Here is a 57,671-nt window from a genome sequence, read left to right on the forward strand (position 1 = left end):
ATGTCGAGCACATTCCCTTTGCAGCCCTGAGCGAAGATGCTGCTCAGCGCAGCATCACCCTGATGTCTCCCTCCAAAACCTTCAACATTGCCGGTCTTGGCGCCTCAATGGCGATCATTCCTAATCCGGAGTTACGCAAACGCTTTAAACGAACGCGTCAGGGGATCGTGCCTGGTGTGGATATTCTGGCGTTAGTGGCAGCAGAAGCCGCCTGGCGCGGGGGGGACGATTGGCTGGCTGCGCAGATCGACTATCTGCGCGCCAATCGTGATCGTTTGGTTGAACAGGTCAATGCGCTGCCGGGGCTAAGTATGGTGGCACCCGAAGCGACTTACCTTGGCTGGATCGATGCCAGCGGTCTTGGTGTCGACAACCCGACTAGCTTTTTCGAACAATACGGACTGGGTTTCTCACCTGGACACGACTTTGGCGATGACCGTTTCGTCCGCTTCAACTTCGGTTGTACCCGTGCCACGCTGGAGGAAGCCATTGCGCGGCTGCAACGAGCGGTCGCTGCGCAGCATTAGTTCTGCTCGCTGGCAACAATCTCCTCCAGCCGCCACGGGTGGAATTTGATGGTGGTTTGCCCATCCGTTACCGCCAACGTCGGATTGGGCAGACGCTCGTTTTCTCCCTGCGGCGCACTGGTTTTAAAGGAAATGCCCGGCTGCGTCAGCGCTTCATCAGCCAGCAGTGCCATGGTACGCATCCCCAGGGTTTCCGGTTCGCCACGCAGGACAATTTCCACATGTTCCCAGCCCTCGTGGCGATAGAGTTTTTCCCCCGGCCACGGCAGCTCAATCACATCAATCTGCCATCCAGCCAGTTGCAACGGCTGGTGCAGTTTGAACAAACAGATCGGACGACCGTTGATCATCGCCTCCGAGAACTGGCTGCCGATTTGCAGCAATCCCTGTTTCCAGCGCTCTGCCGTCGCGTATTGGTGACAGCGAACCGCCACATGGTCGGCGTCATGTTCGCTCAGTTGCAGCCCTAAACGTTCAGAGAATTGCTGTAATGCCTGTTCAAAGCGCAGCAGGTCTTGTTCCAAATCCTTCAGTTCTGAAGGAAAAATCATCGTCATGCGTCAATCACCCCACCATTAGTTTAAATATTTTAATCATTCCAGCACATTGCTTTTCCAGAACTTCTGACGGCAAAATAGTCGGAATCATCTGATTTAACCACCAAAACCCCGCAAAACCGCATAAAAGCGCCTTTGAATTAGGACTAATCGCAGGCTCAGGTCCAGTCGTTACTTTATGAAAGTGCATTAAAGTTATGTTTAATATAACAATAATTAATACAATGAGATAAGTCTTATTTAGCCTGCGAACAATTGCAGCCTGAAATCCTTTCTTATAAATTTGTGGCTACACAAATAAAAGGAATGGCCTTATGTCTATGCTCATTGTTGTTGCGGTCCTGATTGCATTGATGGGATTTGCTATTTCCCGCCACTGGAAGGTGCGTGAAGACAAAAGCGTCAAAAATCCTCGTCGCTTTCAACGGCGCCGTTAATCGGCGCTGGAGGTCCCTGTCTCTTTCCGGCTATATGCGATAGCTGACGCACTCTAACATTTCACGTATACTTCCCCTCTTATTTTTTCCGTCCCGCCAGCCCGAAAACGTCTTTGCGGGATGACGACATCGGCTCGCACGTGGCAGGCGAGCTATTTCAGCATATGAAGGTAACGCGGTGAATATTCAGGCTCTTCTTTCCGACAAAGTCGGTCAGGCAATGATCGCAGCAGGTGCGCCTGCCGATTGCGAACCACAGGTCCGTCAGTCCGCTAAAGTGCAATTCGGCGACTACCAGGCGAACGGTATCATGGCCGTGGCGAAAAAGCTCGGTCAGGCACCGCGTCAGCTGGCTGAACAGGTGATCCAGCATCTCGATCTGTCGGGCATTGCCAGCAAGGTTGAAATCGCCGGTCCTGGCTTCATCAACATTTTCCTCGATCGCCAGTGGTTGTCCGATCAGGCTGCACAGGCGTTGACGTTACCGCGCCTTGGTGTGAGCCATGTGGCACCGCAGACCATCGTCATCGACTACTCAGCGCCTAACGTCGCGAAAGAGATGCACGTAGGCCACGTCCGCTCCACCATCATCGGTGATGCGGCGGTGCGTACCCTGGAGTTCCTCGGTCATCACGTTATTCGCGCCAACCACGTGGGTGACTGGGGTACCCAGTTCGGCATGTTGATTGCTTATCTGGAGAAACAGCAGAGCGAACATCATGAAGATATCGCACTGGCCGATCTCGAAGCCTTCTATCGGGAAGCGAAGCGTACTTATGACGAAGATGAAGCCTTTGCCGAGCGCGCCCGTGGTTATGTAGTGAAATTGCAGGGCGGCGATGAATATTGCCGCACCATGTGGAAGAAACTGGTCGACATCACCATGAGTCAGAACCAGAAAGTCTATGATCGCCTGAACGTGACCCTGACGCGCAAAGATGTGATGGGCGAAAGCCTGTACAACGACATGCTGCCGGGCATCGTCGCCGACCTGAAAGAAAAAGGTCTGGCGGTGATCAGCGAAGGTGCCACCGTGGTGTTCCTTGATGAGTTTAAAAACAAGGAAGGCGAACCGATGGGGGTGATCGTGCAGAAGAAAGATGGCGGTTATCTTTACACCACCACCGACATCGCCTGTGCGAAATATCGTTACGAAACCCTGCATGCCGACCGCGTGCTGTACTACATCGACTCACGTCAACATCAGCACCTGCAACAGGCCTGGACTATCGTGCGTAAAGCGGGTTACGTGCCGGAATCTGTGCCGCTTGAGCACCATGCTTTCGGCATGATGCTGGGCAAAGATGGCCGCCCGTTCAAAACCCGTAGCGGCGGCACCATCAAACTGGCCGACCTGCTGGACGAAGCCGTTGAACGTGCGCTGGCACTGGTGAGTGAGAAAAACCCGGAGATGTCCAGCGACGAGTTGCAGGCACTGGCGGAAGTGGTAGGTATTGGTGCGGTAAAATATGCCGACCTGTCAAAAAGCCGCACCACTGATTACATTTTCGACTGGGATAACATGCTGGCGTTTGAAGGCAACACCGCGCCTTATATGCAGTATGCCTACACCCGCGTCCTGTCAGTATTCCGCAAAGCCGGTATCGATGCCGATAGCCTGCAAGGCGAAATCGTGCTGTCTGAAGAGCGTGAAGCCCAGTTGGCGACCCGTCTGCTGCAATTCGAAGAAGTGATCACTCAGGTGGCACGCGATGGTACACCGCATGTGATGTGTGCTTATCTTTACGACCTGGCAGGCCAGTTCTCCGGCTTCTATGAACATTGCCCGATTCTGACCGCAGAAGATGAGCAGGTGCGCAACAGCCGTTTGCAACTGGCGGCGCTCACGGCGAAAACACTGAGACAAGGTCTCGATACCCTTGGTATCAAAACCGTCGAGCGTATGTAACACGAAAAACCCGCCAGAAGGCGGGTTTTTTATGGGCTACTGATAATTCACCGTCACTTCACTGCTGACCACCCGCAACCCTGGTGGCACCGTCCCTTTACCATTAAAGCCAAACGCCAGATGCAGGGTTTCATCTGCCGCGATATGCGCCAGACCGCGCGTGGTGCCGCTGGCTCCATCCAGCAACACACAACGTTGATTAGCACAAAGCCGAACCACCAGCCCTGACGGGGCCGGACGGCTCAGCTTATAACGCCAGCTCACCTGAGAGATAAAGCCCTGCACCGAACCTGAAGCGCGCAGCGGCGGCGAACTTAACCAGTTACCACGCGCCCCGAGACTCGGTCCACTGACGCTGGCATGCCACGCACCCTCGGCGGCCACCGCCCACAGGGGCAGCAGCAGGAATAAACCCGGCCACACCCGGCGCATGTTATTTGCCTCCAATGGTGGCGGTCATACGGATCTGACGATTATCGGTCAGCTCCATATTAGACAGCACCACCAGTTGCGGCAGATTACGGCGCAGGAAGCGCGCCAGCAGTGCACGTAACGGATGATTAACCAGCAGCACCGGCGGCGCACCCAGCATCTCCTGACGTTGTAACGCATCCTGGGCCTGATGCAACAAACGGTCAGCCAGACCCGGTTCAAGGCCACCACCACCCTGCAAGGCCTGCAACAACAGACGTTCCAGTGTCGCATCGAGTCCGATCACCTGTACTTCACCATTGCCTGGGAACCATTGCTGGGTGATAGCACGGCCCAGCGCCACACGCACCACGCTGGTCAGTTCCTGCGCATCAGTCTGCACTGGCGCATGTTCCGCCAGGGTTTCGATAATAGTACGCATATCGCGAATCGATACACGCTCGGTCAGCAGGCTCTGCAACACCTTGTGCAACGTGGTCAGAGTAATCACACCCGGCACCAGATCTTCGGTCAGCTTCGGCATTTCCTGCGTCACGCGATCCAGTAATTGTTGCGCTTCCTGGCGACCGAACAACTCGCTGGCGTATTGGCCGATCAGGTGATTCAGGTGCGTCGCTACCACGGTACTGGCTTCCACCACCGTGAAGCCCTGAATCTGTGCCTGTTCTTTCAGCGCACTGTCAATCCAGATCGCTGCCAGTCCGAACGCCGGATCGACGGTGGCTTCACCCGGCAACGTCCCTGCTGCCGTACCGGGGTTGATCGCCATCCAGCGTCCCGGATAAGCATCACCACTGCCAATCTCGACCCCTTTCATCAGAATACGGTAGCGCGCGGGCGGCAGTTCCATGTTGTCACGGATATGCACTACCGGCGGCAGGAAACCGACTTCCTGCGCCACTTTTTTACGGATACTGCGAATACGTCCCAGCAGCTCGCCATTTTGCAGGTGATCGACCATCGGAATCAGACGATAACCCACTTCCATGCCCAGCGAATCTTCCAGTTGGACATCGGTCCATGAGGCTTCCACCGTGGCGGGCGTCTCCTGGTTTTTTACTACGCTGGAAGCTTCCGGTTGTTTCTTCGGTTGCATCTGACGCCCACGCAGCCACCACGCCAGTCCCAACAGCGCGGCGGTGAACAGCAGAAAGACAAAGTTCGGCATACCCGGCACCAGACCCAGCAAGCCGATGACCCCGCCACTCAGCATCAGCACGCGCGGATTGTTAAACAACTGCCCAACCATCTGCTCGCCGACGTCCTGATCGGTGCTGACACGCGTCACGATGACACCGGCGGCGGTAGAGATCACCAGCGCCGGGATCTGCGCCACCAGACCATCACCAATGGTCAGCAGCGTATAGGTTTCCGCCGCGTGCCCCAGGTCCAGGCCATGTTGCACCACCCCCACCAGCAGACCACCGATGACGTTAATCACCATGATCATAATCCCGGCGATGGCATCGCCACGCACAAACTTACTGGCACCGTCCATCGAACCGTAGAAATCGGCTTCCTGCGTCACTTCTGCGCGACGCTTCTTAGCTTCGTCTTCGCGGATCAGACCGGCGTTGAGATCGGCGTCAATCGCCATCTGCTTGCCGGGCATACCATCGAGGACGAAACGCGCACCCACTTCGGCGATACGTCCGGCCCCCTTGGTGATAACCATAAAGTTGATGATCACCAGGATAATGAACACCACAATACCGATAGCGAAGTTGCCACCCACCAGGAAGTGACCAAAGGCCTCCACCACACGTCCTGCGGCACCCGCGCCGGTATGACCATCCAGCAGGATGATACGGGTGGAGGCGACGTTCAGCGCCAGCCGCAGCAGGGTGGAGAACAGCAGAATGGTGGGGAATGCGGCAAAATCCAGCGTGCGCTGAGTGAACATCGCCACCAGCAGCACCATAATGGACAACGCAATATTAAAGGTGAACAGCAGGTCAAGGATAAATGCCGGTAATGGCAGCACCATCATCGACAGGATCATCATGATCAGTACCGGGCCTGCCAGCACTTGCCATTGAGTGTCTTTAAAATTGCCCGGTAAACGCAGCTTTTCGACCAGATTAGCCATCGTTTCTGTTCTCTCCTGGAATGTCCATCTCTGCCGGGACCGACAGATTATGAGGTTTCTTCGGTATCAGGCCGCCTTCACGCTTCCAGCGTCGCAGCTGCCAGACCCAAGCCAGCACTTCCGCAACCGCCGCATACAGCGCGCCGGGAATAAACTGACCAATTTCGGTATGGCGGTAAAGCGCACGCGCCAGCGGCGGTGCTTCGAGAATGGGTACGCGATGTTCCTTACCCAGTTCGCGAATTTTCAGCGCCACTTCTCCGGCACCTTTAGCAATCACCTTCGGTGCGCTCATTTTCTTGTCGTTATATTGCAGGGCAACCGAGTAGTGCGTCGGGTTGGTGACAATGACATCCGCCTTGGGCACATCGGCCATCATGCGGCGGCGGGCGGCGGCACGCATTGCCTGGCGAATACGCCCTTTGACGTGCGGATCGCCCTCCTGCTGTTTGAATTCATCGCGGATATCCTGGCGCGACATACGTAACTTTTTGAAGTAACTGTACAACTGCCAGAAGACGTCGAAACCCACCATCGGAATCAGGCCGAGCATCACCAACACGCAGCAGATGGCGATCATGTTCATGCCGTGTTCCAGCGCGTTCATCGGGGACTCGCTGATTAAGCGCAGCATCTCAGGCCAGTGCGACCAGATGTACCAGCCCGCGACGGCACCAACCAACACCGCTTTGAGGATCGCTTTCAGCAGCTCAGCCCAGGTTTGCCCTGAGACCATGCGTTTCAGGCCGCTCAGCGGATTAAGTTTGGTGAAATCCGGACTGAGGGATTTGCCACTGATCACAATGCCGCCCAATAGCATCGGTGCCGCAATCGCCACCAGCACCAGCCCGCCCATCAGCGGCAGGACCGCCAGTACCGCCTGACCAATCAGGCTGCTGATATGGGCCACGATCACCTTATCATCGGTCACCATGCCATGATCAAAACGAAAGCCAGTCGCCACCATTGACGCCAGCCGACGCGCGATGCTGGTGCCGCCCAGCCATATAATCATGATGCCGGACAGCATCATCAATAACGATGTCAGCTCGCGCGAACGTGGAATCTGCCCGTCTTGCCGTGCTTTTTCAAGTCGGTGCGCGGTGGGCGATTCTGTTTTGTCGTCGTCGCTACTCTCGTCAGCCACGGCATACCTCTGCTGGCAGGAATTCTGAGCATAGAATGCCAAATGGCGACGAAGCTAAAGCGTGGATTAAGGGGAGAAAATGTCAGTTTATTTAGCCATAAGGGAAATTGCGCTCAACGTCGGGCGCGATGCGGCACGATAAAACCCCACCACCTCCCCCACCAGCAATAACGCCGGTGACTGTGGCTGTTCACGTGCCACCGTCTCGCTCAGCTGCGCCAGGGTGGTGATCAGCACTCGCTGCTCAGGACGCGTGCCATTTTCAATAATGGCGACCGGCGTCGTGGCGCTGCGTCCCTGGGCCTGCAACTGGCTGCTGATACTGCTGCTCCATTTCAACCCCATATAAAACACCAGCGTCTGGTTAGCCGCCGCCAGGCTGTGGTCATCCAGGCAGGGTTCGCCGGATTTACCGTGACCGGTGATCAGCCGCAGGGATTGCGCGCAATCACGATGGGTGAGCGGAATGCCACTGGCCGCCGCACACCCCGCCGCCGCCGTAATGCCTGGTACGACGTTGCAGCTAATGTTCGCCTGCTGCAAAAATGCCATCTCTTCGCCACCACGGCCAAAAATAAACGGATCGCCTCCCTTGAGCCGCACTACATTGCGCCCGCTACGCGCCAAATCCACCAACAACTGGTTGATCTGTGCCTGCTTCAGCCCGTGACTACCCGGCTTTTTGCCAACATCGATCGCCAGCGTACCGGCAGGCACCTCTGCCATCACCTCATCGCTCACCAGCCGGTCATACACCACTACATCAGCCGCTTTGATCAACCGGAGTGCTTTCAACGTCAGCAGTTCGACATCGCCCGGTCCGGCCCCCACCAGCCATACCACGCCGTCCGGGCGGGTTGCGCCCTGCGGATTAAACAGTTTATCCAGCGTCTCAATTGCCTGCGTCATGACCGCCTCCGCTACTGCGCAACGCTTTGCGCTGCGATAAGTTGTTTCAGCTCCGGGATACAGGAGCCACAGTTGGTGCCGCATTTCAGTGCCGCGCCTAATGCTGCGGTGGTCTGGCAGCCCTGTTCGATGGCGCGGCGAATAGCCAGCTCTCCCACGCCAAAGCAGCTGCACAGGGTGCGTCCCTGGCTTTGCCCCTGCGTCGGTCGCCCACCAAGCAGGGCATGCCGCTGTTGCGCAGTCGTAGCCAGTTCGTGGAACGCCTGCGTCACAAAAACGTGGTCGATTTCTGGTAGCCAGGGCGCAGCATAGAATGCCCGCTCCAGTTGTCCATCCCGCCAACCCAACATATGTCGCTGCTGACCGGCCTGCGCCTGCTGCCATAACAACGCATCCATGCCCGGCTGCTGATGCAGCCATGACGCGGGATCTCCCTTACCCGCCAGCACATAACGTTGCACGCCGGATTGGGGGGCACGTGACCAGTAATCCAACTGCTGCGGATCACCTCTCTCCCGTTGCCACAGCCAGCCCTGCCACTGCGGACGCAGCGGTTGTAGACGTACATCGGTTTGCTTAAGTGCCGGTTGCCCGGACGCCGGGCAGCAACGTGCCGCCACCAGCCCGTCAACATTGGCCTGCGCACTGAACTGACGTGTCCAGTGCATTGGGATAAACAGCTGGCCGCGTGTCAGGCCATCATCCATTATCACCCGGCCACACCACCAGCCCAGCGCGGACTGCACCCGCGTCAAATCGCCCTGCCCCAGGCCATGCGCCGCCGCATCATGGGGATGGAGCAGCACAAAGGGTTCGTCGTAATGCCGCATCAGCCGTGTGACGTTGCCGGTGCGCGTCATGGTGTGCCATTGATCGCGGATACGTCCGGTGTTCATCAACAGCGGATAATGGCGCACCGGCGCGCTGTGGGTTGGAATCGTCACTGGCAGCAAACGCGCTTTGCCGTCTGGATGATAAAAGTGGCGGGTGGCGAACAAGCGCGGCGTACCGGTCGGTGCGGCGGCATTTACCGGCCATTGCAGCGGCACCAGTTGGTCATACTGCTCACGGCTTAACGTCGCCAGCGCACTGATATCAAATGCGCGGCTCCCGTTGTTTTCAAAACCCGATAACGCCGCATGTTCAATAAACACCTCATGGGGATGTTGCCAGCTAAACGCCTGACCATACCCGAGCCGTTGCGCCACTTGCGCCAACAGCCACCAGTCCGGTTTTGCCTCCCCGACGGGGGCGACAAAACTGCGCTGACGCGAGATGCGCCGCTCCGAGTTGGTCACGGTGCCATTTTTTTCACCCCAACCCTGGGCAGGCAGCAGTACATCGGCAAAGGCGCTGGTATCGGTCGCGGCACTGACCTCGGAGACAATCACCAACGGGCAACGCTGCAACGCTTCGACGACCCGATTGCCCTCGGGCATCGACACGGCCGGATTGGTGCCCATAATCCATACCGCTTTCACTGCACCACGCTCAATCGCCTGGAACAGGTCGACCGCCATCAACCCCGGCTGACGCGCCACGCGGTCGCTGCGCCAGAAACGGCCCAGCCGATCAACCTCTTGCGGGCCAAATCCCATATGTGCCGCCAGTTGGTTGGCTAAACCACCTACTTCACGCCCCCCCATCGCATTCGGTTGCCCGGTCAGCGAAAACGGTCCACAGCCGGGTCGGCCAATCTTGCCGCTCAACAGATGGACGTTGAGGATGGCGTTGTTGTTGTCGCTACCGGTTTGCGACTGATTGATACCCATACACCACAGGGTTAACACCCGATTTCGGGACGAGAACAGCTGCCAGAAAGCCAGGATGTCAGCGTCCGGCAGCTGACAGGCACGTGCCACTGCCGCCAGGTTCCAGTCAGTGCAGGCGGCCAACGTCGCTTCCACATTGTCGAGATGGGGCAACATCGTCTGATCGATGCCGCCCTGCGTCGCCAGCCAGTTAAGCAACCCGGCAAACAGCGCGCCGTCGCTGCCAGGGCGCAACGCCAGATGCAGGTCGGCCTGCTCGCAACTGGCGGTACGGCGTGGGTCGATAACCACCAGCTTCATCTCAGGACGCTGCTGTTTCGCCTGCACCAGGCGCTGCCACGCCACCGGATGTGCCCAGGCGGCATTGGAACCCACCAGAATCACCAGATCGGCCTGCTCAATATCTTCATAGCAACAAGGCACCGCATCGGCACCGAACGCCCGTTTGTAGCCCACCACCGCCGACGCCATACACAGCCGCGAGTTGGTATCGATATTGGCGGCACCAATAAAGCCTTTCATCAGTTTGTTGGCAACGTAGTAATCTTCGGTCAACAGCTGCCCGGAGGCATAAAACGCCACCGCCTGCGGGCCATGCTGGGTGATGATCGCCTGCAATTCGCTGGCGACCACATCCAGCGCGCGATCGATACTCACCCGCTGTCCCCGCACTTGCGGCCACAGCAAACGCCCCTCCTCGCCGAGGGTTTCGCTCAACGCCGAACCTTTGACGCACAGGCGACCAAAATTGGCCGGATGCTGGCGATCGCCACTGACCGGAACATCTGCGCTGCTGACTTCAACGCCACAGCCGACGCCACAGTAAGGACAGGTGGTTTTCATGATGCCGCCGCCAGCGCCAGCAGCGGCTGATTACCCAACCACACTTTGCCGCCTTCCAGACGCACCGGCCAGCAACGCAACTGATGTTGCGGGTTATCGAGGCTCTGCCCGTCACGTAGCCGGATGCGTTGTTTATATAAGGGGGAAATGACCACCGGTTCGCCAGCCACATCGCCAAGAATGCCGCGAGACAACACGCTGGCCTGGGTGCCGGGTTCAATATCTTCCAGGGCATAGACAGCATCGCCGAAGCGGAACAGGGCCACACGCTGGTTGCCAAACCGGGCACCTATGCCGGCTGAGGGAGGAATCGCGCCTTGTTCGCAAATGACGCTCCACGGTTCAGCAGGCAGGGTCACAATCGGGATATCAAGGTTCTCCACCGGCTGGCGCTGACCGCGCACCTCGGTGTAATGCAGGGTTTCGTCCGGCTGGTCGCTGTTGAGGGTAGCCGTGAACAGCGCCCGGCGTGAGGGGTTCTCCAGCGTGGTTTGCCATTCGCACTGATAACGATCGACCACCATCTGCATCTCCTGCTCCAGCGTGGCACCGAGACCGAGCGAATCGTCGATCACTACCTGCCGCAGATACGCCAATCCGCCTTCCATATTGTCCATCCACACGCTGGTGCGTTGCAGGCGATCGGCAGTGCGCACGTAGAACATCAGAATACGGTCGACATAGCGGATCAGGGTTGTGTCATCCAGATCGCTGGCAAACAGATCCGCATGACGCGGTTTCATCCCACCATTGCCACAGACATACAGGTTCCAGCCCTTATCGGTGGCGATCACACCTATGTCCTTACTCTGCGCTTCGGCACATTCACGGGTACAACCGGAGACCGCCATCTTAATTTTGTGCGGTGCGCGCAGTCCTTTGTAGCGATGCTCCAGCGCAATGGCGAAGGCAGTGGAATCCTGCACGCCATAGCGACACCAGGTCGATCCCACGCAGGATTTCACCGTGCGTAACGATTTGCCGTAGGCATGGCCGGTTTCAAATCCGGCAGCAATCAGCGCTTCCCAAATTGCCGGGAGTTGATCCAGCCGCGCACCAAACAGATCAATGCGCTGACCGCCAGTGATTTTGGTGTAAAGATGATACTGCGCCGCCACTGCGCCAATTGCCATCAGTCCCTGTGGGGTAATTTCGCCACCAGGCACACGCGGCACCACCGAGTAGGTTCCGTCCTTCTGGATATTGGCAAAGTAACGATCGTTGGTGTCCTGCAACGGTAGATGTGCCGGCTTCAGCAGATAATCATTCCAGCAGGAGGCCAGCAACGATGCCACCAGCGGTTTGCAAATCTCGCAACCGTGCCCCCGGCCATGCTGCGCCAGTAGTTGCTCGAAGGTGGTGATCTCACCCACCCGTATCAGGTGATACAGCTCCTGACGGGACCAGGCAAAATGCTCGCAAATATCCTTCTTCACCTCGACACCCTGGCTGGCAAGCTGATGCTCCATCACCTGCTTCACCAGCGCGCTACAACCACCGCAACCGGTCGCCGCTTTGGTACAGCTTTTCAACGCCGCCATATCGCCGCAGCTGGTCTGCACTGCCGCACAGATATCCCCTTTGCTGACGTTGTGGCAGGAACAGATCTGCGCACTATCCGGCAATGCGGCCACCCCCAGCACTTTGGCGGGTGCCCCAGCCAGTTGCGGCAGAATCAGGCTTTCCGGCGCTTCCGGCAGGGCCATTTTGTTCAGCATCATCTGCAATAAACTGGCGTAATCACTGCTGTCACCGACCAGCACGCCACCCAGCAGGGTGTTACCGTCGTCCGAAACCACCAGCTTTTTGTAGATGCCTTTCGGGTTATCGATCCATTGATAACTCTGGCTGGCGGGCGTGCGTCCGTGTGCATCGCCAAAAGACGCCACTTCAACGCCCAGCAACTTGAGTTTGGTGCTCATATCCGCGCCGCTGAATGCCGTCGTCTCCTGCGCCAGCTGCCCGGCCAGCACTCGTGCCATCTGGTAGCCCGGTGCCACCAAGCCAAAAATTTGTCCCTGCCACAACGCGCATTCGCCGATGGCATAGATGTCGCTGGCGCTGGTCGCGCAGCCATCATCAATCACGATGCCACCGCGTTCGCCGAGGGTGATGCCTGCTGCCCGTGCCAGCGCATCACGTGGGCGAATCCCGGCGGAGAACACCACCAGATCGCTATCCAGCACGCTGCCATCGGCAAAGCGCAGTTGTACGCTGCCATTTGGCTGGTTTTCAATCGCTTCTGTCGCCTTGCTGGTATGTACCTGCACACCTAACGCAGCAATTTTACCGCGCAGCATCTGCGCGCCGCCGTCATCAAGTTGTACCGCCATCAGTCGCGGCGCGAATTCCACCACATGGGTTTCCAGGCCAAGTTGTTTTAACGCATTGGCGGCTTCGAGGCCGAGCAGGCCGCCACCAATTACCACGCCGCGTGTCGCCTGACGGGCGCAATCGGCGATCGCATCCAGATCAGCCAGGGTGCGATAGACAAAACAGCGCGGATGATCACGCCCCGGCACCGGTGGCACGAAAGGCACTGATCCGGTTGCCAGCACCAGTTTATCCCACGCCAGTTCAGCTCCGTGACTGTCACGCAGACTACGGCGTTGTGCATCGATGGTCAGCACTTCGCAGCCGCAACGTAACTCAATACCGTGCTGCTGAAAGAAATTTTCACTCACCAGCGACAGATCATCGGCGCTCTTACCGTTGAAATACTCCGTCAGATGCACGCGATCATAGGCCATCTGCGGTTCATCACCGTATACCACGATGTGGTACTGCAGATGCAGATCGCGACTGACCAACTGCTCAAGAAAATGGTGGCCAACCATACCGTGACCGACCAGGGCGAGAATGGGTTTGCTCATCATTGCGTTTCCTGCAGCACGCGGCTGCGTGTTGTTATTGTCCAGACCAAACAGCGCATTGATATCCACCTGTTCGGCCCGTTGAAGTCGTGTCAGTAAACTGGCTGCCGGAGCGCTATCGCCAAACAGCAACACCCCCGTCAGCACGCCATCGCGCAGGAACAGCCGCCGGTAATGTCCGACCTGGGGATCGAAACTGGTGAGCGATGGGGCTTCGCGGATATCCCCGGCGCTGAAGACGTCAATACCGCTGACCTTGAGTCGCGTTCCGTTCTCCTGAGTGTGGAAATCACCAATCGGTTGTCCTGCCAGAGTGGCCGCCAGCACCGCCGCCTGCGCCAGACAAGGGGCGATCAGCCCAAAGGTCTCGCCGTCGATTTCACAGCATTCACCGAGGGCGTAGACGTCAGGAATGGTGCTACGCAACTGGCGATCCACCAGAATACCGCGCTGACAGGGCACACCCGCTGCCTGCGCCAGCGCGATTTCCGGCACCACGCCTATGGCGATCACCACCTGCTGTGCCGCAAGTCGTGTGCCATCGGTAAGCGTGACCTGCTGCGCATCAATTTGTTGCAACGAGACGCCGAGTCGACAGTCGATACCGCGTGCCGCCAGATGTTGTTGCAACAACACCCCGGCCTGGGCATCCAGCTGGCGATCGAGCAACCAGCAGCGATGATGCAGCAGCGTGACATCGCGCCCCAGTAGCCGCAGGGCCGCCGCCGCTTCCACCCCCACCAGTCCGCCGCCAAGCACTACCACCGGTCCTTGCTGCGCCTGCATCTTCTCCACGTCATCTATGGTGCGAAATCCCAGCACATGAGGGCTTTCGATACCGGGTAAGGCGGGCATCCGTGGCTGGGAACCGCAGGCAAACACCAGTTTGTCCCAGTGCAGCGTGCGTTGGCTGGTGTGGAGCTGACGCCCGGTAATATCGACGGAACGCACCTCTTCCCCCGCCAGCAGCCTGACACCGTTTTCCACATACCACTGCGGCGTATGGATCAGGGTCTCAATGAAGGTCTTCTCGCGACCCAGTACCGGCGACAGCAGCACCCGGTTGTAGTTGCCGTGAGGTTCACGACCTATCACCGTGATGGCGTAGCGGTCGGGTGCCTGCTGCACCAGGCTCTCCACCATACGCATTCCTGCCATACCGTTACCGATGACAATCAGCTGCTGCATGTCCGACTCCTTACGCCACCGCTGTCTGCTTTTCGTACAGGAAATGCAGCACCTGCTGGCGCAGATGGTGATAGCGAGGCTCCTCCGCCAGCGCCACACGGGAACGCGGGCACGGCAGATCAATCGGCAGAATTTCACCGACGCGCGCTGCCGGACCGTTGGTCATCATCAGCACCCGATCGGAGAGCAACACCGCTTCATCAACATCATGGGTAATCAGCACGATAGTGGTATTGAGTTCCTGCTGGATACGCATCACGCTGTCCTGCAAATGGGCGCGCGTCAGCGCATCCAGCGCGCCAAAAGGCTCATCCAGCAGTAACACGCGCGGCTTCATCGCCAGCGCACGGGCAATACCCACCCGCTGTTTCATGCCACCCGATATTTCACCCGGCCGCTTGTGCATCGCATGGCTCATCTGCACCCGTCCCAGGTTGTGTTCGATCCATTCCGCCATCTCGCTACGGTTCATCTTGCCTTTAAATACCTGCTGCACCGCCAGCTCGACATTTTGGTACGCCGTCAGCCACGGCAGCAGCGAATGGTTCTGGAACACCACTGCGCGTTCCGGGCCTGGGCCGGTCACTTCACGGTTATCGCACAACAACACGCCGCTGCTCGGGCGCGTCAGACCGGCGATCAGGTTCAGCAAGGTGGATTTGCCACAGCCGGAGTGACCGATCAGGCTGAGGGTCTCCCCCGGATGGATATCAAAGCTGACATTATCAAGCGCGAGGAAATCACCCTGGGCGGTGGTAAAGCGTTGACTCACTTGCTGCACACGAATAATTGGATTCATCGTTTGGTTCCTTATTTGTCCCAGCTGAAACGGCGAGCCAGCAGCATCAGTGCCTGTTCGAGCAGCAGCCCGACCACGCCGATGATGACAATGGCAATCAGGATGTTTTCCACGTTGAGGTTGTTCCACTCATTCCAGATCCAGAAGCCGATACCCAGACCGCCGGTCAGCATCTCGGCGGCGACGATCACCAGCCAGGCGATGCCAATCGAAAGGCGTACCCCGGTCAGTACCGCAGGCAACACCGCCGGAAACAGAATGCGTCGCATCACCGTCCATTCAGAAAGTTGCAGCACGCGCGCCACGTTGAGGTAGTCCTGTGGGATCCGCTGCACCCCTTCGGCGGTATTGATTACCATCGGCCAGATCGAGCAGATAAAAATGGTCCAACTGGAGGCGGGTTCAGCGCGCTGAAACAACAACAAACCAATCGGCAGCCAGGCAAGTGGGCTGACCGGGCGCAGCAGCGCGATAATCGGGTTAAACATGCGCGAGACGAAGGTGAAACGGCCGAGCAGAAACCCTGCCGGAATGCCCACCAGCGCCGCCAGCCCAAAGCCCACCGCCACGCGTTGCAGTGACGCCAGCACATTCCAGCCAATGCCTTGATCGTTGGGACCATTGTTGTAGAACGGATCGGCAAACAGCGTCAGCGCCGCCTGCCAGGTGGCCCAGGGCGTGGGGAAGCCCTTGCTCGACATGGCCGCAATTTGCCACACCAGCAGTAGCAACAGCATGCCGCAACTGGGTGGAATCAACCGTTGCAGCAACGGACGCAGCCAGGGCTGCCGAGCGCCGGATGGGCTTTTGGTTTTAAGAGGGATCACCTGCGCCGTCGGGGCGGCGGTGCTGACCGGTGATGTCAGGGAACGCGCTTCAGATTTCATGGTAATACCTCTTAACGGTGGATAGCGAAACTGGCGGCATAGGCGGCAGGGTTGCTCCCGTCCCACACTTTGCCGTCCATCAGGGTACTGCTGCGCAGGGTTTTGCCTGGTACGGTGACATTGCCCACTGCGGTCGCCGCCTGTTGGTAGATATCGAGTCGGTTGATTTTTTGCGCTATGCCGAGATAATCCGGATCGGTTTTCAGCAGCCCCCAGCGCTTCATTTGTGTCAGGAACCACATACCATCAGAGAGCCACGGGAAGCTGACTTCGCCGTCGTGAAAGAAGCGCATCGCGTGCGCATCCTGCCATTGTTGACCGAGGCCATTTTGGTACTGGCCGAGCATGCGACCTTCGAGGATTTCAGGTTTGGTGTTGATCCACGCCCGGCCAGCCAGGGTCTGCGCCGTTTCGCGCCGGTTGTCGTCCGAGGCATCAATCCAGCGTGCGGCTTCAAGTACCGCGGCGGTCATGGCGCGGGCGGTGTTGGGATTCTCGGTTACCCATTGCGCGCGGGTGGCGAGGATTTTTTCCGGATGATCCGGCCAGATTTGCTGGCTGGTGGCCGCGGTGAAGCCAATGTTGTCGCTGATGGCACGCTGGTTCCACGGTTCCCCAACACAAAAACCGCTCATGTTGCCGATTTTCATGTTCATCACCATCTGCGGTGGCGGCACTACCACGGTACGCACATCCTCAAAGGGATCGATACCGGCGTTCGCCAGCCAGTAGTAAAGCCACATGGCATGGGTACTGGTGGGAAACGTATGCGCAAAGGTGTAAGTCCCTTTCGCGCTGCCCGCAATTAACGTCTTCAGGCTGGCGGCATCGGTCACCTTCTGTTCTTTCAGTTGATTCGCCAGGGTGATGGCCTGGCCGTTATTATTCAACGTCATCAGGTTCGCCATGTCGTGTTGTGGACCGGCAACCCCCAATTGCAGGCCATAGATCATGCTGTACAGCGCGTGAGCGGCGTCCAACTCCCCGGCGGTCAGCTTGTCGCGCACTGCCGCCCAACTCGCCTCTTTGCTGGGTTGCAGATTGATGCCGTACTTTTTATCGAAACCTTTCACCGCCGCCATCACCACCGGTGCGCAGTCGGTCAACGGGATAAAGCCAACGCGTACCGTGCTTTTTTCCGGGGCATCACTGCCTGCCGCCCAGACCGCATTGCGTAAACCTGGCAGCAAATAGCTACCTCCTACCACCGCACCACCCAGCAAAAACTGCCGACGGGAAATCGAAAACCGCGCTCTGCTCATCCGCATCACCCTGAAAAAAAGAATAAAAAAAGGCGTCCTCCCACATGCAATCGCATGGGGCCGGACGCCTTTATCCAAAGCACTCGTTCTGCCGCCGTTGGCACAACAAATGCGCAATGTCACTAGGGTATTGCAAAGGGTGTGCCAGGCTGGTGGGGGGTGAATTTTCAGGAAGTTATCAGGATCAGCCCCGGCGTTATCTCATCATACGCACTGCGCTGACGCACAATACGCACATTCTTTGTGCAGATAACCCGAAGGAGTTATACCTTCAGCGTGGCGGCCACCGCGAGGATCGCCTGGGCAATCTCGAGGATGCGTTTGTTCTGGTTCATGGCGCTTTTACGTAGCGTCTGCCAGGCATCCTGTTCACTGTAGCCGTGCTGTTGCATCAGCCAGCTTTTGGCCTGATCAATGATTTTCCGCTCATCAAGTGATGCGCGCATGCTTGCCAGCTCATCGGCCTGCACCTGCAAACGCTGCGCCTGTTCGCGGATCAGTGATAACACCGAACGACCGAGTTGCGGGGCCAGACCGTTGCTATCCAGCGTGACATCCTGCCCTGCCAGCCAACTGGCTCCGGCGACATATAACGTGAAGCCCGCCTCATCAGCCAGGGTCGCGGCTGCGGCATCCTGTTGCTGCGTCTCGGCGATCGCTCGCCGACAACAACTCATCAATGCCGCGCTCAGACCATCTTCGACCTGCTTCATCTTATCCAGCCTCGTCGTGAGCAAGGAGAACCACGGCAACACGCCATTATCGCCACATTGCGCGCCGGTACAGGCAATGCGGCGCAGACGTTCAATTTCACTGCCTGCATCGCTCATCCTGCGCCAGCGTTGCAGGTTTTGTGCATCGGCAAACTGGCTAAAGGTGGCAAAACTTTGCTCCTGGGCTTCAATCAACGCCTGCACCCGTTGTCGCTGATCCGGTGTAAATTGTCCGGCAGCAAATCCTGCCGACCCCGTTGCACGCTCCTGACCTGCCAGCTCTTTGCCTTGCATAAAGCTGAACAGCGCGATCAACGCCCGTGAGATATCCGGTTCGCTAGCGGTATCTGCCGCTTCAAATACCAGGTTCAGCAGTGTGCGAATAATATGATTGAAGGCTTCCATCGCCTGGGCGTGCGGCAACTGCTGGCAACTAACCTGCGTTCGCAACTCAGGTAACCCCTCCAACGCCTGCAATGCCGCGGCGATTAACAGGCAGAACCGGCTGTAACCTGGTTGCGCGTCAGCCGACGGTAATACGGACAGCATCTGTTGTTGCCCGGTCTGGACATCACGCGCGCGCGCCTCCAGCTCATCACCAAACACACGTCCGCCAGAGCATAGCCAGATGTTGCTGACACCCCGCTCACGCTGTAACAGATGAATTAACTCACTGATGGCCGTGATTAATTCACCGGTTCGCAGCAGCCGTTGCAGGCTGGCAATCTCACTGGCGCGGCTGGCACGAAGATAATCCACAGCCTGACTCATCGCGTTCTCCTGGCAAAAAACCTTATAAGGTAAAAGTCTTAGCAAAAGCCATGCCGGAACTGGATTTTCCGCTGGCAGAATCCGACGCGGAAAGTCTGAAAGTCAAAAAATTGTTTACTGTCGCAATCTTTTTTTATCCGAGAAAATAGATTAATCTTATTTACCAAATTTCTTTGGCACTAACATGCAAAAAAAGCCGCTGCGCAGGCTCACGTCCCGGCTGGCAACAAATAAGTTAAATTGGCTTAACTATCCCCGGGCGTACGCTTTTTTTATCACCTGTTAGCCAGCCGGTTTTACCCGCTAGCACGGGATTTCCTACGGTGCAATGGTTTGAATTCTCAAAAGTCTTAGGTAGACTGACGGGAGCACTATCTTTCTGTAATCTGACTGTTTTTTGATGGCATTCTCGCTGCATAATCGGGCCGTCACCGCCGGATTTCCGGCGTAAAGAGCAATGCATTATGCAGTTAATCTGATGAAATTTGAGGATCATGGTGAACAAGAGTCTTGTGCTAACACTGCTGGCGGTGCTCACTTTGGCAGGCTGCAAAACGCCACCGCCGCCAGTCACAGATGACACCCTGGTAACCAGTGAAGTCAATGGGGTTAAACTGGTTCATCGTCATGCGGTGGCAGCACCTGGCGAATTCACGCCGGTTAATGAGAGCTTCCGGGCGTTATACGGTGCTTCTATCATGACCACGCCTGATTACAGTGGCAAAGTGGTGCGCTACCTTGAGACGGGTAAAACCTTTGAGGTTCTGGGTCGGGTTGAGCACAGCTGGCTGGCGATTGCTGACGAAGCCCAGGGGCAATTGATCGGTTACGTGCCGCCAAAAGCAGGTGTCGAGAGCAGCCGTTATGATGCCACCCTGCGTAGTGACCGTCCACGTCCCCGCCGCAGCAAACAGGTCTGTGTTGACGTAGGGGGCGCAAGCAAGGCGTGCCGCACTAACGATACCGCGACCTGGATCTTAGACTGAACATGAAATCCGGCGCATATTGCCCGCAGACGCCTTACTCTCTGCGGGCAGAGGGTTCCACTATTGGCTCGAAGAACGAGATTTAATGACTCAGGAAGCCCTGGCTCGAGACGTTACCGTCGCGGGCAATGATAACCTGTTATTGACTGCCGCAGCCCCTATCCTCAATGCCGTCGTTCAGATTCGGCAGGCCGCTACACATGACGACCCCGCGGGGTTGCGTCAGCTGTTGATCGATGAAGTTCGTCAGTTTGAACAACGCTGTAAAATGTCCGGCTTACCCTTTGAGATGATCATTGGCGCCCGCTATTGCCTGTGCAGCTTGTTAGATGAAGCGGCGGCACAAACCCCATGGGGAACGCGTGGTGTCTGGTCGGGTAACGGTATGCTGGTCACTTTTCACAACGAAAGCTGGGGCGGAGAAAAAGTGTTCCAGTTGTTGTCGCGCATTTCGCAAAATCCCCAGCAACATTTTTGGTTGCTGGAAGTGATTCACTACTGCCTGCTGTTGGGCTATGAAGGACGCTATCGCGGCAGCGAAAATGGTCAGGCTCAGTGTGAAATTATTCGTAAACGCCTTGCACACCTGATTGCGGAAAACCGACCAGCGCTGAGCGCTGAGCCGCCGCAACTGGTTGAAGTGCATCCGCTGGTGAGCAGCCTGTCACGCCCTATGGTGCCACTCTGGGCCTGTGTCACGCTGGCGGCATTAGTCGCCTGTCTGATTTACAGCGGCCTGAACTGGCGTCTTGGCAATGCAGCAGAACCGCTGCTACGAGCCATCTATCAAACCCCTTTGCCGCAGATTACGCCAGGGCGTCGTCCGACGTCACCGCAGGCCCTGCTCGACCTGCATCAGCGCCTGAACGATGTCATCGCCGCAGGACAGCTTGAAGTGAGCGATGGTGCCTTCGGCAGTAAAGTGATCATCCCCGCCGATAAGTTGTTTGCCGCCGATGGCACCGTGGTCAACCAGGTCGGACGTGCCCTGCTGGCGCACGTTGCCAGCGCGATGAAAACAGTGAAAGGCACAGTGCTGGTGTCGGTCTATACCGATAACAGCCCGGTCGATGGCCGTTTTGTCTCCAGCTATGAATTTTCCTTTGCCCGCGCCCGCGCCATCGCGCAATTACTCAATCCGCAGTTGGCAGAGGGACACAGCGTGAAGGCCGAAGGTCGTGGCGATAGCAATCCGCTGTTGCCTAATGACAGTAATGAAAATCGCGCCCGCAATCGCCGGGTGGAAATCACCTTGTTTGCCGCACCGGAAACCCTTAGCAATCACCAGGGAGGCCAGTGATGCGCGCATCACTTCAGCATTTTTTGACACACCGCCTGTTGTGGAGCTTTATCGGCATCACCGCACTGAGTTGCGTACTCTGGATACTGGGTCCACTGTGGAGTTGGGGCGATACTCGCCCGCTCGAACCGTTATTACCACGACAGCTGGTGGTGGGCATTCTCTATTTCTGTTGGGTGCTGTTCCAGTTTATTCCTGCTATCTGGCGCGCGTGGTTTAACAGCAAATTATTGACCCGGCTACAGCAAGTCAGCAGTGAGGAGCTGTCCGATCGCCAGATGACCGAGACGCTGCTGACGCAACGATTCAGTGAAGCGGCGCAACGCCTGAAACGCACCCCCTTTGGCCGACGCCAGCGACAAGGCTGGCTGGCCCGCTTTCAGAGCCACTATCTCTACCAGTTACCCTGGTATGTGATTATTGGTGCGCCTGGTGCCGGTAAAACCACGGCGTTATTGAATGCCGGACTGGAGTTTCCGCTGACCGACAGCCTGGGCAATGCCGCTGTGCGGGGCGTTGGCGGCACACGCCATTGTGACTGGTGGTTTACGGACAGCGCAGTGCTGATTGATACCGCCGGTCGTTACGCATTGCAGGAGAGCCAACGGGCGCGCGATGCCAGTGAATGGCATAACTTTATCCAGTTACTGAAACGCTACCGCACCCGGCAACCCATCAATGGCGTGATCATGACCATCAGTGTCGCTGATCTGCTGACCGACTCGGCCGAAGCTCGCCACGCACAGGCCAGCGCGTTACGCCAGCGCATGGTGGAATTGCACCAGCAAACCGGTATTCACTTCCCGGTTTACGTCATGGTGACCAAAACCGATCTGCTGAAAGGTTTTATGAGTTTTTATGGCAGCCTGAATAAACAGCAACGCGATGCTATCTGGGGGTTCACCTTTCCGTGGGAGCCAGGCAAACCCTATAAGGATGACTGGCATCGTAGCTTCAGCCAGCAGTATCACCGGCTGGAGCAGCGCCTGCATCAGCAGTTAGCCGACGTCATGGCGCGGGATCGTGATCTGACCCAACGCGCTGATAGTTTCCTCTTTCCCCAGGAATTCAGCTCGCTGCGCCCGTTGCTGAACGAATACCTTGATGTGGTGTTTTCGGGTCATCAGGATACGGTTGCCTGGTCAGCACGCGGTCTGTTTTTCACCAGCGGCACGCAGGAAGGCTTACCTTTTGACCGCATCATGGGTGAGCTAAACCGTAAACTTCAACTGCCACAGGCGGGTCAGCACACCATTGCCGCCTGGGACAGTGTCAATCGCAGCAGTCCCATCCCCGGCACGCGCGGGCAAAGCTTTTTTATCCGCAATCTGCTGAACGATCTGGTGTTTATTGAAAGCGGGCTGGCGGGGAGCAACCGCCACTGGGAGCACCGCAACCGGTTATTTCACTGGATTGGCTATGGTGCACTCACCGGGGCGTTGTTATTGATCTCCTGCCTGTGGCTTGCCAGCTATTTCCAGAATCAACGCTACCTTGACCAGGTTAACGCTCGTATCGCACCGATCACCCAGCAGAGCCAGCAGGTTATCCATCAGCCTGCGGATAATATTTTTGATCTGCTACCCTTCTTAAATAACCTGGTGAAGTTGCCGCTTTCTGATCGTTTTTCTCTCGATAATCCTCCGCTTACCATGCGTGTTGGCTTGTATCGCGGTAATCAGGTGAGCGATGCGGCATGGGTGCTTTATCAAAATGCCCTGAAGTCTTTGTTGCTGCCGCGCGTGGCCCAGCAAATCACCAATCTGCTGCGCGACGACCCGGGCACCGATAATGAATACAGTCGCAATGCGCTCCGGGCCTATCAGATGTTGTATCAACCGCGCAATTATGACGGCGAGTTTTTGCGTGGCTGGCTGATGCAAAATCTGCAACGTACCCTGCCTGATAACGTCAGCGCACGTGATTTACAGCAGTTGGACTGGCATCTCAGCCAATTGTTGGATCAGCAGATTCAGTCTTCGCCCTATGCCCGCGACAACGCGCTGATGATGCGTAAGCTTGCGGAAAATCTGAAAAATGCCGGTCAGAACGGCAATACGCTGACCCTCGCACCGTTAAGCGCTGCACAGCGATTGACCGGACACCGTGAGTAATGGTGAGGTAACGATGGCGACACATACCGCCCCTGGCTGGTACGGGAAGTTGCCGACAACCGGTGACTTCCTGCGCCAGCGACTCAGTGAGCATAGCGTCACCTCGTGGAGTCACTGGTTTCAGCAGGGTTTGCTGCATTGGCATCAGCAGGAGGATGCCACGACGCAACACTTTCTGGCCGCGCCAGTGTGGAATTTTGTGTTGCCGATTTCACCCCTGCGTCCGCAGGTGCAGATGGGCTGCCTGCTGCCCTCCTGTGATCGCGTTGGACGCGCCTGGCCGCTGCTGGCGTTGCGCAGCTTCCCACTTAGCCAGTGGCATCCTGCGCAGCTGTCGCTGTCGGGCGACTGGTTCCAGGAACTGGGCATGACGTTGTTGCGCGCAGTGCGGGATACGCAGAGCGCGGACCAACTGGAACAGGCAATACAACTGATTACACCGTTGCTGGTGCCAGACAAGCGTCGAACAGACATCATGGATGTGATTGGTTTTGCCGACCTGCCCAGTTCGTTGAGCTGGCGTGAAGTGGCTGACCATTTTGACCCCCACGAGCATATTAGCTACTGGTGGAGTAACCGCAGTGACGGCTTTGCACACGCCACGCATAAACACAGTGGCCCGCTCACCGCGCAACTTTTTGCGTTATTGTTTAACCCGGCGTCAGGTGCGCAGCCGGGACGTAACGGTCTCTATCCGCCGATGTTCGAATAGACCGCGACGTTTGCCCTTTGTAAACGGGAAAACTCATGGAATTTACCATTGTGCAGTGCAATACCGATGTGCCAGCAAAAACGGTGGCCTTTAAACCACCGGGCGGCACCATCGGTCGCAGCCAGGATAATGATCTGGTGCTGCCGGATGAATCGCGGGCCATTTCTCGTCTGCAGGCACTGGTACACTTGTCGTCGGATGGCGAATGCCGCCTGACCAATCAGGGTAGCGTCACTTCGGTAGTGTTAAATGGTGTGCCGTTGCCGCGCGGTGCGCAGGCATCGTTGCAGCATGGTGATGCATTAACCATTGGGGAATATGGGTTAGAGGTCCACGATCCGGCACGCGCGGCGACACAAAAAGATGATCCGCTCGCGTTCTTTTCCCCGGCAGAAAGCGATCCACTGGGCATGCTGGAAAGCATCGCGCATGCCATGCCTGAGCCTGCTGCACCTCGCCCTGAACGTCATAATGATGCGCGACTGGCGATCGATCCCCAAGGGGATTCCCCTGCCCTGCCAACGGTGCTACCCGGTACGGACCAGGATAAGCTGATTGTTGCCTTGCTGGAGGGAATGGGGCTGAACAACGGCCATCAAACCCCAATGAATGAAGAACAGATGCGCATTACCGGCCGTATGCTCAGTCTGTTCTCGCAGGGTACCGTCGCGCTGCTCTCCTCACGATCGATTCTGAAACGCGGCGTCAAAGCCGATATGACGATGATCCTCAACGAGGCCAATAATCCCTTCAAGATTCTTCCTTCCGGCAAAACAGTGCTGATGCAAATGTATCAGAGCCAGATGCCGGGCTTTATGCCGCCAGAAACGGCTGTCCGGGATGCGTTGGTGGATTTACAGGCCCATCAATTAGGGATGATCGCCGGTATTCGCGCCATCATTGCGGCGATGCTGCAATCATTCAATCCACAGCGTCTGGAAGACCAGGCACGGCAAGATGGCGTCATGCCGAAAATGCCGTTTGCAAATACCCGCAAGGCTGCGTTATGGGACCATTTTTCCCGTCATTATCAACGCACCGCTGGCGAGATTGAGGATGATTTTCATACCCTGTTCGGCGAAGCCTTTTTGCACGCTTACGATATGGAAGTCAACCAATACAAAGATTCACAAACGCGGACGGAAGACACATGAAGATGATGTTTGCCAGCCGCTGCCAGCAAGGTATGCGCGATGAAAACCAGGATCGTACCGGCGCACAACTGGATGACCACAAAGCCTGTTTTGTGGTGTGTGACGGCGTAGCGGGTCTGCCGGGCGGTGACCGGGCCGCACAACTGGTGCGTGACACCTTACTCGACGCGGTACAACAACATGATGACTTCACACCTGCGGTAACCGCTGAGGCGATCAAATTTTGCCAGCGTGTGCTGCTGGAGGAGCAGGGAAAGAATCCGAATTTTTCCAGGATGAGTACCACGCTGGCCGCGCTGTTTATCGACCGGGAAAAACAACGGGCATGGTGGGCGCATGCCGGTGACAGCCGGGTTTATCACTTTCGCCATGGCTCGCTCAATCAGGTAACACGCGATCATAGCCTGGCCCAGCAGTTGCGCGAAGCTGGCTATGAAAATACCGGCATTAACAGTAATTTACTCTATAATGCGCTCGGCGTAGAACCGGCGCGTCCGGCCACTTTTAGCGAGGTTATTACGTTGGAGGATGGCGATGCGTTTCTGGTCTGTACCGACGGATTTTGGCTCAACCTGACCACCGATGAAATGGAACAGGCCCTGCGCATGGTGAATGCCTGCGAAGAGTGGCTGACATTGATGGAACAAGCCGTTAACCGCAGCGTTAAAAGCGACAATCTGAGTGCTCTGGCGATCTGGATTGGTGAGCCACAAGAAGCGACGCTGCTTTATTCCCAGGCTGATGCGGCACGTTTTCTGCCGTCACGTTATTGACTCCAAGGATTCATATGAAATTGTGGTTGCCGGGCTTAGCATCGCTGCTGCTGGCCCTGAATGCACAAGCTGAAGATTATCGGGTGGTCTACTCCCCGAGTCTTTCGCTGGAAGTGTATATCGATGACGTGGCAAGTAACGCCCCAAACGACTGGTGTAAAGAGACGCTGCCGCTGCGTATTGTCTCCGGCAAAGGCACCGACTCCAGCGTGCTGACCAGCTTTTTGCCGCGCGTCGGCACCTTGCTGGCTAACCAGTGTGGCACGCTGGACGTTATCCCCTGGCAGATGACGGATAAAGATGGCAGCGTGCTGGCTAACGGCAGCGCCACTAAATTGCAGAACTGGCGGCCGATTGTGCTCAACGATGCCACCGCCAATGCCAGTACCGGTAATGCTGCTCCCCTCGATTTATCACGCCCGGCAGACAGCAGCCCACTGCAACAATTCGCTTTACCCGGCGGCTGCCATTTCCGCACCTGGTGGGATGATAAAGGCGCATCGCTGTTTATCCCTGAAATGACACAACAACATTGTTCGTCTGAAGGCTGGCTGGAAGGCAGAAGCGAGCTGACGCAATTGAGCAACGTTCAGCCACGCAAGCTGGCGGTCAATTTTTACCAGGGTTACCCGATCGCCAATCTCAATATGAGCGGTTCATCGTTGCAGGTGGTGGCCGTCAATAACCAAAGGATGATTGTGACGCGCCCGGATGCTGACAACAGCTGGCTGGTGCTACCCTTTGATGCACAACAACACCTCTGGCGTTTTACCGGTACGCTGCTGATCAAAATGGACAAGACCGCTGGAGAAGATACCGATGCGGTTAAAAAGCGGGTTGAAACCTTACGTGGCATCTGGTTGCCACAGTTTATGCCACAGCAAAAAGTGACTGTGTTACTGATTGACACCCTGCACGCGGATCTCGCAGATCCCGCTATCGGTGCCTGGCGTAACATTAATTAACGAGTGGCCGTTGCCCGTATCATTCCCCGGGCCGGCTACAGGACGTGTTCAGAGAGTTCACTATGTCGGCAAACGATAATCTAAAAATACCCAATGCCCTGCCTGCGGGCTACCGGTTCAATGAGTTCGAGATCAAGGATGTGATTGGCGGTGGCGGTTTTGGCATCGTTTACCGTGCCTGGGATCATCAGCTGGAACGGACTATCGCCATTAAGGAATACATGCCGGTGTCGTTGGCTTTGCGCGCCGCTGACCTGTCACTGGAGCTGCGTGGCGAACGTTTCCAAAAACTGTTCAATGCCGGTCGTAATAGCTTTATCCAGGAAGCCCGCCTGCTGGCACGTTTTAATCATCCTGGCCTGCTGCACGTCCTGCGTTTTTGGGAAGAGAACGGCACCGCCTATATGGGCACGCTCTATTACAGCGGGATGACGCTCAAAGAGTGGCAGGTAACCAGCCCGGAAAGCATTGATGAGGCCTGGATACGCCGCCTGTTACCACCGCTGTTTGGCGCCATCAATACCATTCATCAGTCGGGGTATCTGCATCGTGATATCTCGCTGGATAACATCCAGATTCAGGAAAATCAGCTGCCGGTGCTGCTCGATTTCGGTTCGGCGCGTAAGGAGATTGGCAACCTCTCCGATGAAACTGAAATCATGCTGAAACCCGGCTTTGCGCCGATCGAGCAATACAGCGAAGAAGGCGAAGGCGAGCAAGGCCCGTGGACAGATATCTATGCCCTGGGCGCGGTGTTGCACAACCTGATTACCGGTTATGCCCCGCCGGTTTCGGTGGTGCGCTGCATAGAAGACAATTATCAGCCACTGGTAGAACGTAAACCCGCGGGGTATTCGTTGCCATTGCTGCATGCGATTGACTGTGCGCTGGCGATGAAGCCAGGCGATCGCCCACAAACCATTGATGCGTTTGCCAGCCTGATCGATTTACCGGTGAGTGATGTGGAAGCGCTGGTCACCGGTTTCACTATGGTGAGCGATCCACCGATGGAAGCAGAAGTGCCGATCAACGTTCCCGAGCCCCAGGTGATGGCAGTGAATCATGCTGCCACAGCGATCGATCCGGTCACTCCGCGTAATGTTCGCCGTTTATCGCCCGGTCTGCTGGCCGTCGCCGCAGTAGCCATCCTGGCGGTGATCGTTGCGGTATGGAAGGTCAATCATCCCACTGCGGAATCTGGGTTAACCGTATCCAATGTGCCAGCAGCGGCAGCTGATGTCAGCAAACCCACGAGCAGTGCTCCCATGCTCGCTACCCTGTATTTGCGATTGCAAAGTGGGGAAAATGTTGTGCTGAATGGTAAGCCGCAGGATGTGAAACCCGCCAGCAACGGCTTTACGTCATTGAATCTGGCGGCAGGTCAGTATCGTATTGAAGTGCATAATGGTAGCCAGGTTCACAGTCAGTCACTGACGATTGATACACCTGGTACCTGGCTGCTTAATTTCGCTAATTAAGAGGATACGCGCGCTGTGCATTGTTGCAGCGCCCTGACCTGAGTAGCCAGAACCGTCAACCCCTCTTCCTGCATACCGCGTTTTGCCAGCTCCTGCTCCAACGAAAACAGATATTGCGCGTTGGTCCCCAGCGGACCGCTGGCCTGAGCAATCAATGGCGCGATGGTGCCCGGACAAGAGTCGGCTTCGAACAGCGGATGACGCGGGTCCATGATAAACACCAGTGCCGATACGCTGCGGCCATCGTCCAGCTTCAACTCGCACCAGGTGGGCAGATAACATCCGGTGATCATTTCACGCTTCCACAACAATTCCAGTTCTTCATGCAGACGCGCTTCCGGCAAGCGAAACGCCAGGCCACTGGTGCTACCGCCCTCTTTTAACGCCAGCATACGGCCAGGATGTGTCGCAGTGCCACGACCGGCAATCAGTCGCAGGCAAAAAGCTCGATGCCAACCATCAAGGTGCCCGGAAGAGACTTCTTCGGCTTCAAAAACCGGGTTCCACATCAACGAGCCGTAACCGAAGATCCACACTGGACTTTGGTCAGGTCGGCAGGCGAGTGTGGCGGCGAGTGAGGCCGCACGCTGTTCACAGCTCCACAGCAGCGTATCTTCGATATCACCGAATGACGTTTTGCAATCCGCTTTTAATAAGAATTCCCGTGTTAGCAACGCAACCTCCTCAACTGCCCTGACATCCTGTCGGTTTGGCTCCTCTGAAACTGATTTCATGACGACGGCACCGATTGCAGCGCCTTATCAGAAGACATTAATGCATTTGTCACAATTTTTTCAAGGTTGATGCCGATCACAAAGGGTAAATTGCCTGTAAATAGCATCGGCTGCCTGGCATGAAACTTGACGGGGTGAGATGGGAAGTGTGAAGCGGGCCGCATCAGCCCGCATAAATCAGTGTTTAGGATGCCACTTGTTATCGTCGCCTTTCTGATAGTTTTTTTTCACCGCAGCCCAGGCAACCTTGTGGGCAACTTTTTCGCGCGAATCATCACCGTGACGATCGTCCTCATCACGGTATTCGTCCCAGGCGCTGTTAAACGCTTTCTGGTAGATGGTTTGCGCATGCGCGGGTAGCACGTGGCGTACACTATCAGGCAATTCACGTGTTGATGAATAAGGCATAAATCCTCCTTTTCTAACCACGCATTAAGTCTGGAACAGATAGTCAAAAACGCAAATTACCACTTTTATCCGACTTAATCGATTTAGTGGTTATATGCTTTATTATAAGAAGTAACACATTTGGAAAATGACATTATTCAGCGTATTAAATTTTTCCAGACAACAATTAATACACTGAAATTTATGACCTCTATCTCGATAAATATGACTTTCAGAAATAACACCTGACTTTTCGATGAAAGTAAAAAATCGTAAAAATCGGGCACCCGACGTGATGAAAAGTTACACTGCGCAACGCTGTAAAAGTAAGTATATTTATCAGGTACTGACTGCCTGATTTTATTCTTTTTTCCGGAGAGGATGGTGAATGTCTGCACATGAGAAAACCCGACACACTGAGTATTCCCTGATTTTCCCCATCATCGCTTTAGGGGTACTGAGTTTTTTTGGTGCACAAACCAGCCTGTTACCGGTGATTGGCATTAATTTGCTGGCCCTGGTGGCTATTCTGAGTAGTGCATTTAGCGTGGTCCGCCACGCTGACGTACTGGCACACCGGCTGGGCGAACCCTATGGTTCTCTGATCTTAAGCCTGTCAGTAGTGATTCTTGAGGTCAGCCTGATATCGGCACTGATGGCAACCGGGGACGCGGCACCTGCGCTGATGCGTGACACCCTTTATTCAATCATTATGATCGTCACCGCCGGATTAGTGGGATTTGCCCTGCTACTGGGTGGACGCAAGTTCGCGACTCAGTACGTCAACCTGGTGGGGGTGAAGCAGTACCTGATCGCCATCTTCCCGCTGGCGATCCTGGTGCTGGTCTTCCCGAATGCATTACCGGGCGGCAATTTTTCTACCGCACAGGCGCTGCTGATCGCCGCGATTTCTGCGGCAATGTACGGCGTATTTCTCCTGATTCAGACCAAGACGCATCAAAACCTGTTTGTCTACGAGCATGAGGACGAAAGTGATGATGGCGATCCACACCACGGCAAACCTTCGGCGCACAGTTCTCTGTGGCACACCGTCTGGCTGCTCGTACACCTGATTGCGGTGATTAGCGTGACGAAGATGAATGCCAACACCCTGGAGCATCTGTTAACTGAATTGAACGCACCACAGCAGTTCACCGGTTTCCTCGTGGCGCTGCTGATCCTGTCGCCAGAGGGATTGGGGGCCATTAAAGCGGTGCTGATGAACCAGGTGCAACGCGCCATGAACCTGTTTTTCGGTTCAGTGCTGGCCACCATTTCCCTGACCGTACCTGCGGTGACCATTATTGCCACACTGACCGGTCAGCAGCTGGTTTTTGGTCTGGAACCGCCGCATATGGTGGTCATGAGTGCCGTGCTGATCCTGTGCCATATTTCGTTTTCTACCGGACGCACCAATGTACTGAATGGCGCAGCACACCTGGCATTATTTGTCGGCTATCTGATGACGATTATGCTGTAGCGGCCTGACACATCACGCACCTTTGACTGAAAACAACGCGCGATAAATCGCGCCGCTACGGGATGGTAAGCCAATAAAAAAGGCGTCTTTCGACGCCTTTTTTTACCAGCCAGCAAATTAATTGCTGGTGTCCAGTTCCGGGAAGCTTTTCACCAGATCATCAATCGCTTTCATCTGCACCAGGAACGGCTCCAGTTTATCGAGCGGCAGTGCAGACGGGCCATCACATTTCGCGCTGTTTGGCTCCGGGTGTGCTTCAATAAACAGGCCAGCAATACCAACCGCCATACCAGCACGCGCCAGTTCACCCACCTGCGCGCGACGACCACCAGAGGCCGCACCAAACGGGTCACGGGTTTGCAAGGCATGGGTCACGTCAAAAATCACCGGGCTGTTGTTGGTGACTTTCTTCATCACATTAAAGCCCAGCATATCGACTACCAGGTTGTCGTAACCAAAGTTGCTGCCACGGTCACACAGGATCACTTTGTCGTTACCGCCTTCGGCGAATTTATCGACAATGTTGCCCATCTGGCCAGGACTGACGAACTGCGGTTTTTTCACGTTAATTACCGCGCCAGTTTTCGCCATCGCTTCCACCAGGTCGGTCTGGCGGGCAAGGAATGCCGGCAGCTGAATCACGTCAACCACATCAGCCACAGGCTGTGCCTGCGCCGCTTCGTGGACGTCAGTAATGATTTTCACGCCAAACGCTTGTTTCAGCTCCTGGAAAATCTTCATCCCCTCTTCCAGACCCGGACCACGGTACGAGTGGATGGAAGAACGGTTGGCTTTATCAAAAGAGGCTTTGAACACGTAGGGGATACCGAGTTTGTCGGTCACGGTTACGTAATGTTCGCAGATGCGCATGGCGAGGTCGCGCGATTCCAGCACGTTCATGCCGCCAAACAGAACAAATGGCAGATCGTTTGCAACCTTGATATCACCAATACTGACTACTTTCTGTGTCATGCCCTTTCCTTTTTCTGAGGTACGCTTAGTGCAGCGTAACCTGTTTTTGTTCAATTGCGTGGATCTGCACTTTAATCATTTCGCTAACCGGGTCTTCCGGACATTGTTCAACGAAGTAGGCAAGATCGTTGAGAGCGATATGTTCACACTCCAGTTGCGCGTAGATCAAACCACGATCGCGAATTTCATAGGGGTCATCTGGATCGATTTGTAATAGCACCTGGCTAACATTCAATGCCAGCTCCATCTTTTTCTCTTCCATCAGCGCCGCCTTCAACGTATCGAGCATTTTGCGCATCACGCTGACGGTTTTCGCTTCATCGAGATCATCCTGATAGAGCTTAGCTGTCGGGCTGATATTGCCCTTGAGCCACACTTCCAGCGTATGGGTATCGAGGGTTTCACCATTAAACGGGTTAATCAGCCACATCTCACCATCCAGCCAGTCCGCCCGCAGAATCATCTGTGTCGGGAAAATCACCGGCATCAGCGGCAGCTCCAGCTCTTCAGCAATGTGCAACAGGATCACACCAAGGGAAACGGCAGTACCCTGACGGCTTTTCAATACCTTATCGATCCATAAGGCATCGGATAAATTGTAGATGCCACTGGCACCGCCAAAACCCCACTGACGGTAAAACAGTTCCAGCAACTTCTCCAGTTGCAGGTCAGCATCGGAGGCACTGCTGACATACGCGCGTGCTTCTTCCACCAACGCGGCCAGCTGCTGCTCTACGGATTGAGCAGAAAAATCTTCGCGGATGGCGCAGGTGGCACCAATAACCGCTTCACATAACGGTGTTTGACTGTAATCGAGTTGCTCTGGCGAGGTCATACTATCCCCAATAACGGCATTTTGGTCATCGCCAGCTTAATCACGACCAGTAACGCGACTATCGCTACCAGACAGGCAATCCAGCGAGTGCTCATCTTTCGCGGGCGACGACTCAAGGCCACGGAACCTAAGGCGATGTAGATAATAACCCCTAACAGCTTCTCAGTCAGCCAGCTTCCTTGTGGTGAGAACGGATAAAAGTGGGTAATGACGACCAGCATCACGCCGCTCAGCAACAAAAACGTGTCGTTGATGTGTGGGGCAATGCGCACCCAGCGGCGATCGAGCTGAGCAGAACCGGTGCATTTCCAGTAAAAGCGCACCAGGAACAGGCTGATGGTGATCAGCACCGTGAGCAGATGCAAATGTTTAATCAGCGGATACCAGCTAGCCATCTTGCTTCCTTCATCAGAAAAATTGTCCAAGTGTGACGCGCGGGTTGCCACCGTAGTCGTTCACTGTGTTGACCTGTTGATAACCCTGTTGGGTCATCAAAGCACGTACCGCTTCGCCCTGCTGCCAACCATGTTCCAGCAATAACCAACCGCCGGGGAGCAGCCAGGTCGGTGCTGTTGTAATAATCACCCGCAAATCAGCCAACCCGGCATCCTCTGCTACCAACGCACTCAGCGGCTCAAAGCGTACGTCCCCCTGCTGCAAATGGTGGTCGGCGGCATCAATATAAGGTGGGTTACTGGCAATCAGATCAAAGCGTTGGGTGGGGAGAGCAGCGAACCAGTGGCTAAGAAAAAACTGCGCATTGGTGATGTGCAGACGCTGCGCATTATCCTGCGCTAACGCGACAGCCGCTTCGATGCGATCGCATCCGATGACCTGGCAATCTGGCCGTTCGCTGGCGAGCGCCAGCGCAATAGCGCCGGTGCCAGTGCCTAAGTCAAGAATAGTGGCCGCAGTAGCGGGCAGATGGGCCAGCGCCTGCTCCACCAGCACTTCAGTGTCGGGACGAGGAATCAACGTTGCGTCGCTGACGCGTAAGGGTAACGACCAGAACTCACGCTCACCGACCAAATGCGCAATCGGCTCACCCAGCGCGCGTCGCGCCAGCAGCGCATCCAGTTGTTGCAACTGAGTCTCTTCCAGGAGCGCATCGTCAAATGCCACCAGCCAGCTGCGCGACTTGCCGGTAACAAATGTCAGCAAAATCTCGGCATCGCGCTTGGGACTGTCGCCGCCACTCAGGGTGGCGACGGCGTGCTTCAGCCAATGGCGAATATCCATTAATCCTGTCCAGCCAGCGCGGCCAGTTGGTCGGCCTGATATTCCTGCACGATGGGTTCAATCAGGCTATCAAGTTTGCCTTCCATCGTCTCATCCAGACGGTAGATGGTCAGGTTAATGCGGTGATCGGTGACGCGCCCCTGCGGGAAGTTGTAAGTACGGATACGGTCTGAACGATCACCACTGCCCAGCAGATTACGGCGCGTAGAGGCTTCGGCTTCATGACGTTTCGCCATTTCCGCCGCATGAATACGTGCGCCCAACACTGCCAGCGCTTTGGCTTTGTTTTTATGTTGCGAACGCTCATCCTGACACTCAACCACAATACCGGTCGGCAGGTGAGTAATACGGATGGCGGAATCGGTGGTGTTAACGTGCTGACCACCTGCTCCGGAAGAACGGAAGGTGTCGATTTTCAGGTCGCCGGGGTTGATATCCGGCAGCTCGGCTTCCGGCAGTTCCGGCATTACCGCCACGGTGCAAGCCGAGGTGTGAATACGTCCCTGCGATTCGGTTTCCGGTACGCGCTGCACGCGATGGCCACCCGATTCAAACTTGAAACGCCCATAAGCACCCTCGCCCGTCACGCGGGCGATGACTTCTTTATAACCGCCATGCTCACCTTCATTGCTGCTGATGATCTCCACCTGCCAGCGACGCGCCTCGGCGTAACGGCTATACATGCGGAACAGATCGCCAGCAAAAATCGCGGCTTCATCGCCTCCGGTGCCCGCACGGACTTCGACAAAGCAGGGGCGCTCATCATCGGGATCTTTCGGCAGCAGCAGTACCTGCAACTGCTGCTCCAGCACTTCACGCTTTTCGCGCGAGGTTTTCAGTTCTTCCTGTGCCATCTCGCGCATTTCAGGATCGTCGAGCAGCATCTCCGCCGTCTCAACATCTTCCTGCACCTGCTGCCATTCGCGGAAGCAGCGGGTTACATCAGAGAGCTGCGCATATTCACGTGAAAGGGCGCGGAAACGCTCCTGATCGGCGATCACGCCAGCATCGCCCAGCATCGCTTCCACTTCTTCGTGGCGTTCCTGGAGCGCTTCCAGCTTGGCAACAATAGAGGTCTTCATGTAATTGAGGGTATCCCGTAAAAGGTCGTGACAGCCTAATCGAGACCGAGGCTGTCACGTAAGATCTGCAGGCGTTCGCTGTCGCCATCGCGCGCGGCCTGCTGTAGTGATTTGGTTGGAGCGTGAATTAAACGATTGGTGAGCTTATGTGCCAGCTCCTGCAATACTTTTTCTGCATCCGCACCCTGACGCAAGGCGGCGAGCGCTCGCTCCTGCAATTCAAGACGGACGTCATCAGCCTGCGAACGATACTCACGAATGGTGTCGACCGCGCTTTGCGCGCGTAGCCACGCCATAAACTCACCGCTTTCCTGCACCACGATGCTTTCAGCCTGCACCGCAGCGGCTTTACGCTGCGCCATGTTTTGCTCAATAATCGCCTGCAGGTCATCCACGCTGTACAGGTAAGCATTAGCGAGTTTGCCGACTTCCGGCTCAACATCACGCGGTACGGCAATATCCACGATCAGCATTGGCTGATTACGGCGAGCTTTTAACGCACGCTCCACCATCCCTTTGCCGATAATCGGTAACGGGCTGGCAGTGGAAGAAATAATAATATCAGCGTCGGCCAGTCGCGAATCGATATCCGCCAGTCCGATCACCTCAGCACCGACTTCATCCGCCAGCAGTTGTGCGCGCTCACGCGTGCGGTTGGCGATCATCAGTTTTTTCACTTGATGTTCACGCAAATGACGCGCCACCAATTCAATGGTTTCACCCGCGCCCACCAGCAACACATTAACCGTGCTGAGTGATTCAAAGATTTGGCGTGCCAGAGAACAGGCGGCAAATGCCACGGATACAGCGCTGGCACCAATTTCAGTTTCCGTGCGCACGCGTTTGGCAACCGAGAAGGTTTTCTGGAACATCCGCTCCAGCTCACTGGACAACGCATGACCACGCTGCGAATCGGCAAAGGCTTTTTTCACCTGGCCGAGGATTTGTGGCTCACCCAATACCAATGAATCCAGACCACTGGCAACGCGCATCAGATGGCTGACCGCTGCGTTATCCTGGTGCCAGTACAGGCTTTTGCGCACGTCCTCTTCACGCAGTTGGTGATAGTCACACAACCAGCGCACCAGCTTCTCCTGCAAATCGGCCTGTTGCTCTACGCTCAGGTAGAGTTCAGTGCGATTACAGGTAGAAAGCACCACCCCACTTTGCACCATAGGCTGGGACAACAGGCTGTTAAGCGCCTGATCCAGCGTATCTGGCGTGAACGAAACGCGTTCGCGCAGTGCAACGGGTGCGGTTTTATGGTTGATTCCGAGAGCGAGCAGCGTCATGGTGGTTCTGGTTGGGATATCCCAATTATTGTCAGGGTTTTGTGAAGCGCATTCTACAAGATGCCACAGATCAAGAAAAGCCATACAAAGCCTATGACTGTAATAAGATTAAACTGATCGTGCGCAATAATCCGTACAACAGCATTGACGGCTTAGATGCGGATGGTTAGCGTTACCGGTTACGAAGTAAAAACGTGTCTGAGGAGATGACCACGTGATGCCGATGCCTTCGCGCAAACTGTTGCGCCTTTTGCCCCTTGCCAGCGTGTTGCTGGCTGCCTGTAGCGTCAATAAACCACAGGGACCCGGCCCAAGCACCACCGCACCACAGTGGCAACAACATCAACAGGCCGTGGCGAAAGTCAGCCATTATGAGACACGCGGTGCCTTCGCTTACATTTCTGACCGCCAGAAAGTGTATGCCCGCTTTAACTGGCAACAAACGGCCGCGGACCGTTATCGCCTGCTGCTGACCAATCCGCTGGGCAGCACTGAGTTGCAACTCGATGCGCAAGGTTCCGTAGTGCAGGTGGTCGATAACAAGGGAAAACGCTACGTGAGTAATGATGCTGAGAAGATGATTTCACAGCTCACCGGTATGGATATCCCACTCGCTAACCTGCGTCAATGGATGATGGGCCTGCCGGGTGATGCCAGCGACTACCAGTTAAACGATCAGTATCAATTACAAAGCCTGAACTACAGCCGCAATGGCCAGCAATGGAAAGTGACCATTTCTGATTATGACAGCAAGGTCACGCCTCCGCTGCCTGCCAATCTGGAGCTGACCGAAGGTGGACAGCGTATTAAGCTGCGGATGGATAGCTGGACCGTGCAATGATGACCACCTGGCCAGCTCCGGCGAAGCTGAACTTATTTCTCTACATCACTGGCCGTCGTCCCGACGGTTATCACAATCTACAAACCCTGTTTCAGTTTCTGGATTACGGCGATACGCTAACCATCACCCCGGATAACAGTGGCGACATTCGTCTGTTAACGCCGCTGGACGATGTACCGGATGAACAGAACCTGATCGTTCGTGCTGCTCGCGCCCTGATGTGCGCGGCTGCGGAACGCGGCAGCTTGCCGCAGCCGGCGGGCGCGTCGATTGCGCTGGAGAAGCGTCTGCCGATGGGCGGCGGTTTAGGCGGTGGCTCATCGGACGCTGCCACCGTGTTGGTGGCATTGAACCATCTGTGGCAAACCGGACTGAGCGTTGATGAGCTGGCAGCGATTGGCGTACGACTCGGCGCTGACGTTCCGGTCTTCGTTCACGGTCATGCCGCTTTTGCTGAAGGCGTGGGTGAACAGTTGCAACCCGCCGAGCCGGAGGAAAAATGGTATCTGGTCGCACATCCTGGCGTGAGTATCGCGACCCCGGTTATTTTTGGCGATCCCGAACTGACGCGCAATTCACCGAAATGTTCACTTGATGAACTTTTGCAGCGTCCTTTCCACAATGATTGTGAGTCTGTGGCAAGAAAACGTTTTCGTGAGGTTGATGAGCTGGTTTCCTGGCTGCTAGAATACGCGCCGTCGCGCCTGACTGGGACCGGGGCCTGTGTGTTTGCTGAATTTAACACCGAATCCGAAGCTCGTCAGGTGCTGGAGCTTGCCCCGGGATGGATACGAGGATTTGTGGCGCGCGGGCTGAATGTCTCGCCGTTGCAGCGTACTCTTTCCGGGATTTAAGCGTATGCGTGACTGTGTCACCCCCTGTTCCAGACACAGCACGCGACGCATCAACACACCTGTCTGAACACGCTTTGCGGTATTCGCCGGTTATCGCAGCGTCGTTCATTCGCTGGACGCAAAGCCTGAGGTTCTTCTCGTGCCTGATATGAAGCTATTTGCTGGTAACGCCACCCCGGAACTAGCACAACGTATTGCCAACCGCCTTTACACCAGCCTCGGAGACGCCGCTGTCGGTCGTTTCAGCGACGGTGAAGTGAGTGTACAGATTAACGAAAATGTACGCGGTGGTGATATTTTCATCATCCAGTCCACCTGTGCCCCCACCAACGATAATCTGATGGAGCTGGTTGTGATGGTCGACGCGCTGCGTCGGGCTTCTGCTGGTCGTATTACTGCCGTTATCCCCTACTTTGGCTATGCCCGTCAGGACCGCCGTGTGCGCTCTGCGCGCGTGCCAATTACCGCTAAGGTAGTCGCGGATTTCCTTTCCAGCGTAGGTGTTGACCGTGTTTTGACGGTTGACCTGCACGCCGAGCAGATCCAGGGCTTCTTTGATGTCCCGGTAGACAACGTATTCGGTAGCCCGATTCTGCTGGAGGATATGTTGCAGATTGGTCTGGAGAACCCGATCGTGGTTTCGCCGGATATCGGTGGTGTGGTGCGCGCCCGTGCGATTGCCAAACTGCTCAACGACACGGATATGGCCATCATCGATAAACGTCGCCCGCGTGCGAACGTTTCTCAGGTGATGCACATCATCGGTGACGTCGCTGGCCGTGACTGTGTACTGGTCGACGATATGATCGACACCGGCGGTACGCTGTGCAAAGCGGCTGAAGCGTTGAAAGAACGTGGCGCGAAGCGTGTTTTTGCTTACGCAACACACCCGATTTTCTCCGGCAACGCGGTGGAAAATCTGCGTAAGTCAGTGATCGATCAGGTGATTGTCTGCGATACCATCCCGCTGTCTGATGAGATGAAATCACTGCCGAACGTTCGTACCCTGACACTGTCCGGTATGCTGGCCGAAGCGATTCGTCGTATCAGCAACGAAGAATCCATTTCAGCCATGTTCGAACATTAATCGAACAAAACCGGGCCGCTGGCCCGGTTTCATTTCCCACCCAGAAGGCAGCACCAGCTACCGATTAAGCCGCTTCTGACGTTGTTTTTTTCGCGATAATTTTCGTTAAAATTCGCTATTCTCGTTGCCATTCACTGTTTTCAATTAACACTGATATCCGGACTTTAGCCGTCCAGGGTTTAGTGGTATTTTTCACCACACTTTTTTTGAGAACTCCGACCACTATGGCTCTCGACATCTACACACTTTTTGTTTGCGAGCTCTATGTACTGGGGTTTTTGAGCATCATTCTGGTCTTTGCCTGGATCGGCTCGCAGTATGATCGCGTTCTGGGCTTCACCACGCTGACACTGATTTTAACCCTGATGGCGGTCTTTCTCAGCAGCCTGCGCGCCGCCGGATTGCAGTTCCTGCCGATTGCGCTTGGCAATGTGGTCATGATGCTGGCCTATGGCAACCTGTTAAACGCCTTTAAGGTGTTTTGTAACAAGCCGCTTGGCCTGAGTTGGCTGGCAGGTGGGTTACTTTGGGCCATTCTGTGTATTTTCCCGGCATTTTATTTCAGCATGCCGAAACGCGTGCTGGTGGTTTGCCTACTGTGTATCTTTTACACTGGGGCATTAATTCAGCTGTTATGGCGCGCGCGCGCCACCCTCACCGTCACTTTTTGGCCCGCGCAAATGTTGTTATGGATACACCTGCTGTTTCATGTCGCCAGAATTTTCCTTGATGACGCCATCGCCACGCCGGTGCATGGCGCAATTGGTGGTTCCAGTTTTTCCGTTTACGTTATTCTTGAGTCGATTTTATTTGTTATTGGCCTGACGTTTACCATTCTGGCCATGGTCAATGAGCGGACTCAAATCGCCCACAAGCTGGCATCACTGCACGATCCGCTGACCAGCGTGTGGAACCGTCGCGCATTATTCGAACAGGCAGAAAAAATCATCGCGCGCCGTATACGTCAGCAGTTGCCTTTTACGGCGGTATTATTTGACCTTGACCACTTCAAAAGCATTAATGACCGCTACGGCCACCAGCAGGGTGATCGGGTTTTGATTGATTTTTGCCAGATAGCCCAGGGCTTATTGCCCGAGGAAGGTCAGTTTGCCCGTCTTGGGGGGGAAGAGTTTGCCGCCATTCTTCCCGGCGACAGTGAGCAGGCACAAATGGTATGTGAACGCATTCGCGTTGCCACACAACTTTCGCTACCGGATAACATCAGCTATACCGTCAGTATCGGTTACGCCACATCCAGTCAGGAGGATTTCCACTTCCCGACCTTACTGGCGCTGGCCGATGAGGCGCTATATCGCGCAAAAGCCAGTGGCCGTAACCGCACCGAACAATATCTGACGCAGTTACAGCCGTTTAAACAAGCTACGCTGGTGTAGCTTATGAGTGATGGGTGTTACGACGACAACGTTTATCGCCGTAATGGCGTAACCAAAAATAGCGGTCTTCAACTTTTTCACGCCCGCTCACACGTGCACCCACCAGCCACAACAGCGCACCAATAAAAATGCTGAACATTGCGCCATGCGCCAGGAATTGCGGCAGATTTAGCGAAGGAATTTGGTTAATAATCGAGTAGCCTACGCCGAGCACCATGGTGAGTAAACCGAGACACATCAGGCCGTTACCAATATAGCGTGAGTGATGACGTTTCATAATTCACCTCCATCCTTTTTAGCAATGCCAAAAACAGCACATAAGGTTAACTAGCCATAAGTGTAGGCAATGACCTGTGGATAATATGCGTACAGGATCACACATCTTTCACAATTCTGACGAAACTTTACCGCTTATCGGATTGATTTCGATAGAAAATGATAAGTCACATAACGGCACTATTCCTGAGCTTCGCCCTTTGTCATCTCTCCCGCCACGCAGTAAACTACGCCCTTTCGTGATTGAGACAGGATAATCATCGTGAGCAGCATTAAACTGATTGTGGGACTGGCAAATCCCGGTGCGGAATATGCCGCGACGCGCCACAACGCAGGTGCCTGGTATGTGGATTTGCTGGCGGATCGCAACAATCAGTCTTTGAAAGACGAACCCAAATTCTTTGGCTACACCGCCCGATTATCACTGGCTGGTGAAGATGTGCGCCTGCTGGTTCCCACCACCTTTATGAACCTGAGTGGTAAGGCGGTCGCGGCAATGGCGACTTTCTATCGCATCGCGCCAGAGGAAATTTTAGTGGCGCACGATGAACTCGATCTGCCTCCGGGTGTGGCGAAATTCAAACAAGGCGGCGGCCACGGCGGTCACAATGGCCTGAAAGACATCATCAGCAAACTGGGCAATAACAATAATTTTCACCGTTTGCGCGTGGGCATTGGTCATCCTGGTGACCGCAATAAAGTCACCGGATTTGTGCTGGGTAAACCTCCAGCCAGTGAGCAGAAACTGATTGATGATGCCGTGGATGAAGCCGTGCGCTGTACCGAACTGTGGCTGAAAGAAGATAAAATTAAGGCGATGAACCGCTTGCACGCTTTCAAAGCCGGTTAAGGCCAAATCCCGCGCCGCAGAGGGCTAAATCTGTGTATAATGCGCGAAAATTTTTGAATCTGTCAGCGTTGTCGGTCAGCGCTGCACACTCAGCGAGAAAGGTAATCAGATCATGGGATTTAAATGCGGTATTGTGGGCCTGCCGAACGTCGGTAAATCCACCCTGTTCAACGCGCTGACCAAAGCGGGTATCGAAGCAGCCAACTTTCCGTTCTGCACTATCGAGCCAAACACCGGTGTCGTGCCAATGCCCGATCTGCGCCTTGACCAACTGAGCGAGATCGTTAAACCGCAACGCGTCGTGCCTACCACGATGGAATTCGTGGATATCGCCGGTCTGGTTGAAGGCGCGTCCAAAGGTGAAGGTTTGGGCAACAAATTCCTGACCAATATTCGTGAAACAGATGCTATTGGCCACGTGGTGCGCTGCTTCGAAAATGAAAACATCATTCACGTCGCGGGCAAAGTAAACCCGGCTGAAGATATTGATATCATCAACACCGAATTGGCGCTGTCGGACCTTGATACCTGTGAACGTGCTATCCAGCGCGTACAGAAGAAAGCCAAAGGCGGCGATAAAGACGCCAAGGCTGAACTGGCTGCCCTGGAGAAGTGCCTGCCGCATCTGGAAAATGCGGGCATGCTGCGTTCACTGGATCTGGATGCCGATGAGAAAGCCGCCATCCGTTACCTCAGCTTCCTGACGCTGAAGCCGACCATGTATATCGCTAACGTCAATGAAGATGGCTTCGAGAACAACCCTTATCTCGACCAGGTTCGTGCGATTGCAGATGCGGAAGGTTCAGTAGTGGTGCCGGTTTGCGCCGCAGTGGAGTCAGATATTGCAGAGCTGGAAGATGATGAGCGCGCTGAGTTTATGGCTGAAATGGGTCTGGAAGAACCGGGCCTGAACCGCGTGATTCGTGCTGGTTATACCCTGTTAAACCTGCAAACTTACTTCACCGCTGGTGTGAAAGAAGTACGTGCCTGGACTATCCCGGTCGGTGCCACTGCACCGCAGGCGGCCGGTAAAATCCACACCGACTTTGAGAAAGGCTTTATCCGCGCGCAGACCATCGCGTTTGATGACTTTATCGCTTATAAAGGCGAGCAAGGCGCGAAAGAAGCAGGGAAAATGCGTTCTGAAGGTAAAGAGTACATCGTTAAAGATGGCGATGTTATGAACTTCCTGTTTAACGTCTAATCATTTTCCGCTGTTCAAATTAATAAAAAGGTCCATGCAAATACATGGGCTTTTTTTATTAAAAAATCATGCTGCGCAGTTTTGTCAATTATCTTCAATTGCAGTTTACTGACCAAATACACTTGCGGGAATTTCCTCAACGCTCGCCAGTACATTCTCTATTCAATCTCTCCCGTCCTTGTTATACCTTAAGCTCGAATTTATTCTGGCTTTGATGTGCCACATTTATTCAATCGAAATAAAGCTTAAAAATAATATGTAATATTTTTGGCCTGCGTGAACAGGCTTGCTGCAACTTGCATTAATTATCCTCTGACTGGAAAGTGAAGTGAATCACGTTGAAAAGATGCCCGGCCTGGTTGGCCACCGTTTATTACTGCTGGCCGGAGTACGCATACTGTTGCAGCTTCGCAAAGATGGGAGTTGGGGGCTACCGGGAGGATGGTTGGAACCTGGGGAGTCACCGGAACAAACAGTGAAACGGGAAGCAAAAGAAGAAACTAATCTGGATGTGCATCGGATACAGCTGTTAGGTTACTTTTCCGGACCTGAATATACTTTTAGCCAGGAAAATAATAATAAAGCCAACAGGGTTACCGCCCTTTACCGGGTTGATGAATGGTCCGGGGTGATGATTCATGATCCGAGTGAAATTGAAGATCTGACCTTTTTCTCATCAGATGAATTACCCATAAATATGGCTGACGAATATCGCCGCTATATCCACTGTTACCTGACGCAACAGCCATAGTTGTTTTTTCTTCCCTTAAGTAAAAATCCACGCTGTCGCGTGGATTTTTTTGCCGGCCTGGCGCCAGGTTACTTAATGCCCATTGCATCCTTCAAGGTAAAAAACAGGTCGGTCTGATCGGTCAAACCCACGACATTCGCTGCATGAGGGCCATAAGCAGCAATACGCAGCTGAGTACCGGTATGCTCTTGTGAATCCTCTTCCGAGTTACCGTAACTGATGGTCATCACCGCACCATCTTTGGTGTTCAGTGCCTGGGTCAGACCCGGCGCTTTGGTGCCATTCTCAACGATCTGGCTGCTGTGTGCGTGGTCTGCCGTCACGACCACCAGGGTATTACCGTGCTCGCGGGCAAAAGCCAGTGCCTGCTGAACAGCTTCATCGAGATCCACCGTTTCACCGATCTGTCCGCAAGGATTCGCCGCATGGTCCTGTTTATCGATTGACGCTCCTTCCACCTGCAGGAAGAAGCCCTTGTCATTTTTGCTCAACAGGTCGAGCGCTTTTTTGGTCATCTGTGCCAGCGTTGGTGTACTTGCCGGACGCTCCTTATTGACTTCACAGGTCACCACCGGCTTATCCAGATTACCGTGATAGCTGGCTTTTGGCCCTTGCCAGCGCACCGGCATATTACCTTCAGAAAACAGCCCCAGTAGCGGTTTGCTCTGATCTGCCTGTTGAACGTCATTCATACCATCAAGATTATCCACCAGTTGGAAACCTCGTGCCTGTGCCTGTTCACGCAGAGTTTTACCCTGATACTCACCCGCTTTCGCCACTTCGCTGAAAGATTTCGCTCCGCCGCCCAATGTGACATCCGCGCGGGTTTTCAGCATTTGTTCAGTGATGGAACCTTTTCCGCCCTGCTCTAAAGCATTGGTCGGGCATAACTCGCTGGTTTTTTCCGGGCCATAACATTTGCGCGAGGTCACATGGGCGATCAGCGCCGCGGGTGTGGCATCCTGCAATTCAGCGGTTGAAACGTTACCGGTTGCCTTGCCAGCCGCTTTTGCCAGTTCCAGCAATGTGGTCTGATCTTTACCATTTACATCCACACCAATGGCACCATTGTAGGATTTGGTGCCCGTGGCCCAGGCCGTGGCAGACGCTGCGGAATCCGTGACGTAGTTTGGTTTGTGGGTTTTCTTATCCAGCGAATAGTGGGTGTATTGACCTGTTAAAGGCAATGCATCTATACCCGGGAAAAAGCCCCCTGCCCCCATCGCCTGATTGCGTGCTGCGGTGATTTCTGAATCCCCCATGCCATCGCCGATCAGCAGGATGATATTTTTTGCCGTGCTGTTACTGAGAGAGGCTTTAAGCGCTTCGGTTTGATCACCGCTCAGACGACGCGCACCACCGTGTTGCGTCAAATCACCGGTTGCAGCACGTGAGTAACTGTTCGCATCAGCAAATGTTGCTGTCGCGAACAATGAGGTGATCAGTGGAACCGTAATCAAAGGTATCTTTTTCATTTATAAGCATCCTTATTCACAAATATAACCAAATGTTTCCGCGGACAAGTCTGCGACAATGCCGTGACACTTTTGTGACTGATGCGCAATATTTTGATGACAGAATCGACTAAACGAACAAGGCTACCGCAATCCGCTCAGAGCTTAAGCGAATAGAAAAAAAGGAGAAAATAGAGCTTGACCCTTTTCGGCTAACTCCCTATAGTAGCGCCCCGTTGACCCGCTGAGGTTAACAAACAAAATGTGGTGAGGTGTCCGAGTGGCTGAAGGAGCACGCCTGGAAAGTGTGTATACGGCAACGTATCGGGGGTTCGAATCCCCCTCTCACCGCCATCATTCTGAAGAAGAGTCTGAACTAACGTTCAGACTTTTTTTTACCTGTATCATGCGTAGCGCACAAAAAAACCCGGCCTGAGCCGGGTTTTTTTATAGAGATCTCAATGGTTAACTGTAAGCATGTAGCGTACGCTGACACAAGGCTGAACGGACGCAGTCGTCTTTGCCGAAGCGGACCACACCGATCATCTCATCCTCTTCAAAGCGTCCCAATGCATCCGCGAGTCCTGATGTTGCACCGCGCGGCAAATCGCACTGGGTAATATCGCCGTTGACGATGACCGTCACGTTTTCACCCAGACGCGTCAGGAACATCTTCATCTGCGCAGCGGTGACGTTTTGTGCCTCATCAAGAATCACCACTGCATTTTCGAAGGTACGTCCACGCATGTAAGCGAAGGGCGCGATCTCTACCTTGCCGATTTCCGGGCGCAGGCAGTACTGCATAAAGGAAGAGCCAAGACGTTTAACCAGAACGTCGTAGACCGGTCGGAAATACGGGGCGAATTTCTCGGAAATATCTCCCGGCAGGAAGCCAAGGTCTTCATCCGCCTGTAGGACCGGGCGTGTTACGATTATCCTGTCGATATCCTTATGTATCAGGGCCTCAGCCGCTTTGGCTGCGCTAATCCAGGTTTTTCCGCAGCCCGCTTCACCGGTAGCGAAAATAAGCTGTTTCGTTTCTATGGCTTTGAGATAGTGCGCCTGAGCTTCATTTCTGGCTTCAATTGGTGAACTGTCGCGCACATCACGTGCCATGCCAATTGCATCCAACCCACCCATCTGCACCAGCGAAGTGACCGATTCTTCTTCACGCTGACGATGACTGCGAGAGTCATTACGAAGCACTCTGCGGGCTTCACGACGCGCTTTGATCACTGCTTTCTGTCTTCCCATAGTGGCACCTTACAGTTGGTTTCATTTATCGCCGCAGGATTGTCCCGCTGCGAAGACGTGAACGCTTTAGAGGTTGACGTGGCTTCCTTTAGAGCCGTTTCGAGCCATTGAGAATAGCGTGCAACAACGCGTAAGCGCTGCTACGCACCGGTAAGAAATATGAGATTGAAAAAGAACGATGTTTGAAAACTGAAGAGGAAACTTCCGAGGGAAGAAATCCCCCGCAGTATACTGCGTGTGTTGAAGGGTATTTACCTGTCCGTTGAAGGACCGAATCATGCGCGAACTCCAGTGACCTCAGCCACACATCTGACAACGCTTATGATTAAAATGCATCATATTTGCGGTAATTTGCAACACTAATTTTAACCGTCGACTAACAAAAAGTGACCACTGTCCGTGAGCAGGTCACACCTTAAATTAAATTTCCCTTATTTTTCAGATAAATGGTTAATTAGCTTCCAGCGCGAGTTTTTAGGAGGATTCGTAAATCACTGCGACCAGCCAATACGTCTTATAAACATCGGATATCTCCAATCCCTGTTAGCTGCTGCACCATCGGCATGTTCATTTATTAATCAACAGGGTGATGAGAGAAAAAGGATGGGTGCAAAACGTGCTACAAAAAAGCCCGCATCATATAATGATACGGGCTAAGTCGTTATTTGGTCAGATATTCGGTTTCTGCTGCGGCAAAGCGCTGTTGTGCTTCCTGTGATGGTGCCCGCCCCATCAGGCTTACGACCACAATCGCAATGCTGGCGAACAAGAATCCAGGAATGATTTCATACAGACCCAGCCAGGCATATTGTTTCCATACCAACACCGTGACAGCACCAATAATCATTCCGACCAGGGCGCCGTTACGCGTCATACGTTGCCAGCACACACCAAACAACACCACCGGACCAAAAGCCGCACCAAACCCTGCCCAGGCATAGCTAACCAGACCCAGTACACGGTTTTCCGGGTTTGCCGCCAGCGCGATGGCGATCAGCGCAATCACCAGCACCATCAGACGTCCAACCCATACCAGTTCTTTCTGGCTGGCATTTTTACGCAGAAAGCCCTTATAGAGATCTTCTGTCAGCGCACTGGAGCAGACCAACAACTGGCAACTCAAGGTCGACATCACGGCTGCCAGAATCGCCGACAGCAGGATACCGGCAATCCACGGGTTAAACAGGATACGCGTCAGTTCGATAAACACCCGCTCACCATTTTGGCTGACACCGCTCGCCTGCTCAGGATGGTTCTGGAAGTAAGCAATGCCAAAGAAACCGACCGCAACCGCACCCGCAAGGCATAGAATCATCCAGGTCATACCGATACGACGCGCGGTACGGATGGAGCGATGTGAATCTGCCGCCATAAAACGCGCCAGGATATGCGGCTGACCAAAATAACCCAGCCCCCAACCCAGCAGCGAGACAATCGCCACAAAATTCAAGCCTTTCAGCATATTGAGGTTTTCAAGACTTTTGGCTTCGATCACCGCCAGCGAGTCGGAGACGCCCCCCACTGCGACGATAACAATCACCGGCGTCAGGATCAGCGCGAAAATCATCAGGCTGGCCTGTACGGTATCGGTCCAGCTGACGGCAAGGAAGCCGCCGACCAGCGTATACAGAATGGTCGCGGCTGCACCAACCCACAGCGCAGTCTGATAATCCATGCCGAAGGTGCTTTCAAATAAACGAGCACCAGCCACCACACCGGAGGCACAGTAGATGGTGAAGAAGATGAGGATAATCAGCGCTGAGATCACGCGCAGAATCTTACTGTGATCCTCAAAACGGCTGGTAAAAAAGTCCGGCAGCGTCAGCGCATTATTGTGATACTCGGTCTGAACACGCAGGCGTCCGGCAACAATCTTCCAGTTCAGCCAGGCACCGAGGGTCAAACCAATGGCAATCCAGCTCTCGGAAATGCCCGACAGGAAAATCGCGCCCGGCAAGCCCATCAGCAGCCAGCCGCTCATATCTGATGCACCCGCCGAGAGCGCGGTTACCAGGCTGCCGAGACTGCGACCGCCAAGGATATAGTCATCAAAGTTTTTGGTTGAACGGTAAGCAACGAAACCAATCAACACCATCCCGAGGATATATACAACAAAAGTCACCAGCATCGGTGTACTGACACTCATTTCGTCTCTCCACTTGTTATTGGATCTCCATTTAGGCGCGGTATCCTGCCGCAAAGCGCCGCCAGGCACAATGCCTTTGATTACGCGGTGTTAGCGGCGATTCCCAGGTTGTGATCTCGGCAACAACGGGTTGCACCGGAATAAACAGCCACTCACAGAGTTGCAACCCTGGCGAGAATATTGCAGCAGTGGACCGGGTAACGACAGAACGCGCATTTAACACGGTTGCACAAAGTTGCAACATGAGTGATAGTGCAGGTCACTTCAGAACTCTCTCTACTCTTTTGAGGAACAGGACAGCATGGGAACCACCACGATGGGGGTGAAGCTCGATGAAGCGACCCGCGATCGCATTAAACTGGCAGCACAGAAGATCGATCGCACGCCGCACTGGCTGATTAAACAGGCAATCTTTAATTACCTGGCACAGTTGGAGTCAGGTGACTCTTTACCCGAAATTGCGGTGCAACTGGGTGAGGGTGCAACGGAAGAACACCCCGTGGAAGAGTCGGTGCAACCTTTCCTGGATTTTGCCGAACAGATTCTGCCTCAGTCAGTAACACGTTCAGCCATTACCGCCGCCTGGCGTCGCCCGGAAACCGATGCGGTGCCGATGCTGCTGGAGCAGGCACGCCTCCCTGCCCCGCTGGCGGAGAAAACACATCAGCTGGCCTATAACCTCGCCGAAAAATTGCGGCATCAAAAAGGTGCAACCGGGCGCGCCGGTATGGTGCAAAGTCTGTTGCAGGAGTTCTCGCTTTCTTCTCAGGAAGGGGTGGCATTGATGTGTCTGGCAGAAGCGTTGTTGCGTATCCCGGACAAACCCACGCGTGACGCGCTAATCCGTGACAAAATCAGCAATGGCAACTGGCAATCTCACCTTGGCCGCAGCCCATCAATGTTTGTCAATGCTGCTACCTGGGGCTTATTGTTCACTGGCCGTCTGGTTTCCACTCACAACGAAGCAAACCTGTCGCGTTCACTCAACCGCATCATCGGTAAGAGCGGCGAGCCGTTAATCCGCAAAGGCGTGGATATGGCGATGCGCCTGATGGGTGAACAGTTTGTCACCGGTGAAACCATCGCTGAAGCCTTAGCCAATGCACGCAAGCTGGAAGAGAAAGGTTTCCGTTATTCCTATGACATGCTGGGTGAAGCGGCACTGACCGCCAGCGATGCCAAAGCCTATCTGGTTTCTTATCAGCAGGCGATTCACGCCATCGGTAAAGCCTCTAATGGGCGTGGGATTTATGAAGGTCCGGGTATCTCTATTAAGCTGTCGGCGTTACATCCGCGCTACAGCCGCGCCCAGTATGATCGCGTGATGGAAGAACTCTACCCGACGCTAAAATCACTGACGCTGTTAGCCCGCTCTTACGACATCGGTATCAACATCGATGCCGAAGAAGCTGACCGCCTCGAACTGTCGCTCGACCTGCTGGAAAAGCTCTGCTTCGAACCAGAGCTGGAAGGCTGGAACGGGATCGGCTTTGTTATCCAGGCTTACCAGAAACGTTGTCCATTCGTGATTGATTACCTGGTCGATCTGGCGCAGCGCAGCCGCCGTCGCTTGATGATCCGCTTGGTGAAAGGGGCATACTGGGACAGTGAAATCAAGCGCGCCCAGATGGACGGTCTGGAGGGCTATCCGGTTTATACGCGCAAGGTGTACACCGATATCTCCTATCTGGCCTGTGCACGTAAACTGCTGGCGGTGCCAAATCTGATCTATCCGCAGTTTGCTACCCACAACGCTCACACCCTGGCGGCGATTTATCAGTTGGCGGGTAACAACTACTATCCCGGCCAGTACGAATTCCAGTGCCTGCATGGCATGGGTGAACCGCTGTACGAACAGGTGGTGGGTAAAGTGGCCGACGGCAAACTCAATCGTCCGTGCCGTATTTATGCGCCAGTGGGAACCCATGAAACCCTGTTGGCCTATCTGGTACGCCGTCTGCTGGAGAATGGTGCCAATACCTCATTTGTTAACCGCATCGCCGATACTTCGTTGCCGATTGATGAGCTGGTCGCTGACCCGGTGGCAGCGGTAGAGAAAATCGGCGCAAGTGAAGGCGCGGTGGGTCTGCCCCACGCCAAAATCCCGTTACCGCGTGAACTGTATGGGGAGAAGCGTGTTAACTCTGCCGGTCTCGATCTTGCCAACGAACACCGACTGGCGTCACTTTCCAGTGCTTTACTCAACAGCGCCAGCCAGCCGTGGCAGGCCCAACCGCTGATTGAAGGTGAGTTGGCGGTCGGCAGCAGCAACCCGGTACTCAACCCATCCGCCCCGGCTGATGTCGTAGGCAGCGTGCGTGAAGCCACCCCGCAAGAGGTCTCACAGGCGCTGGATGCGGCGGTGAATGCCGGTCCGATCTGGTTCGCTACCCCACCCCAGGAACGTGCCGCCATTCTGGAGCGCGCCGCTGAGATGATGGAAGGCCAGATGCAGCAGTTGATTGGCCTGCTGGTGCGCGAGGCGGGTAAAACCTATAACAACGCCATTGCCGAAGTGCGCGAAGCGGTGGATTTTCTTTATTACTATGCCGGTATGGTACGCGATGATTTCGACAACGAAACCCATCGTCCCCTTGGACCGGTGGTCTGTATCAGCCCTTGGAACTTCCCGCTGGCGATTTTCAGCGGTCAGATTTCCGCTGCGCTCGCCGCAGGTAACAGCGTGCTGGCGAAACCCGCTGAGCAGACACCGTTAATCGCCGCGCAGGCGGTACAGATTATGCTGGACGCGGGCGTACCGGCTGGCGTGTTGCAGTTGCTGCCAGGCCTCGGTGAAACCGTGGGTGCGCAGTTGACCGGCGATAACCGCGTACGTGGAGTGATGTTTACTGGCTCCACCGCTGTCGCTACCCTGCTGCAACGCAATCTGGCCGGACGTCTCGATCCGCAAGGCCGCCCTACCCCGCTGATTGCAGAAACCGGTGGGATGAACGCGATGATCGTCGATTCATCGGCGCTCACCGAGCAAGTGGTGGTTGATATCGTCGCTTCAGCCTTTGACAGCGCCGGTCAACGCTGTTCAGCGCTGCGTCTGCTGTGTGTACAGGAAGACGTGGCTGATCACACGCTGAAAATGCTGCGTGGCGCGATGGCCGAATGTCGCATGGGTAATCCTGAGCGTTTGTCGACCGATATCGGCCCGGTGATTGATGGCGAAGCCAAAGCCAATATCGAGCGTCACATTCAGGCGATGCGCAATAAAGGGTTCACCGTTTACCAGGCCGCGCAGGAAAACCCGCAGGACAGCAAAGAGTGGGCGACCGGTACCTTTGTCAAACCGACACTGATTGAACTGGAACAGGTCAGCGATTTGGACAAAGAAGTCTTTGGCCCGGTACTGCATGTGGTGCGTTTCGCACGCAGTAAGCTGCCGCAGCTGATCGATCAAATCAATGCATCCGGTTACGGCTTGACCCTGGGCGTCCATACGCGCATCGACGAAACCATCGCTCAGGTAACGGCAGGGGCCAAAGTCGGCAACCTGTATGTTAACCGTAATATGGTGGGGGCAGTAGTAGGCGTACAACCCTTCGGCGGAGAAGGTCTATCCGGCACCGGTCCCAAAGCAGGCGGGCCGTTGTATCTCTATCGCCTGCTGGCGAACCGCCCGGACGACGCGCTACTCGCCACCTTTGACCGTCAGGATGCTGAACGCCCGGTGGAGAGTACGGTACGTTCCGCACTACTGGGTGCACATCAGGCATTGCAACAATGGGCGCAGGATAAGCCTGAACTCTTGGCTCTGACACAACGTTATGCGCAACTGGCACAGGCTGGTACCGTCCGTCTGCTACCCGGTCCAACCGGTGAGCGCAATACCTTTACCCTGCTGCCGCGTGAACAGGTGCTGTGTATTGCCGACAACGAGCAGGATGCACTGACACAGTTGGCCGCTGTCACCAGTGTCGGTAGTCAGGCGCTGTGGCCGGACGATGAACTGCATCGTTCATTACGTGCAGCCTTGCCGACCTCGGTACAGCTCCGGATTACGCTGGCAAAAGATATATTAGCTGGTGAATTTGATGCGGTGATCTATCACGGTGATGCCGACCAGTTACGCAGCCTGTGTGAGCAGGTGGCAGCACGCGATGGGGCGATTATTTCTGTGCAGGGCTTCGCCCGTGGAGAGACCAATCTGCTGCTGGAGCGGTTGCTAATTGAGCGCTCGCTCAGCGTCAACACCGCAGCAGCCGGTGGCAACGCCAGTCTGATGACCATTGGTTAATAGCAAAAAGGGCGGCCAGTTGGCCGCCCTTCTTTGTTACGCTGCCGTCTTTCTGCGCTTCATGCCGATCAATGTCGGGAACACAAACAGCGACTGCCCCAGCCCACGGTTCGTCACCGACCATACCAGCACAGAACACAACGAACAGATAGTCACAATGGCGATGGGATACAGGCACGCCCATAGCACCGAAAACCACGCTTGTTCATACAGGTGATGCCGTTGTGCGAACAAAATGGCTGACATCCCGAAATATTCAATAAAGATGCGGTGAATAACATAGATTTGCAGGGTGTTGCGCCCTATCCAGTTCAGATATGTCATGCGGAAATGCGCATTCAACCAACGACAAATCGCCACGCTCATCAGCACCGCGATGATGCACAGAAACAGATTCCTGCCGACACCAAAAATGATGTTTACTCCCGCAAAGGCGACCAGCAATGCCCAGGGGACAATATTGTCGCGATTCCAGCTGCTGAGCTTGAGCATCAGTGGACTCCAGAACGCCCCCAGCAGGAAAAACAGGAAGTATTGCGCCACACTCTGCGGTCCCCACATGGGGATAATTTTCACTACCGCCAGGTAGTTCAGCACCACCGCCACCGCCAGCAAGGCCATTCTCTGCTGACAAAAGATCTTCGCTAACAGGAAATAAATACCCAAACCATAGAGATACCATGAGGTACTCATGGCGAGGAATGTCAGCTTCAGGAATTCCAACAACGATCCGGCATAGGCGGCATTGGTATTGTCAGAAATACGCTGACCGGTGATTTCCGATGAAATGCCATCGATGGACCACCACTGAATAAAGCCCCACAAGATATAGAGATAGAAAAGATTAGTAATACGGCTGGTGAAAACCTGCTTCCACGGGCGATTCATAATACCATTCGCCGCCAGCAAACCCGACACGAAGAAAAAGGCAGGCATACGCAGTGGCGACAGAACCGTATTAAACTTTACCCAAACTTCTGCTGGCAACCATCCTGCCGACAGATACTGCATGGTATTTTCGAATCCGGGTAAAACCGTATGGTAGAGCACCACCAACAAAATGCAGGTGCCTTTAAGGGTGTTCACCCATAATATCTCATCGGTCCTGGCGTTATTCATATGATTAACTCCCGCTGTGTGAGTCTTGAACGTAAAATCCGACGCTGAAAATGAGGTATGGCATTTTTAATAGTGAGAGGGATTATCAAACAGGAGGGGCAATCTGACTGTAGCGAAAGTCTTAAAATATTATTACTGGCCCTATATAACAATGTGTTACGTCGTGACATTGGTCAGCACAACTAAGCAGGCTAATAATTTTCTCCATTTATTTAAACAGTAAAGTGAATATTGATATGCATCAACAGCAAATAAATACATTAAATAATTCAGATTTATTCACCTGCTTTCAACCCACACGATAATCAAATAAAGGTAAAAATAGCGACCATGTGGCATAGGGTTAAGAAAAAAAAGCCAACCTGTGCTGCTGAAAAGGGCAAAATTGGCCAGTTTTCACTGGCCCGTATTACATTAAGATAGCGGTGCTGATTTCGCTTCAGCAGGTTGTTTACGTAGCAAACGTGGGTAGAGAAAAAGCATCCTACCCGGACCACGGTTAAGTAAAGTCCATACCCCTAACGACACTGAAGTACAGATCGCGACACCTGCCAGCGGCATCAATAATGACCATGCCCAGCTAAACGCCGCATGACTAAACCAGCCGTAATGCAATGCCAGCGTTAGCGCACTTAACCCTAGCAACTCGATAAAGATACGATGCAGTACATAGATTTGTAGCGTGTTACGGCCGATCCAATTCAACCATGCCATATTGAAACGCTGATTGAGGAAACGGCACAATACAATGCCAAATACGATGGTCAGCAGGCTATAGAACGGATTTTTGTAACTACCGCCGACATGATGCGCCACACCAATCAACGCAATACCGGCCAGTAACAGCCAGTGCTGACGTTGCAGGCTACTAATGGCGATCAATCTCTCGCTAAAGAACACGCCCAGCAGGAAGTAAAGATAGTTCTGCGCCACGCTGGCCGGTCCCCAGCCGGGGATCAAACTGAGCTGAGCAGCATAATTTGCCGCGATCGCCAGTAGCACCAGAGCCACTTTCTGACGGTGAAACAGTTTGGTGAACAGGAAAAAGCCCGCCAGCGCATAGAGATACCACAAGCTGGTCATCGACAGCAGCAGTAGCTTGATGAACTGCAACGGGGAATCCGCATAGGCCGCGTTTTTCGCCGTTGATAAACGGTCGCCGATCAACTGTGTCGAAATGAAGTGGATAGTCAGCCACTGAATCACGCCCCACAGCAGATAGAGGTACAGAATGTTGCTGAACTTCTTCGTAAACACCTCTTGCCAGCTTTTTTTACTGACGGCACTCGCCGCCAACAGACCGGAGACAAAGAAGAATGCAGGCATACGTAACGGGGAGAGATATTTATTGAAGGTCACCCAGCCTTCTGCAGGGATGATTCCGGCGGTCAGATACTGCAATGATGGGGCAAAGGTGGTGATGATCGAGTGATGTAGAACCACCAGTAAAATACATCCGCCTTTTAGCGTATTGATCCAGAGTACCTCTTGCCTGGCTGACGTCATTATCGAGTCCTGATTGTGTCATGAATTTGTAAACAATTATTTTTATTTATGAATTCATCACAATCGGACTGACTCTTAAAAAGACTTTTAGAACCACGCCAAATCGATTCTGATTAAATTAATTGATTTTTTTCAATGCAATAAAAAAGCGGAGTTTATTTTTTTCGGAAGAAACTGATGAAGAGATGAGGATAAAAACGCCGCAAATCATCCGCGGCGCTTACGATTATTGATTAAGGAATTTATCGAGAAACTGCCGGGTACGGGCATGTTGCGGATTGCTGAACAGTTCTTTTGCGACACCCTGCTCCACAATACGTCCCTGATCCATGAAGATGGCGCGATCGGCAACATCACGAGCAAAGCTCATCTCGTGGGTGACGATCACCATGGTGCGTTTCTCTTCCGCCAGCGCGCGGATGGTATTCAATACCTCCCCCACCAACTCGGGGTCCAGCGCTGAGGTAGGTTCATCAAACAGGATCACCTGCGGCCGCATCGCCAGGGCACGCGCAATCGCCACACGCTGTTGCTGTCCGCCGGACAAACGGCGTGGAAAGCTCTCTTCCTTGCCGTGCAGTCCTACTTTTTCCAGCAGAGAACGCGCACGTGCAATAGCTTCTGCTTTCGGTTCACCCTTGACGATCACTGGTCCTTCAATGATGTTTTCCAACACCGACCGATGCGGAAACAGATTGAAGTTCTGAAACACAAATCCCACTTGTTGCCGCAGACGGCGCACCTGGTCTTTCTGTTTATTGATGCCCAACGCCGCATCGACAGCGATATCTCCTACCCGAATGGTGCCGCTATCCGGTACTTCCAACAGGTTGATGCTGCGCAGCAAGGTGGTTTTACCGGAACCGCTTGGCCCGATGATGGCCACCACCTCACCGGAAGCCACGTCGAGGTCAATACCGTGCAACACCGTCTGGCCGTGAAATTGCTTCACCAGCTGACGAACATCAATGGCACTCATTTCACCTCCCGATCCTGACGATTAACATGCGCTTCCAGTCGATTCTGCAAGGCGGAAAGCACCGTTGCCATCACCCAGTAAATCACCGAGGCAGCCAGATACATGGTAAATACCTCCAGCGTACGTGAGGTGATCAGCTGTGCCTGACGGAACAGCTCCGGCACCTGGATGGTGGCCGCCAGCGAGGTATCTTTCACCAGGCTGATAAAGCTGTTGCCCAACGGCGGCAGCGCAGTTCGCGCCGCCTGTGGCAGGATCACGCGACGCAACGTCTGCCACGGCGTCATGCCGATACTGGCCGCCGCTTCCCACTGACCACGCTCAATGGCGGCAATCGCACCACGCAAAGATTCCGAGGCATAAGCGGCAGTATTCAACGACAGACCAATCATGGCGGAAGGAATCGGGTCCAGCTCGATACCAAACTGCGGCAGACCGTAGTAGATCATAAACAGTTGCGCGATAAGCGGCGTACCACGGAAGATCGACACATAAAAACGCGCCAGCCAGTTAATCGGCCAGAAATGCGACAGGCGCATCAATGCCAGCACAAAGCCGAGTATCAGGCCAAAGAACATCCCGCCGATACTCAGCTGCAGCGTAAACACCGCACCTTTGAGTAAAAATGGTGCTGAATCCAGCACCAGTTGTAGGCTTTCCTGCATTATTTAGTAACGTCCGCGCCGAACCATTTCTCGGAAAGTTTGCTCAGGGAGCCATCTTTTTGCATATCGGCAATCGCGGCATCGATCGCTTTCAGCAGATCATCATTGCCTTTACGCAGTGCCACACCTGATTCCAGACGTGAGAAAGCCGGACCCGCAACCGCCATGGTATCACCCGTTTTCTTCACCAGATCCAGCGCAGCCAGACGATCCACCAGGATGGCATCAAGACGGCCAGAACGCAGATCCTGATATTTAGTCGGGTCATCATCATAGGTGCGGATGTCCACGCCCTTCACGTTGTCACGCAGCCACTGCTCATAGTTGGAACCGAGGCCCACACCGACTTTCTTGCCAGAGAGATCTTCCGGCTTAGTAATGCTGCCTGCGTTTTTCTTCATCGTCAGCGCCTGGACACCAGAAATGG

Annotated in this window: 48 protein-coding genes and 1 tRNA gene (2 of these 49 only partly in view); 21 read left to right on the forward strand and 28 right to left on the reverse strand. The window is 54.7% G+C overall.

The window, feature by feature from the left end; genetic code table 11:
• Positions 1-527 carry the 3' portion of a MalY/PatB family protein gene (locus AC6I8W_RS12350; protein ID WP_497835243.1) on the forward strand. The gene continues 619 nt to the left of window position 1, outside the view, so 527 of the gene's 1,146 nt are visible here — the last part of the coding sequence; the start codon falls outside the window, past its left edge; its stop codon occupies positions 525-527.
• Here AC6I8W_RS12350 and AC6I8W_RS12355 read toward each other — a convergent pair.
• Complete coding sequence (locus tag AC6I8W_RS12355; protein WP_497835244.1) at positions 524-1,084, reverse strand: VOC family protein; 561 nt, start codon at positions 1,082-1,084, stop codon at positions 524-526. The genes AC6I8W_RS12350 and AC6I8W_RS12355 overlap by 4 nt on opposite strands.
• Positions 1,085-1,398: 314 nt before the next feature.
• Between AC6I8W_RS12355 and AC6I8W_RS12360 the strand changes: the two genes are divergently transcribed.
• Together AC6I8W_RS12360 and argS are read left to right on the forward strand one after the other, a co-directional pair.
• Positions 1,399-1,521 (forward strand): hypothetical protein, encoded by a 123-nt coding sequence (locus AC6I8W_RS12360; RefSeq protein ID WP_013509482.1) that lies wholly within the window; start codon positions 1,399-1,401, stop codon positions 1,519-1,521.
• A gap of 178 nt (positions 1,522-1,699) precedes the next feature.
• Positions 1,700-3,430 (forward strand): arginine--tRNA ligase, encoded by a 1,731-nt coding sequence (gene argS, locus AC6I8W_RS12365; protein ID WP_497835245.1) that lies wholly within the window; start codon positions 1,700-1,702, stop codon positions 3,428-3,430.
• A gap of 36 nt (positions 3,431-3,466) precedes the next feature.
• Here the strand turns inward: argS and flhE are convergent, their stop codons facing one another.
• The 10 genes from flhE to AC6I8W_RS12415 form a co-directional block, all read right to left on the reverse strand.
• A complete protein-coding gene (flhE, locus tag AC6I8W_RS12370; protein WP_497835246.1) occupies positions 3,467-3,862 on the reverse strand; it encodes a flagellar protein FlhE in 396 nt (131 codons plus the stop codon).
• A 1-nt stretch (position 3,863) separates the two neighbouring features.
• A complete protein-coding gene (gene flhA, locus AC6I8W_RS12375) occupies positions 3,864-5,951 on the reverse strand; it encodes a flagellar biosynthesis protein FlhA (RefSeq protein ID WP_497835247.1) in 2,088 nt (695 codons plus the stop codon).
• On the reverse strand, positions 5,944-7,098 hold the full coding sequence (gene flhB, locus AC6I8W_RS12380) for a flagellar biosynthesis protein FlhB (RefSeq protein ID WP_497835248.1): 1,155 nt from the start codon (positions 7,096-7,098) through the stop codon (positions 5,944-5,946). Before flhB ends, flhA begins: the two co-directional genes overlap by 8 nt.
• Positions 7,099-7,185: 87 nt before the next feature.
• Complete coding sequence (gene cobA, locus AC6I8W_RS12385; protein WP_497835249.1) at positions 7,186-8,007, reverse strand: uroporphyrinogen-III C-methyltransferase; 822 nt, start codon at positions 8,005-8,007, stop codon at positions 7,186-7,188.
• Between the two features lie 11 nt (positions 8,008-8,018).
• The gene (locus AC6I8W_RS12390) at positions 8,019-10,622 is read right to left on the reverse strand and encodes a nitrate reductase (RefSeq protein WP_497835250.1); all 2,604 of its coding nucleotides are present in this window, start codon (positions 10,620-10,622) and stop codon (positions 8,019-8,021) included.
• The gene (nirB, locus tag AC6I8W_RS12395; RefSeq protein WP_497835251.1) at positions 10,619-14,683 is read right to left on the reverse strand and encodes a nitrite reductase large subunit NirB; all 4,065 of its coding nucleotides are present in this window, start codon (positions 14,681-14,683) and stop codon (positions 10,619-10,621) included. Before nirB ends, AC6I8W_RS12390 begins: the two co-directional genes overlap by 4 nt.
• Before the next feature lie 10 nt (positions 14,684-14,693).
• Positions 14,694-15,482 (reverse strand): ABC transporter ATP-binding protein, encoded by a 789-nt coding sequence (locus AC6I8W_RS12400; RefSeq protein WP_497835252.1) that lies wholly within the window; start codon positions 15,480-15,482, stop codon positions 14,694-14,696.
• A gap of 11 nt (positions 15,483-15,493) precedes the next feature.
• The gene (ntrB, locus tag AC6I8W_RS12405; RefSeq protein WP_497835253.1) at positions 15,494-16,369 is read right to left on the reverse strand and encodes a nitrate ABC transporter permease; all 876 of its coding nucleotides are present in this window, start codon (positions 16,367-16,369) and stop codon (positions 15,494-15,496) included.
• An 11-nt stretch (positions 16,370-16,380) separates the two neighbouring features.
• Complete coding sequence (locus AC6I8W_RS12410) at positions 16,381-17,631, reverse strand: CmpA/NrtA family ABC transporter substrate-binding protein (protein ID WP_497835254.1); 1,251 nt, start codon at positions 17,629-17,631, stop codon at positions 16,381-16,383.
• A 263-nt stretch (positions 17,632-17,894) separates the two neighbouring features.
• A complete protein-coding gene (locus tag AC6I8W_RS12415; RefSeq protein WP_497835255.1) occupies positions 17,895-19,115 on the reverse strand; it encodes a nitrate- and nitrite sensing domain-containing protein in 1,221 nt (406 codons plus the stop codon).
• A gap of 494 nt (positions 19,116-19,609) precedes the next feature.
• On the opposite strand from AC6I8W_RS12415, the gene AC6I8W_RS12420 reads away from it, so the two are divergent.
• The 8 genes from AC6I8W_RS12420 (at position 19,610) to AC6I8W_RS12455 (ending at position 28,597) form a co-directional block, all read left to right on the forward strand.
• On the forward strand, positions 19,610-20,101 hold the full coding sequence (locus AC6I8W_RS12420) for an SH3 domain-containing protein (RefSeq protein ID WP_497835256.1): 492 nt from the start codon (positions 19,610-19,612) through the stop codon (positions 20,099-20,101).
• 85 nt (positions 20,102-20,186) lie between these two features.
• Positions 20,187-21,401, forward strand: coding sequence for a type IVB secretion system protein IcmH/DotU (icmH, locus tag AC6I8W_RS12425; RefSeq protein ID WP_497835257.1), 1,215 nt, complete (start codon positions 20,187-20,189; stop codon positions 21,399-21,401).
• On the forward strand, positions 21,401-23,515 hold the full coding sequence (tssM, locus tag AC6I8W_RS12430; RefSeq protein ID WP_497835258.1) for a type VI secretion system membrane subunit TssM: 2,115 nt from the start codon (positions 21,401-21,403) through the stop codon (positions 23,513-23,515). The genes icmH and tssM overlap by 1 nt, the downstream gene beginning before the upstream one ends.
• A 13-nt stretch (positions 23,516-23,528) precedes the next feature.
• The gene (tagF, locus tag AC6I8W_RS12435; protein ID WP_497835259.1) at positions 23,529-24,227 is read left to right on the forward strand and encodes a type VI secretion system-associated protein TagF; all 699 of its coding nucleotides are present in this window, start codon (positions 23,529-23,531) and stop codon (positions 24,225-24,227) included.
• 35 nt (positions 24,228-24,262) lie between these two features.
• On the forward strand, positions 24,263-25,381 hold the full coding sequence (gene tagH / locus AC6I8W_RS12440; protein ID WP_497835260.1) for a type VI secretion system-associated FHA domain protein TagH: 1,119 nt from the start codon (positions 24,263-24,265) through the stop codon (positions 25,379-25,381).
• Positions 25,378-26,154, forward strand: coding sequence for a PP2C family protein-serine/threonine phosphatase (locus tag AC6I8W_RS12445; protein WP_497835261.1), 777 nt, complete (start codon positions 25,378-25,380; stop codon positions 26,152-26,154). The genes tagH and AC6I8W_RS12445 overlap by 4 nt, the downstream gene beginning before the upstream one ends.
• A gap of 14 nt (positions 26,155-26,168) precedes the next feature.
• Positions 26,169-27,119: a hypothetical protein gene (locus AC6I8W_RS12450; RefSeq protein ID WP_497835262.1), complete on the forward strand. Its 951-nt coding sequence runs from the start codon at positions 26,169-26,171 to the stop codon at positions 27,117-27,119.
• Positions 27,120-27,181: 62 nt separating this feature from the next.
• Positions 27,182-28,597 carry a serine/threonine protein kinase gene (locus tag AC6I8W_RS12455; protein WP_497835263.1) on the forward strand — a complete coding sequence of 472 codons (1,416 nt, stop codon included), beginning with the start codon at positions 27,182-27,184 and terminating at the stop codon, positions 28,595-28,597.
• Here AC6I8W_RS12455 and AC6I8W_RS12460 read toward each other — a convergent pair.
• Positions 28,594-29,271, reverse strand: a complete 678-nt coding sequence (locus AC6I8W_RS12460) for a gamma-glutamylcyclotransferase (RefSeq protein WP_497838181.1) — start codon at positions 29,269-29,271, stop codon at positions 28,594-28,596. The genes AC6I8W_RS12455 and AC6I8W_RS12460 overlap by 4 nt on opposite strands.
• 237 nt (positions 29,272-29,508) lie before the next feature.
• The gene (gene chaB, locus AC6I8W_RS12465) at positions 29,509-29,739 is read right to left on the reverse strand and encodes a putative cation transport regulator ChaB (protein WP_480364138.1); all 231 of its coding nucleotides are present in this window, start codon (positions 29,737-29,739) and stop codon (positions 29,509-29,511) included.
• Between the two features lie 367 nt (positions 29,740-30,106).
• On the opposite strand from chaB, the gene chaA reads away from it, so the two are divergent.
• Entirely contained in the window at positions 30,107-31,198 is a 1,092-nt protein-coding gene (gene chaA / locus AC6I8W_RS12470) for a sodium-potassium/proton antiporter ChaA (RefSeq protein WP_497835264.1), read from the forward strand.
• A 117-nt stretch (positions 31,199-31,315) separates the two neighbouring features.
• Here chaA and kdsA read toward each other — a convergent pair whose 3' ends face one another.
• Genes kdsA through hemA form a run of 6 tightly spaced genes read right to left on the reverse strand, consistent with a single transcriptional unit; the run spans position 31,316 to position 36,618 of the window.
• Positions 31,316-32,170, reverse strand: coding sequence for a 3-deoxy-8-phosphooctulonate synthase (gene kdsA / locus AC6I8W_RS12475; RefSeq protein WP_480364140.1), 855 nt, complete (start codon positions 32,168-32,170; stop codon positions 31,316-31,318).
• Positions 32,171-32,195: 25 nt separating this feature from the next.
• A complete protein-coding gene (gene sirB1, locus AC6I8W_RS12480) occupies positions 32,196-33,005 on the reverse strand; it encodes an invasion regulator SirB1 (RefSeq protein ID WP_497835265.1) in 810 nt (269 codons plus the stop codon).
• A complete protein-coding gene (locus AC6I8W_RS12485) occupies positions 33,002-33,400 on the reverse strand; it encodes a SirB2 family protein (RefSeq protein WP_497835266.1) in 399 nt (132 codons plus the stop codon). Before AC6I8W_RS12485 ends, sirB1 begins: the two co-directional genes overlap by 4 nt.
• A gap of 13 nt (positions 33,401-33,413) precedes the next feature.
• Positions 33,414-34,244: a peptide chain release factor N(5)-glutamine methyltransferase gene (gene prmC, locus AC6I8W_RS12490; RefSeq protein ID WP_497835267.1), complete on the reverse strand. Its 831-nt coding sequence runs from the start codon at positions 34,242-34,244 to the stop codon at positions 33,414-33,416.
• The gene (gene prfA / locus AC6I8W_RS12495; protein ID WP_497835268.1) at positions 34,244-35,326 is read right to left on the reverse strand and encodes a peptide chain release factor 1; all 1,083 of its coding nucleotides are present in this window, start codon (positions 35,324-35,326) and stop codon (positions 34,244-34,246) included. The genes prmC and prfA overlap by 1 nt, the downstream gene beginning before the upstream one ends.
• Before the next feature lie 35 nt (positions 35,327-35,361).
• Positions 35,362-36,618 carry a glutamyl-tRNA reductase gene (gene hemA / locus AC6I8W_RS12500; RefSeq protein ID WP_497835269.1) on the reverse strand — a complete coding sequence of 419 codons (1,257 nt, stop codon included), beginning with the start codon at positions 36,616-36,618 and terminating at the stop codon, positions 35,362-35,364.
• Positions 36,619-36,835: 217 nt separating this feature from the next.
• On the opposite strand from hemA, the gene lolB reads away from it, so the two are divergent.
• The 4 genes from lolB (at position 36,836) to AC6I8W_RS12520 (ending at position 40,794) form a co-directional block, all read left to right on the forward strand.
• Positions 36,836-37,459 (forward strand): lipoprotein insertase outer membrane protein LolB, encoded by a 624-nt coding sequence (gene lolB, locus AC6I8W_RS12505; RefSeq protein WP_497835270.1) that lies wholly within the window; start codon positions 36,836-36,838, stop codon positions 37,457-37,459.
• The gene (ispE, locus tag AC6I8W_RS12510) at positions 37,456-38,313 is read left to right on the forward strand and encodes a 4-(cytidine 5'-diphospho)-2-C-methyl-D-erythritol kinase (protein WP_497835271.1); all 858 of its coding nucleotides are present in this window, start codon (positions 37,456-37,458) and stop codon (positions 38,311-38,313) included. Before lolB ends, ispE begins: the two co-directional genes overlap by 4 nt.
• A gap of 139 nt (positions 38,314-38,452) precedes the next feature.
• Positions 38,453-39,400: a ribose-phosphate diphosphokinase gene (gene prs, locus AC6I8W_RS12515; protein WP_021182910.1), complete on the forward strand. Its 948-nt coding sequence runs from the start codon at positions 38,453-38,455 to the stop codon at positions 39,398-39,400.
• 224 nt (positions 39,401-39,624) lie between these two features.
• Positions 39,625-40,794, forward strand: coding sequence for a GGDEF domain-containing protein (locus AC6I8W_RS12520; RefSeq protein ID WP_497835272.1), 1,170 nt, complete (start codon positions 39,625-39,627; stop codon positions 40,792-40,794).
• A 1-nt stretch (position 40,795) separates the two neighbouring features.
• Here AC6I8W_RS12520 and ychH read toward each other — a convergent pair whose 3' ends face one another.
• Entirely contained in the window at positions 40,796-41,071 is a 276-nt protein-coding gene (ychH, locus tag AC6I8W_RS12525) for a stress-induced protein YchH (protein ID WP_013509509.1), read from the reverse strand.
• Between the two features lie 261 nt (positions 41,072-41,332).
• Here ychH and pth point away from each other — a divergent pair, with 261 nt between their 5' ends.
• The 3 genes from pth to AC6I8W_RS12540 all read left to right on the forward strand — a co-directional run bounded on the left by pth (position 41,333) and on the right by AC6I8W_RS12540 (position 43,875).
• Positions 41,333-41,920 (forward strand): aminoacyl-tRNA hydrolase, encoded by a 588-nt coding sequence (pth, locus tag AC6I8W_RS12530; RefSeq protein WP_480364150.1) that lies wholly within the window; start codon positions 41,333-41,335, stop codon positions 41,918-41,920.
• 112 nt (positions 41,921-42,032) lie between these two features.
• Positions 42,033-43,124 (forward strand): redox-regulated ATPase YchF, encoded by a 1,092-nt coding sequence (ychF, locus tag AC6I8W_RS12535; protein WP_497835273.1) that lies wholly within the window; start codon positions 42,033-42,035, stop codon positions 43,122-43,124.
• 328 nt (positions 43,125-43,452) lie between these two features.
• On the forward strand, positions 43,453-43,875 hold the full coding sequence (locus AC6I8W_RS12540; RefSeq protein WP_497835274.1) for an NUDIX domain-containing protein: 423 nt from the start codon (positions 43,453-43,455) through the stop codon (positions 43,873-43,875).
• A 68-nt stretch (positions 43,876-43,943) separates the two neighbouring features.
• On the opposite strand, the gene phoA is transcribed toward AC6I8W_RS12540, so the two are convergent.
• The gene (phoA, locus tag AC6I8W_RS12545) at positions 43,944-45,350 is read right to left on the reverse strand and encodes an alkaline phosphatase (RefSeq protein ID WP_497835275.1); all 1,407 of its coding nucleotides are present in this window, start codon (positions 45,348-45,350) and stop codon (positions 43,944-43,946) included.
• A gap of 245 nt (positions 45,351-45,595) precedes the next feature.
• Here phoA and AC6I8W_RS12550 point away from each other — a divergent pair.
• A tRNA-Ser gene (locus AC6I8W_RS12550) sits at positions 45,596-45,683 on the forward strand.
• A 111-nt stretch (positions 45,684-45,794) separates the two neighbouring features.
• Here the strand turns inward: AC6I8W_RS12550 and phoH are convergent.
• Positions 45,795-46,583 (reverse strand): phosphate starvation-inducible protein PhoH, encoded by a 789-nt coding sequence (gene phoH, locus AC6I8W_RS12555; RefSeq protein WP_497835276.1) that lies wholly within the window; start codon positions 46,581-46,583, stop codon positions 45,795-45,797.
• Positions 46,584-47,244: 661 nt separating this feature from the next.
• The gene (putP, locus tag AC6I8W_RS12560; protein ID WP_497835277.1) at positions 47,245-48,729 is read right to left on the reverse strand and encodes a sodium/proline symporter PutP; all 1,485 of its coding nucleotides are present in this window, start codon (positions 48,727-48,729) and stop codon (positions 47,245-47,247) included.
• 301 nt (positions 48,730-49,030) lie between these two features.
• Between putP and putA the strand changes: the two genes are divergently transcribed.
• A complete protein-coding gene (gene putA, locus AC6I8W_RS12565; protein WP_497835278.1) occupies positions 49,031-52,975 on the forward strand; it encodes a trifunctional transcriptional regulator/proline dehydrogenase/L-glutamate gamma-semialdehyde dehydrogenase in 3,945 nt (1,314 codons plus the stop codon).
• Between the two features lie 36 nt (positions 52,976-53,011).
• Here putA and AC6I8W_RS12570 read toward each other — a convergent pair whose 3' ends face one another.
• The 5 genes from AC6I8W_RS12570 to tcyJ all read right to left on the reverse strand — a co-directional run.
• Positions 53,012-54,094: an acyltransferase family protein gene (locus AC6I8W_RS12570; RefSeq protein WP_497835279.1), complete on the reverse strand. Its 1,083-nt coding sequence runs from the start codon at positions 54,092-54,094 to the stop codon at positions 53,012-53,014.
• Between the two features lie 414 nt (positions 54,095-54,508).
• Positions 54,509-55,600, reverse strand: a complete 1,092-nt coding sequence (locus AC6I8W_RS12575; RefSeq protein ID WP_497835280.1) for an acyltransferase family protein — start codon at positions 55,598-55,600, stop codon at positions 54,509-54,511.
• A gap of 226 nt (positions 55,601-55,826) precedes the next feature.
• Positions 55,827-56,579, reverse strand: coding sequence for an L-cystine ABC transporter ATP-binding protein TcyN (gene tcyN / locus AC6I8W_RS12580; RefSeq protein WP_497835281.1), 753 nt, complete (start codon positions 56,577-56,579; stop codon positions 55,827-55,829).
• Entirely contained in the window at positions 56,576-57,244 is a 669-nt protein-coding gene (tcyL, locus tag AC6I8W_RS12585) for a cystine ABC transporter permease (protein WP_480364160.1), read from the reverse strand. Before tcyL ends, tcyN begins: the two co-directional genes overlap by 4 nt.
• Positions 57,244-57,671: the 3' portion of a cystine ABC transporter substrate-binding protein gene (gene tcyJ, locus AC6I8W_RS12590; protein ID WP_497835282.1), read on the reverse strand. 373 nt of this gene lie beyond the right edge of the window; only the last 428 of its 801 coding nucleotides appear in the window; its start codon lies off the right edge, out of view; it ends in the stop codon at positions 57,244-57,246. The genes tcyL and tcyJ overlap by 1 nt, the downstream gene beginning before the upstream one ends.

Source organism: Pantoea sp. X-Soil-TKNS-1211, assembly GCF_059730495.1.

Excerpts from the sequence above, each read along its gene's own strand:
- AC6I8W_RS12390 (WP_497835250.1), bottom strand. The coding sequence starts at position 10,622 with ATGAAAACCACCTGTCCTTACTGTGGCGTCGGCTGTGGCGTTGAAGTC.
- prfA (WP_497835268.1), bottom strand. The coding sequence starts at position 35,326 with ATGAAGACCTCTATTGTTGCCAAGCTGGAAGCGCTCCAGGAACGCCAC.
- AC6I8W_RS12455 (WP_497835263.1), top strand. The coding sequence starts at position 27,182 with ATGTCGGCAAACGATAATCTAAAAATACCCAATGCCCTGCCTGCGGGC.
- AC6I8W_RS12415 (WP_497835255.1), bottom strand. The coding sequence starts at position 19,115 with ATGAGTCAGGCTGTGGATTATCTTCGTGCCAGCCGCGCCAGTGAGATT.
- AC6I8W_RS12575 (WP_497835280.1), bottom strand. The coding sequence starts at position 55,600 with ATGACGTCAGCCAGGCAAGAGGTACTCTGGATCAATACGCTAAAAGGC.
- tcyL (WP_480364160.1), bottom strand. The coding sequence starts at position 57,244 with ATGCAGGAAAGCCTACAACTGGTGCTGGATTCAGCACCATTTTTACTC.
- AC6I8W_RS12420 (WP_497835256.1), top strand. The coding sequence starts at position 19,610 with ATGGTGAACAAGAGTCTTGTGCTAACACTGCTGGCGGTGCTCACTTTG.
- ychH (WP_013509509.1), bottom strand. The coding sequence starts at position 41,071 with ATGAAACGTCATCACTCACGCTATATTGGTAACGGCCTGATGTGTCTC.
- tagH (WP_497835260.1), top strand. The coding sequence starts at position 24,263 with ATGGAATTTACCATTGTGCAGTGCAATACCGATGTGCCAGCAAAAACG.
- tssM (WP_497835258.1), top strand. The coding sequence starts at position 21,401 with ATGCGCGCATCACTTCAGCATTTTTTGACACACCGCCTGTTGTGGAGC.
- kdsA (WP_480364140.1), bottom strand. The coding sequence starts at position 32,170 with ATGACACAGAAAGTAGTCAGTATTGGTGATATCAAGGTTGCAAACGAT.
- nirB (WP_497835251.1), bottom strand. The coding sequence starts at position 14,683 with ATGCAGCAGCTGATTGTCATCGGTAACGGTATGGCAGGAATGCGTATG.
- AC6I8W_RS12410 (WP_497835254.1), bottom strand. The coding sequence starts at position 17,631 with ATGAGCAGAGCGCGGTTTTCGATTTCCCGTCGGCAGTTTTTGCTGGGT.
- hemA (WP_497835269.1), bottom strand. The coding sequence starts at position 36,618 with ATGACGCTGCTCGCTCTCGGAATCAACCATAAAACCGCACCCGTTGCA.
- tcyN (WP_497835281.1), bottom strand. The coding sequence starts at position 56,579 with ATGAGTGCCATTGATGTTCGTCAGCTGGTGAAGCAATTTCACGGCCAG.
- flhE (WP_497835246.1), bottom strand. The coding sequence starts at position 3,862 with ATGCGCCGGGTGTGGCCGGGTTTATTCCTGCTGCTGCCCCTGTGGGCG.
- chaA (WP_497835264.1), top strand. The coding sequence starts at position 30,107 with ATGTCTGCACATGAGAAAACCCGACACACTGAGTATTCCCTGATTTTC.
- flhA (WP_497835247.1), bottom strand. The coding sequence starts at position 5,951 with ATGGCTAATCTGGTCGAAAAGCTGCGTTTACCGGGCAATTTTAAAGAC.
- sirB1 (WP_497835265.1), bottom strand. The coding sequence starts at position 33,005 with ATGACCTCGCCAGAGCAACTCGATTACAGTCAAACACCGTTATGTGAA.
- AC6I8W_RS12360 (WP_013509482.1), top strand. The coding sequence starts at position 1,399 with ATGTCTATGCTCATTGTTGTTGCGGTCCTGATTGCATTGATGGGATTT.
- cobA (WP_497835249.1), bottom strand. The coding sequence starts at position 8,007 with ATGACGCAGGCAATTGAGACGCTGGATAAACTGTTTAATCCGCAGGGC.
- prmC (WP_497835267.1), bottom strand. The coding sequence starts at position 34,244 with ATGGATATTCGCCATTGGCTGAAGCACGCCGTCGCCACCCTGAGTGGC.
- ychF (WP_497835273.1), top strand. The coding sequence starts at position 42,033 with ATGGGATTTAAATGCGGTATTGTGGGCCTGCCGAACGTCGGTAAATCC.
- AC6I8W_RS12355 (WP_497835244.1), bottom strand. The coding sequence starts at position 1,084 with ATGACGATGATTTTTCCTTCAGAACTGAAGGATTTGGAACAAGACCTG.
- phoH (WP_497835276.1), bottom strand. The coding sequence starts at position 46,583 with ATGGGAAGACAGAAAGCAGTGATCAAAGCGCGTCGTGAAGCCCGCAGA.
- AC6I8W_RS12520 (WP_497835272.1), top strand. The coding sequence starts at position 39,625 with ATGGCTCTCGACATCTACACACTTTTTGTTTGCGAGCTCTATGTACTG.
- AC6I8W_RS12445 (WP_497835261.1), top strand. The coding sequence starts at position 25,378 with ATGAAGATGATGTTTGCCAGCCGCTGCCAGCAAGGTATGCGCGATGAA.
- ispE (WP_497835271.1), top strand. The coding sequence starts at position 37,456 with ATGATGACCACCTGGCCAGCTCCGGCGAAGCTGAACTTATTTCTCTAC.
- phoA (WP_497835275.1), bottom strand. The coding sequence starts at position 45,350 with ATGAAAAAGATACCTTTGATTACGGTTCCACTGATCACCTCATTGTTC.
- icmH (WP_497835257.1), top strand. The coding sequence starts at position 20,187 with ATGACTCAGGAAGCCCTGGCTCGAGACGTTACCGTCGCGGGCAATGAT.
- AC6I8W_RS12450 (WP_497835262.1), top strand. The coding sequence starts at position 26,169 with ATGAAATTGTGGTTGCCGGGCTTAGCATCGCTGCTGCTGGCCCTGAAT.
- tagF (WP_497835259.1), top strand. The coding sequence starts at position 23,529 with ATGGCGACACATACCGCCCCTGGCTGGTACGGGAAGTTGCCGACAACC.
- lolB (WP_497835270.1), top strand. The coding sequence starts at position 36,836 with ATGCCGATGCCTTCGCGCAAACTGTTGCGCCTTTTGCCCCTTGCCAGC.
- chaB (WP_480364138.1), bottom strand. The coding sequence starts at position 29,739 with ATGCCTTATTCATCAACACGTGAATTGCCTGATAGTGTACGCCACGTG.
- ntrB (WP_497835253.1), bottom strand. The coding sequence starts at position 16,369 with ATGAAATCTGAAGCGCGTTCCCTGACATCACCGGTCAGCACCGCCGCC.
- AC6I8W_RS12570 (WP_497835279.1), bottom strand. The coding sequence starts at position 54,094 with ATGAATAACGCCAGGACCGATGAGATATTATGGGTGAACACCCTTAAA.
- AC6I8W_RS12400 (WP_497835252.1), bottom strand. The coding sequence starts at position 15,482 with ATGAATCCAATTATTCGTGTGCAGCAAGTGAGTCAACGCTTTACCACC.
- putP (WP_497835277.1), bottom strand. The coding sequence starts at position 48,729 with ATGAGTGTCAGTACACCGATGCTGGTGACTTTTGTTGTATATATCCTC.
- putA (WP_497835278.1), top strand. The coding sequence starts at position 49,031 with ATGGGAACCACCACGATGGGGGTGAAGCTCGATGAAGCGACCCGCGAT.
- AC6I8W_RS12485 (WP_497835266.1), bottom strand. The coding sequence starts at position 33,400 with ATGGCTAGCTGGTATCCGCTGATTAAACATTTGCATCTGCTCACGGTG.